Origin of the sequence: Proteiniclasticum sediminis (assembly GCF_018128025.1) — a bacterium.
Classification (GTDB): Bacteria; Bacillota; Clostridia; order Clostridiales; family Clostridiaceae; genus Proteiniclasticum; species Proteiniclasticum sediminis.
This window is the reverse complement of the sequence record NZ_JAGSCS010000019.1, coordinates 1-45865: the sequence shown is the minus strand read 5'-3', so window position 1 is coordinate 45865 and position 45865 is coordinate 1. Positions and strand designations below refer to the sequence as shown.

Sequence of the window (45865 nt, the reverse complement as noted above, 5' to 3'; positions counted from 1 at the left end):
TTTTCAATGAGCCTCTCCCGGTCTCTGCGGTCCTTCGCTTCTCGCGAAGCGGACCAGGTGATCACCATCTGGTCTTCAAGGTTCACCTTACGTCCCTCATAGTTCACTGAGGTAGAGAAGTTGCAGACTTTCCACTTGAATTCCTTGGAGACGGTATGATAGGTCTCTCCGCTCAGCACCATCTCTTTGATCTCCTTGCTGCTTGACCGGATCTTGTAGGCCATCACGTATTCATAGCCCACGGACTTGAGAAAAGCCAGATTCTGCTTGGAATTGAGCCCGCGGTCCGCGGTGATGATGACCTTCTTGATGCCGTAATCCGCTTTGAGCTTTCGCATCACGGGTTCAAGGGTCTTGAAATCATTGGTGTTTCCAGGGAACAGCTCGTAGCTGATCGGGATGCCGTTGCTGTCGATGAGCAGACCCATGACAACCTGAACCTGATTGACCTTGTTGTCCTTTGAATAGCCGAATCGCTTCAGGTCGTCCGCACGGACGGATTCGAAGTAATAGGTGGTCACATCGTAGAATGCGACACTCAGATCTCTGTCCATTCGCGCAGACAGCTGCTTGTTCAGGTGCTTTTCCAGATTCTCTTTCTGATTCGCCAGAAAAGGAAGGGTCCGATATATCTTTTCCAGGTCTGCGTCGACCTCTTCCGGTGCAAACCAGTGGCGGTTTTCAAAGGTTCGCTTCTTTGAACCCGGATTGAGCAGTCTGGAGTAGACCAGAAGGGAAACCATGTCCTTCACCTTGAACTGGATTCTGGAGTGCTGCTTCTGTCTGTAGTCGAAGAAATAGTCCAGCTTCAGCTCATTCCAGAGCTTTTCATAGACCTCCACTCCGTAGTTGACGAGCGGGAATCCTGCTGTCGCTGTACTCTCTTGCGACTGAAGCAGCGACCGGATCTCTTCCACAAAATACTCCTGCTTTACCGCGGCGTCCGCCGCGCGAGAAGCGTTATGCTCGCGTTTGAGCCTTTCAACGATTCCCGGCTCCTTCGCTTCCAGCTTATCCTCCCGGCCCAGATTCTTCAGAACCCTGATTTTGGGGTTTTTGTGACCGGGAACCCGATAAGATTCGATGATTCGGACATATTTATGACCGTTGCTCGTATACACCTGAATGCTGCTCATGAGAACACCTCCTCCATGTTGAATACATTGTATCATAAATACTTTATAAATACAATAAGGAACAACAAAAAACTTCTGCAAACATTCATTTACCTATGTCTGCAGAAGTTTTGCGGCCTATTAAGTGTAAAACTCAGGAGGTCTACCAGACCTACAACCAGTTCTACAAGAACGCTGATGCCCACAATGGATTCATCTACACCGTCCATGTGCGCCGCTCCGACTACGCCAAGGCGCGGAAAGCCGTTTACGGCATGGCGTAAGCGAATGAACAGGCAAATACCAGGCCGGGCCTCCTTCCTCAGGATCCCCGGCCTGGTATTTTTTTAGGTTAGGCTTCCAGCATTTTTTTGAGATATTGTCCGGTGTAGGAACCGTCAAAGGCGGCCACCTCTTCCGGGGTACCGGTGATCAGCACCTGACCGCCCTTGTCGCCCCCTTCGGGGCCCAGGTCGATGATGTGGTCGGCACACTTGATGATGTCCAGGTTATGCTCGATAACCACCACACTGTTTCCCGCATCCACCAGCCGCTGGAGAATCTCCACCAGGCGCTTCACGTCATCGGTGTGGAGGCCCGTGGTGGGTTCGTCCAGGATATAGAGGGTCTGGCCCGTGCCCACCTTGGACAGCTCATAGGCCAGCTTGATGCGCTGGGCTTCGCCACCGGAGAGCTGGGTGGAGGGCTGGCCCATCTTGATGTAGCCCATGCCCACGTCCATGAGGGTGACGATTTTGCGGTGAATACGGCCCTGGTTCTCAAAGAAGTGGGTCGCCTCCTCCACGGTCATGTCCAGGACATCGGCAATGCTCTTTCCCTTGTATTTCACTTCCAGGGTCTCCCGGTTATAGCGCTTACCCTTGCAGACTTCACAGGGAACATAGACATCAGAGAGGAACTGCATCTCGATCTTGATGATGCCGTCGCCGGAGCAGGCTTCACAGCGTCCGCCCTTGACGTTGAAGGAAAAGCGTCCGGGTTTATAGCCCCTGGCCTTGGCATCGGGGGTATTGGAATAGAGATCCCGAATCATGTCAAAGACGCCGGTGTAGGTGGCGGGGTTTGACCGGGGGGTCCGTCCGATGGGGCTTTGGTCGATGTCGATGATCTTGTCGATATTTTCAATGCCCTCAACGCTGTCATGGCGTCCCGGCAAGACCTTAGCCTTGTTGATCTTCCGGTGCAGGGCCTTGTAGAGAATCTCGTTGACCAGGGTGGACTTGCCGGAACCGGAAACGCCGGTCACCGCCACAAACCTGCGCAGCGGAATCTCCACGTCGATGTTCTTCAGATTGTTCTCCCGAGCTCCCCGGACCGTGAGGGCCGTGCCGTCGCCGGATCTTCGGGAAGAAGGCACTTCGATCTTCATTTCCCCGGTGAGATACTTGGCCGTGATGCTCCGTTTGGATTTCATCACCTGCTTCAGGGTTCCCCGGGCCACCACCTCGCCGCCGTGTTCCCCGGCGCCGGGGCCGATGTCCACGATGTAGTCGGCGTTGCGGATGGTATCCTCGTCATGTTCCACCACCACCAGGGTGTTGCCGTTGTCTCGAAGACGCTTTAAGGTCTCGATGAGCCGGTCGTTGTCCCGCTGATGGAGTCCAATGCTGGGCTCATCCAGGATGTAGAGGACCCCCATGAGGCTGGATCCGATCTGGGTGGCCAGGCGGATTCGCTGAGATTCCCCGCCGGAGAGGGTACCGGAGCTTCGGGCCAGATCCAGATAGTCCAGACCCACGTTGACCAGGAAGCTCAGCCGGGCATGGACCTCCCGAAGAATCTGCTCTCCGATGGCGGCATTCTTTGGAGTGAGCTTCAGGGACTCGATGAAGTCCAGCTCATTGTGAATGCTCATGGTGGTGAACTCGAATATATTCTTCCCCCCCACGGTGACGGAGAGCACTTCGGGTTTTAGTCGGGCGCCGTTGCAGGTAGGGCAGGGATTGTTGCTCATGAACTGCTCGATCTCCCCCTTGATGTAGTCGGAGCTGCTTTCCAAGTAGCGGCGCTTCAGGTTATTGACCTCGCCCTCATAGGCATAGTTATAGACGCCCTGGGTGAAGTTCTTCGTATAGGAGACCTTCAGCTTCTCCCCCTTGGTGCCGTAAAGCAGAATGTTGACGATCTCCTCCGGGAGATCTTGGATGGGGGTGTTCAGATCAAAGTGGAACCGCTTGGACAGGGCCTGCAGAATCCCGTAGGTCCAGGAATCCTCCTTGAGGCGGCCGTCGCCCCAGGAGGCGATGGCTCCTTCCAGAATGCTCTTGCTTCGGTCGGGAATGACGAGATTCTCGTCGATTTCCAGAAGCGTACCCAGCCCGTCGCAGTGTCCGCATTTGCCGTAGGGCGCGTTGAAGGAGAAAAGCCGGGGTTCCAGCTCCTCAATGCCCACATTGTGCTCCGGACAGGCGAACTTCTCGGAAAAGATCAGGTCTTCCCCATCGATGATATTCACGATGATGGTGCCCTCCGCCAGGCGAAGGCCCTGCTCCAGGGACTCTGTCAGTCTTCCCCGGATATCCTCCCGGATAACCAGACGGTCAATGACCGCTTCAATATCATGCTTCAGGGTTTTCTTCAGGGTCACCTCTTCCTCGGAGATGTCGATGACCGTACCGTCGATGCGCGCCCGGACATAGCCGGCCTTTTTGATGGTCTCCAGGACCTTCTCATGCTCGCCCTTTCGGCCCTTGATCATGGGGGCCAGGATCTGGATCCTGGTGCGCTCCGGCAGCTCCATGATCTTGTCCACCATCTGATCCACGCTCTGGGAAGCGATTTCCCGATTGCAGATGGGGCAGTGGGGCACGCCGATGCGGGCAAAAAGAAGACGCAGATAATCATAGATCTCCGTCACCGTACCCACGGTGGACCGGGGATTCTTGGACGTGGTCTTCTGATCGATGGAAATGGAGGGACTCAGCCCCTCGATGGATTCCACATCGGGCTTGTCCATCTGACCCAGGAACATCCGGGCGTAGGAGGACAGGGACTCCACATAGCGCCGCTGTCCTTCGGCGTAGAGGGTGTCAAAGGCCAGGGAGGACTTGCCCGATCCGGACAGCCCCGTGAATACCACGAGCTTGTCCCGGGGAATCTCCAGGCTCACGTTTTTCAGATTATTGACTTTGGCTCCTTTAATGACGATGTTCTTCATATTCTCTCCATTTCCTGATCCGCAGTGTTGAGGATTAATTCTTGTTCCGAATAAGGGCTTTCTTCAGCTTTACGATCTCATCCCGGAGATAAGCCGCTTTTTCAAACTCCAGCTCCTTGGAGGCCTGGTACATTTCCTTCTCCAGCTTGCTGATGGTTTTCTCCAGATTTTCCCGGGTGTACTTCTGGACTTCCTCCAGGGAGTTGAACTCCTCCAGGGCCTCCGGAATCTTGGTGATTTCGATGACGCTGCGCACATCCTTGATGATGGTGGTGGGGGTGATGTTATTCTTGGCATTGTATTCCATCTGGATCTTCCGGCGGCGCTCCGTCTCCTCCATGGCCTTGGCCATGGACCGGGTCACCGTATCCGCATAGAGAATGACCTTGCTTTCGCTGTTACGGGCGGCTCGGCCGATGGTCTGGATGAGGGAGGTCTCCGACCGGAGGAATCCCTCCTTATCTGCATCGAGGATGGCCACCAGGGCCACCTCAGGAATGTCAAGTCCTTCTCGAAGAAGGTTGATGCCCACGAGCACATCCACATCCCCCAGCCGCAAATCGCGGATGATCTTCATGCGCTCCATGGTGTCGATGTCCGAGTGCATATAGGTAACCTTCACCCGGAGCTCCTTGAAATACTTCGTCAGATCCTCGGCCATGCGCTTGGTGAGGGTGGTGATGAGGACCCGGAAGCCCTTTTCCACGGTCCGGTTGATCTCGCCGTAGAGATCATCGATCTGTCCGGTGATGGGCCGGATGATCACTTCGGGATCCAGAAGCCCTGTGGGCCGGATGACCTGCTGGGCCACCACGGCGGAGTGCTGCCGCTCATACTCTGATGGTGTAGCGGAGACAAAGAGCACCTGCTTGACCTTTTCCTCAAACTCCTCAAACTTCAGCGGTCGGTTGTCGAAGGCAGAAGGCAGGCGGAACCCGTAGTCCACCAGATTCTGCTTTCGGGAACGGTCGCCCGAATACATGGCCCGCAGCTGGGGCAGGGTCACATGGCTCTCGTCGATGAACACGAGGAAATCCTCGGGGAAGTAGTCGATGAGCGTCTTGGGGGGTGTCCCCGGATCCCGGCCGTCCAGGATGCGGGAATAGTTCTCGATGCCGGAGCAGTAGCCCATTTCCATCATCATCTCAATGTCGAAGTTCGTTCGCTGACGAAGACGCTGAGCTTCCAGAAGCTTATCCTGGGCGTTGAGCTCCTTCACCCGGGCCTCCAGTTCCGATTCAATGACCGCGATGGCCCGCTGAAGATTTTCCGGCGCTGTGGCAAAGTGAGAAGCCGGGAAAATGATCGTATGCTGAATATCCGCAAGTATTTCCCCAGTGAGGACGTCAAACTCCCGGATCCGTTCAATCTCGTCCCCGAAGAACTCCACCCGGATGCCCCGGGCGGTCTCATTGGCGGGAACCACGTCCAGCACATCGCCCCGTACCCGGAAGGTGCCGCGGGAAAAATCGATGTCGTTGCGCTCGTACTGAATCTCGATGAGCTTTCGGATGATCTCGTCCCGGTCCTTGATCATGCCGGGCCGAAGGGAGATGGACAGGTCCCGGTACTCATCCGGGTTACCCAGACCATAGATGCAGGATACGGAGGCTACGATGATAACGTCCCGGCGCTCAAAGAGCGCCGCGGTGGCCGAGTGGCGCAGCTTGTCGATCTCATCGTTCACGGAGGAATCCTTCTCGATGTAGGTATCCGTCTGGGCCACGTAGGCTTCGGGCTGATAGTAGTCGTAATAGGATACAAAATATTCCACGGCGCTGTCCGGGAAGAACTCCCGAAACTCCGAGCAGAGCTGCGCCGCCAGGGTTTTATTGTGGGCCAGGACCAGGGTAGGCCGCTGCACCCGTTCGATGATATTCGCCATGGTGAAGGTCTTGCCGGAGCCGGTGACCCCCAGAAGGGTCTGACCGCGGTTGCCGGCGTTAATGGAGTCCACCAGCTGGCTGATGGCCTCCGGCTGATCCCCCGTGGGCTTGAACCGCGATGCAATCTTGAATGTTCCTTCCATCTGATCCACCTCTCTTTTTTTCCCTTCTTATTATATACCTCTAGGGAAAATAAGTACATATGTTCATTTTTTGTTCATCAACTCAGGAGTCCTTTTCCGCCGTGGCCAGATACTCCGCCGGCGGCACCACCAGGATTCCCGTCCCCGCTTCCGGCAGGATGGTGAAGGTGATCTCCATCTCCCCTTTCCGGGGATCCTTCACCCCCAGGGTCAGGGTCCGGGTATGGGCAGCCCGCTGCAGGTAGGACACCAGGGTACTGTACCGGGGTTCCTGGCCATTGATGGACACAATGACCTGTCCCGTGCGAAGGCCGGCCTCATGGGCTGGGGTTTTTCCCCGGACGTCCAGCACCGAGAGGCTGGTCTTGTCGGAGATGAAGGGGAAGGACCGGTGGTTTTCCCAAAGGCGGAAGAGGCGGCTTTCCAGAAGCGGAAGCCCGGCCCCTGCCAGGGGCACCACATACACCAAGGGAGAGAAGATCCCCGACAGGAGAAGCAGCACCAGAAGACTAAACCCCGAAGCCATTCGAAAGCCGCCGAGGATGGATGATGCTTCCTTCGGTTTGAAGGTCATGACCGACTCCTTCAGGGTAAACACCTGGAGGGTGGCTAAATAGAACAGGGAGACCCCCAGGATGCTGCCGGAGGCCGCTCCATAGGCGAAGACGGCCGGCAGGGCATAGGTTTTCGCCAGGCGAAATCCCCCATGGATTTCCTTGCCCCGGCGAAAGAGCACCGGGAGGTAGCCCCGAAAGGGATCCGTCACCAGGAGCGCTCCCTGAACCACAAACGTCAGGGCCACCAAGAGATAGAGACGGCCCAGATCCTCCAGCACCCGGCCGGCGGGATCCAGAAGAAACGCCAGAGCTGGCACAAAGAGGGCGAAGATGCCCACATGGGCCTGGACGAAATAGGGGGTCAGGGAGAAGAGCGTGAAAAGAAAGATCACCTGGATGGGGCCATAGGCCTGAAAGGTGATCCCAAAATAGGCTGCCAGCCCCGAAAGAGCCAGCCCGCCCGCCAAACTGAAAAACAACTGGGATAACGTGAAAGCTAGGGGAGAGTCTTCGCTTTCCCCTAGCAATAATTGACGTATTCGGGTCTCCCGGATGTTCTGCAGAAAGAGCAGCAGGAAAACCGCCAGAAGGATCAGGGCGGACGGAGAAACAAACATCATGAAATAGCCCTCCAGGACCTTCATTGTTTTCCTCCTTTGATCCGCAGGATCAGTTCATTTTTGTCCGAAGAACCTCCACAGCCTTTTGCAGCTGGGTATCATTCTCCAGCGTCAGGGGGGCCTGGACATCCTCGGGCAGCTTCACTTCCACATCGGGGTGGATGCCTTCGCCATGGATGTTGATCCCCTTGGGGGAATAGTAGGAGGAGACGGTGACTTTTACGCCTTCCGTATCGCCCACATTATAAACCATCTGAACGATGCCCTTGCCGAAGGTCTTCTGCCCGACCAGCGTGGCGGCACCGTAGTCCTTCAGGGCGCCGGCCACAACTTCCGAAGCGGAAGCGGAGCCTTCGTCGATGAGGAGCACCAGGGGCATGCCGATGTAATCGCCCCCTGCAGAGTAATATTCTTTCTTCTGATTCCCCTTGTCCAGGGTGTAGAGGATGGTCTTGCCCTTGTCGATGAAGAGGGAGCCTAGACCCACGGCTTCATCGAGGAATCCGCCGGGATTTCCCCGCAGATCCAGAATGATGCCCTTGGCCCCTTGGGCTTTCAAGGTTCCCACCGCTTCTCTCACCTGGGCGGCTATGCCTTCGGTGAACTGCAGGAGGGTCACATGGCCGATGTTCCCTTCCAGCATTTCCGACTGGACGTTAACCAGGGTAATGCTGGCACGGACGATGGTTACCTCTTCTTCGGTGCCGTTGCGCAGAATGGTGAGCCGCACGGGCTTTCCTTCTTCGCCGCGGATGATGTTCACGGCTTTGTCCAGTTCTGAGCCCTTATAGGGGACCCCTTCCACCTGGGTGATGATGTCGCCGGAACGAAGTCCCGCATTGTACGCGGGAGATCCTTCAAAAGGCGTGATGACGACGATGGCGTCGTCTTTGATGCCTACGATGACGCCGATACCTACATAGTTGCCGGCTCCGTCATCGGTGAAATCCTTGTATTCCTCGGCATTGAAGAACACCGTGTAGGGATCCCCTACGGCATTCACCATACCCTTGATGGCCCCCTCCAGAAGAGCGGCCTCATCAATATCTTTGTAATAGGTGGCGTTCAGGATCTCCTTCACCTCAAAGAGCTTGTCGAAGGAGTCATCCTCCACCGAAGGCTGTTCACCGGGATTCAGGACCTTCTCACTGTTGAGGGAACCATAAATGGAACCCCCGAAGAAGGCGCCTACGCCAACAATGAGGACCAGGAGCGCCGTGATGATCTTACTGGAAGAATTTCGCTTCGGTTCATAATACACGATCCATCCACCTCCGTCCTATACATCCAGGAAACGCTTCAGGGCGATGAAACTTCCCATGGCTCCGATGAAGAGCCCGGTCAAGCCAAATTGCCACGTGAAGTTGTTCAGGATGTACGCGGGGGAAATGAGCTCGGCATAGAACATGGTCTTCGTCACATCCACATAGATGAGGTTGTAGGCGAAGTACACCACCGCCACGGCGATGAAGCCGCCCACGAGGCCCATGATCATGCCTTCGATGAGGAAGGGCCAGCGAATGAACCAGTCCGTGGCACCCACGAACTTCATGATGCCGATTTCCCTTCTTCGCGAGTACACGGTGAGCTTGATGGTATTGGAGATGAGGAAGAGGGAAACCAGGACGAGGATGATGAAGATCACCACGCCAATGGTCCGGATGAGGCGAGCCAGGGTAATGATTTTTTCCACGGTCTCCCGCTCATTGCCCACGTCTTCCACACCGCGGACATCCTTCAGCGCTTCTTCCACGCGGATGGCCGCCTCTGGCTCCTTCAGGGTAATGACATAGGAATTGGGCAGCGGATTGCGGTCTTCGGAGAACCCGGTGAGAATGGCATTGTTTTCGCCCAGTCTCTCCTTGAACTTCTCAAAGGCTTCTTCCTTGGTTTCATAGGTCACTTCTTTGACCCCGTCAACGCCCATGATGATGTTATAGACATTATCCTTTTCCGCTGAGGTGATCTCGTCCAGGAGATATGCCTTGATCTCCACTTTGGACTCCACGGACTGGACCCCCAGGTTGATCGTCTGGGCCACCAGGAGGAAGACCCCGAAGATGAAGAGGGTGGCGGAAACGGTGATGATACTGGCCAAGGTAATGGTTTTATTGCGCTTTAAACTCTTCAGCGCATCCATGAGGAACATCTTAATCTTCTGCATTCAATTCGTACCTGCCCTTCTTTTCGTCCCGGACAATTTTTCCCTTTTCCAGGGCGATAACTCTCCGCTTGCTGGCGTCCACGATGTCCTTGGCATGGGTAGCCATGAGAACGGTGGTGCCGGCTTTATTGATATCCATAATGAGCCGCATGATGTCCTTGGCCGTTTCCGGATCCAGGTTTCCTGTGGGCTCGTCGGCGATGAGGAGCGTCGGATTGTTTGCAATGGCCCGGGCTAAGGATACCCGCTGCTGCTCTCCGCCGGAGAGCTCATTGGGGAAGCTTTTGGACCGGTCGGAAAGTCCCACCAGCGCCAGCACCATGGGAACCCGCCTTCGGATTTCCTTGGGCGTGGCATCGATGACGCGCATGGCGAAGGCCACGTTCTCAAAGACGTTGAGGGTGGGAATCAGGCGGTAATCCTGGAACACCATGCCGATTTTACGACGGTAAAAGGGCACGTCTTTTTTGGTGACGGACTTGAGGTTCCGGTTGTTCACCAAAACATCGCCGCTGGTAGGATCGATCTCCTTTAGCAGCATTTTGACGAAGGTGGATTTTCCGGCGCCGCTGGCGCCCACCAGGAAAACAAATTCTCCTGATTCAATCTTGACGTTGATGTCATCCAGCGCCACGACCTGATTATCGTATTTCTTAATCACATTTTTAAATTCGATCATTTCACATCTCCCGGTATTTGATTGATGAAGTTCCCTGTTTTTGCCGATGCCGCACGAAAAGTGCGCCGGCCTGGGCCGGGCGGTCCGTTTCCCCATGGACCCACTGCTCCACGAGTATTCATTATGCCACAGGCATGTAAAGATTTTATGAAGAAATCTTTCTTTCCTTTGGGATATCAAGACAGTTACAGCTTGATATCTTTAAAGCCCTCGCCCAAGACCTCATGGACCTCATTGACGGAAATAAAGGCCCGGGGGTCGATTTCCCGGATGAAATTTCGCAGCCGAATGTAGTCCCGGCGGTAGAGCACCGCATAAAGCACCTGAATATCCTCGCTGGTGTAGCCGCCGTAACCGTTGAGTACGGTGCAGGAGCGGTCCAGCTCGTGGATGATGAAGTCGATGATCTCCCCTTCTTTCCGGCTGATGATCATGAGCTCCTTGGCGGTGTTGAAGCCGTCAATGAAGCGGTCGATGAGGGCGCCGTTGAAGATGATGCAAAGAAGAGCATAGAGTCCGGCCGTGATGCCGAAGGTCAGCACGCCGCCCAAACCGATGAAGAAATCCACCAGAAGCAGCGACTTGCCGATGTCAAAATGGAAATACTTGCTGAGGATCTTCGCCAGGATGTCCGTCCCTCCTGTGGAGGCCCCAAAGTTGAAGACCAGGGACATGCCGATGCCGATGATGATCGTCCCCACGGCAGCATTGATGAAGAGATCCTCCGTGAGAATCACCGGGGGATAAAACCGCTCCACCACCCACATGAAGAGGGACATGCCAAAGGAGGCGTAGAGGGTTTTTGCCCCAAAGCCCCCTCCCAGGGTGAGAAACGCCACGAGGAAAAGTACCAGGTTCAGGGTGAGGATGATGGCCCCCACGGGCACCTGAGGGAGAAAACTGTTGATGATGATGGCCAGGCCCGACACCCCGCCGGCGGCGATGTTGTGGGGGATATGGAAATATTCCAGCCCCAGGGCCACCAGGATGATCCCGATGGTGATCATGGTGTAGTCCTTGAAGGCATTGAGAAGTTTCGGATTCATGAGGAACCCCCTTTCGCGCTTACTGCTTATCCTTGGGCCGCTTCGGCAGACTGAAGCCCTGGCCCAGCACCTCCGTGGTGCTGCTGACGGTGATGAAAGCTTCGGGAACATTTTCCCGAAGGAAGGTTTTCAGGCGTACAAACTCCTTGGTGGAGAGGACGCTGTAGATGACATAGTTGGATTCCCCGGAAAATGCGCCTTCTCCGGTGAAAATGGTAGCCCCCCGCTCGATCTCATGGACGATGAAGGCCCGAATTTTCTCCTTTTCCGAGGAGATGATGAAGACCTGTTTCTTTTCATTGAAACCCCCCACCACCCGGTTGATGACCACACCGTTGAGGAAGGTGGCAAGCCCTGCATAGAGTCCCCGCTCCAGCCCAAACATGAGGGCCACCAGAAGGACCACCAGGAGGTCGATGAGGGTCATGGAAAGACCCATGGAGAGGTGAAAATACTTCTGGAGGATCTTCGCTACAATATCCGTGCCGCCCGTGGAGGCGTCCTGGTTGAAGACGAGCCCCAGTCCCGTGCCCAACAGGAGAATCCCCACTAATGACGCCAGCATGAGATCCTCGGTGATGTTCGCCGGCCGGATGACATTCTCCAGAATCCACATGAAGATGGACAGGGAGAAGCTGGCATAGAGCGTCTTAAATCCGAAGCCGCCGCCCAGAATGCGAAAAGCGACGATGAAGAGGAGGATATTCAGCCCCAGGACATAGGTGGAGACGGAAACCGCCGGGATCAGCCGGTTCAAAATGAGGCCGATTCCCGATACGCCCCCGGGGGCAATCTGATTGGGGATGAAGAAGAGCTGAATGGCCATGGCCACCAGCATCGCGCCCAGGGTGATGAAGAAATAGGATCGGTATGCTTTCATGTTTCACCTACACATAGCTTTTTCGGTTCACTTCTTGGCCATTTTTCACATAGATCCGCGGTACCCGCTTGGAGACGGCGCAGACGATCTCATAGGGAATGGTTCCCAGAATCTCGGCCATGTTCTCCGCATTGAAGACGACGCCCTGATCCTCGCCCAGTAAGACCACTTCGTCCAGGGCAGCCACTCCCGGTACGTCCGTCACATCCACCATGATGTGGTCCATGCAGACGGACCCCACCTGGGGACAGGGAATGCCGTGGACCAGCACCTGGGCTTTTCCCGAAAGACCGCGGAAATACCCGTCGGCATAGCCCACGGGGATCGTGGCGATGAGGGTTTCCTCCCGGGTGGTGACAAATCGGTGGCCATAGCTGATTCCCGTGCCCTTGGGCACGGACTTCAGCTGGATGATGAGTCCCTTCAGGGTCATGACGGGCTTCAGTTCCAGCTTCTCCTTCATGACTTCCGGCGACGGGTAATACCCGTAGAGGAGAATGCCAGGACGGACGCTGTCAAAGTAGGTCTCTTCCAGATCCACCACCGCTCCGCTGTTGGCCGCATGGTAGTGGTTGAAGTAGACGCCCAGTTCCCGGAGCCGTTCCACAGCGGCTTTGTATTTGTCCAGCTGCAGGTGGGAAAGGGTCTTGTCCGCCGCATCGGAGGAGGCAAAATGGGTATAGATGCCCTCCATCTCCAGATGGGGAAGCTGCGCGATGCGCTGAATTTCCCTCAGGCTCTCTTCGTCTGGAGAGAAGCCCAGCCGGCCGATACCTGTATCGATGGAAATGAGAACCTTGGCGATTTTTTGGACCTTGGCCGCCGCCTCGTTCATTTTCACCGCATAGGCATAATCCAGGCAGTTGAGGATGATGTTCTTTTCCACCGCCTCGGGAAGAAAATCCTCCGGAGTGTAGCTGAGCACCATGAGGGGGGCCGTCAAGCCCCGGTCCCGAAGCTGGAGAGCCTCGGTAATCACGGCCACGCCAAAGGCTTCAGCTCCGGCTTCCTTCATGGTTTCCACCACTTCCGGCGCGCCGTGGCCGTAGGCATCGGCTTTCACAATGGCGATGATCTGCGCATCGCCGACTTTTTCTTTAATCTTTCGGACATTGAAGGCCAAGTGGTCCAGATTGATTTCCGCCCAAAGGGGCCTGATCTTTTTGTACATTGCGTTTCACGGGTTTCCCCTTCGCTCCTTTTCTCTCATCTTGGACATCTGTCCGCTTCTTATCTTATCATATTCCCCAAGCTGTTTTCCACCGGATCTCCCCGACGAACTACCTGGCCCATGACCTTCGGCAGTGCGGCAATGATTTCCGAGGGTTTTACGCTGTAGCGCTCTTTGGCCAGAAGATCGCCGATGTGGCCATGGAGATACACCCCAGCGACGGCGGCATCCCAGGGGGAAATCCCCTGGCCGGCGAAGGAGGCGATGATTCCCGTAAGGGCATCGCCCATGCCCCCCTGGGCCATGGCGGAGGATCCCGTGGGATTGATCTGTACGCGGATCCCGTCGGTGATCACCGTACGGTGCCCTTTCAGCACCACGATGACGCCATGCTCCCGGGCAAAGGCCCGGGCTATTCCCACACGGTCATCGTGGATCTCCGCCCGGGTTTTCCCCGTGAGTCTGGCCATTTCCCCTGGGTGGGGGGTAATGATCACGGGACAAATGATGTCCTTCAAAAGATCGGTTCTTCCCTGGAGCACGTTGAGACCATCCGCATCAAGGACCAGGGTCGTTCCCGTTTTTCCTTCTTCCAGCAGGGTCTTCAGCACCTGGAGAAGGAGGTTAAAAGTCGCCGGGGAATTTCCCAGGCCGGGACCCAAGGCGATGACATCGGCCTTTTTTGTTCCCTGCTCTAGGTTTTCGGGATATAGGCTCATAACTTCCGTAAGACGAGGAACAAGAAGATCCAGGGCTTCCTCATGGGCACAGAGCGTCACGAGACCTGATCCGGCGGCCACGGCCGCTTCGGCGCAAAGAAGAGCAGCCCCCGTATACCCGGGAGACCCGGCCACCACCAGACAGTGGCCGTAACAGTTCTTATACCCGCTTCGATCCCGCAGGGGGATGATTCGCTGCAGGTCCTCCGGCTCCGTCACCCAGTAGGGCGGAAGAACTTCTTCCTTTAGGGATGCGGGAATCCCAATGGGTTCCACCACCACCTGCCCGAGATATCTTTGGGCCTCTTCCTGGAAAAATCCGGTCTTTAGGCATTCAAAGGTGACGGTTTTTGCCGCGTGGACAGCTTCCGGCAGGGGTTTTCCCGTATCGGCCTGGAGCCCTGAGGGCACATCCACGGCGATGATTTTTGGGGAAAAGTCATTCATGAGCCGGATGATTTTCTGGACAAAATCGGGGAGCGGCCGGGTGAGGCCCGTTCCCCACAGGGCATCCACCAGGACGTCCGCATCCTTCAGAGCTTCGCTGAAGGACCACAGGGACTCTTCCGGCGACAGCACCTGATGGGAGATCCCGGCTTTCACCAGAATTTCGCCATAGACTCCCGCTTCCCTGGGGTAACTCAGGGGCGGCCGCAGGGAAAAAACATCTACTTCCTTGCCCAAGGCTTTTAACAGGCGCGCCAAGGCTAACCCGTCGCCGCCGTTGTTCCCGGGTCCGCAGACCACCACAAAATACGTTTTCTCCAGGTTTAGATGTTTCAGCAGAGCCCGGGCTGCTCCTTCCATGAGCAAAATTCCGGGGATGCCGTAATCGGTCTGGCACCGCTCATCCAGCAGGCGCATGGTCGCACTGTCTGCGATTCTCATGGTTCTCCCTCCTCAATGATGACCATGGCCACGGCCCGTTCCCGGTCGTGGGAAATGGTGAGATGGACGACAAAGGCCGTGGAGCCCAGCTTGGCTAAAAGAAGCGGAGCCAGGTGTTCGGGATCAAAGTAGGGTTTTCCTGCCGTGTCCTTTCGTACTTCGATATCCCGGAATCCAAAACCGGAAATCCCCGTGCCCAGGGCCTTGGCCAGAGCTTCCTTGGCCGCAAAGAAACCCGCCATGCGGGAGGGATTCCCCTCTCCCAGCAGCTGAAGCTCCTTTTCCGTAAAGACCCTCGCCCGCTTCTTCGGCGTGTCAAAGGCTTCCTGAATGCGCTGAATTTCGATCATATCGATTCCTGTTCCCCGGATCATCTCTTCACACTCCTTCAACGATCAAACCTGCATTTCACGTAAGTTAAACATTTCAATCTTCCATTGATGTAAGTTTCTTCAAATCTAGTTCGTTTACTCTTCTGCCGATGGATCGTCTTCCTTCAGGGCTTCCTCCAGACTTTTCCGAAGCTCCCCGAACTTGTCTGGGGGAGCTTCCTGGGGAACTTCTGCCTTTTGCTTCCGCTGGATGATCCGATCCCGGACTCCCCGCACATAGGGGTTGCCGATTTTTCTTAAGGTGATGAGATAGGCATTGAGGCTGGCCCCCAGAATCATGATGATGGAGGTGAGGGAAAGCCATAAGAGTAGGGCAATGACCGCACCCATGGCGCCATAGAACCGGGAATAGTTGGCAAAGTTCGAGACATAGTACGAAAAGGCCAAGGTGACGGTGATCCAGGCCCCCGTGGCGAAAAGAGCTCCGGGGAAGGCATGGCGAAAGCGTATGCTCTTCACCGGGATGAACATGTAGGTGAGGGTGAGGATCAGAAAGAGCAGCGTCACCGGCACCAGGATCCGGAGAACCTCCAGGAGGCCCTTCACCGGAAAATGCGGGAAATAGGCCACGAGCAGATCCAGGATCTGGCGGCCAAAGACGATACCCACCAGGCCCAGGAGAATGGTCAGCGCCAAAAGGAGCACCCATAGGATGGAGACCGCATAGCGATAGAGAATATTCCGCCGGTCCCGATAGCCCATGGCGGTGTTAATCCCGGTCATGTAAGCCCGAAAACCTCCGGAGGAGGTATAAATGGCCAGAAAAACCGACAGGGACAAAAGGCCCGTGCGCTGCACCTCCACCAGGTCCACCACGGTGCCGGAAATAAGCTTGTAGATATCCTGGGGCAGATTTTCCTGCAGCAGCTGGAGAATATAGGTGGCGTCCAGTCCCAGATAGGCGATGAGGGTAAAGAGGAAGATCAGAAAAGGAAAAATCGCCAAAAGAAGCCCATAAGTCAGCTCATAGGCATAGGCGATGCTGTGGTCGTTGTCCAGTTTCTTTAAAAACCCTGCCAGAAACTGCCAGCTCTTCTTGACGAGGGACTTGGCCATGCTTTTTCCTCTCCTTTCTGTCCGTTTCCTTCATTATACACCAGGATTCCCGCTCGTCAGTAGTCACCTTCGGTTGTTGCGTACATCACAATAAAAAACACCTCTTTATTAAAGAGATGTTTTTACAGGTTATATGAGATGATCATCCTTATGCTTTAGCATATACAATCTGTCCATCAAAAATTGTCCACTGTATTTGTGCCTCGCGGATCTGATCCCAAGGCTCCGCAGAGAGATCCCGGTCGAAAATTGCTACATCGGCACTATACCCTTCCTTCAGCCGTCCTCTCCTTTCCTCTTCTTCAAACAAAACTTTCGCCCCTCCTGTGGTCCAGGCGGTGATCACGTCTGTTCGCGTAATCCCATTTTCCGGCTGAAATGGACCCTGTCCCTGGGAAAACCATCCTCCACAGGCATGATAAAGCGATTCCGGCAGATTGGGAAAAAGAAGCGGAAGATCCGTGGCACAGGACACCACAACTCCAGCTTCCACCAGAGCTTTCCGATTCCAAATTTTGCTGATGTCATCACCCACGGCTCCCCGAATGAGGGCAATTTTCGCGTTCATATCTTCATAAATACTCTGGATTTGGGGATAGATCTCTGCAGCCACACCAAATCTGGCCATACGCTGAAAATCTTCTGCTTGTCCAAATTCCAAATCAGTCATGGAATGCCGGACTTTCAGCTTTCCCGATGGATCCTTCTCCAGAGTCTCCATAATATCAAGGGTTTCTTTCACTGCTCGATCACCCTGGGCATGGAGGGAGAAACGAAGTCCCCGTTCATCGGCTGCCTTCACTCGCTTTTGGATTTTCTGATAATCAGGGCAGGTTCTCACAGTGTACGATTTCCCCAGGTAATTATCTGCCAGGTGTGCCTCCTCTTGGGACATGGATCCATCCACCATCATATTAAAACCGACAAAGGAAAGGTTGGGCTGGTCATAACTCCACCGAAGCTCTTCTCCCTGATTCACCGAGAAAGGTTTTCCCACAGGCTGGCTAACGACTTTCACCCTTAGGGGTGCACCATTTTTCCGAAAGTCTTCGGATAATGCCGGGAGATACCCATAGGAATCATCAAAGACCACTTCTTTAATGGCAGTTACCCCTTGTCTTTGAAGCTTCTGGGCATGATCCCGAAAAGCCTTGGAAAAGGCCCTGCGGTCGGTCATTACATCTTCCATCAGTTTCCAGCAATCTTCCAGTGTGCAGGTTCCCGGCTGCAAGCCGTACCGGGCTTGGGCAGAATGATTGGTAAGCACCTGTTCCCCACTGTCATCAAAAAGTACCACGGGGAAATCTTCGGGAATCTCGCCATGGTGCAAAGATTCCCATACCGCTGGATCTACATGCCGGCCCATATAATAGGTCTTCGGTTCCATGGAGTGCAGATGCGACAGAATTCGCTCAGCACTCCAACCGCTCAAATTTTCCCCTGTTTGAAGAAAGTACTGCCCCATAAAAAAGCAGTGAGTATCAACAATTCCGGGGATCACGGATCCCTCCCCCGCATCGAGAACGAGGGATCCGACGCTCACTTCTTCGCTTAACTCGCCTTCCTCCACCTGGACAATCCGATCTTCATGAATTTTCAGCCAACCCTTGATCCATTGGCCTTCCACAAATAAATTCTTGGATTTTACGATAATACTCTTCACCATTCCTCCTACCAGGCTCCCGTATAGCCCAGGGTTACACTACTGTTCTCTGCTCCCTTTTTCATGCACTCTTCAATCGTCTGCCCTTCCAGCAGCGCTTTAAGAAATCCTGCAATGTAGCTGTCTCCAGCTCCCATGGAGTCCACAACTTCACAAGGAACGATGCCAAACCGATGAAACTGTCCATCATAGGCAATGCTCCCTTGCTCACCGAGGGTCACAATCACCATTTTGGGGCCTTTTCGCTGTTCAATTTCCATGAAGTTTCGCAGTTCCGGGGTATCTTCATCGGCAGCGAAGAACGCATAATCCACATGGGGGATGGCCACTTCCTTCACAGGATCTTCGAGTTTCGTGGCGAAATCAAAGGCTATCCTACATCCTCGACTTTTCAAATCCACCATGCGATCTTCTACTTTTCCCCAAATCCCACTGACCACCAAATCATGGCTAGCTAAAAACTCCAGATCCTCCTCTGTGAGCTTAAAATCCTTCAGGACTCCTTCGTCATAATCCCCGAAGACACGCTCACCATCTACAAGCTCTACCTGGGTGACCGCTGTCTTTCCCTCTTTTTCATAAAGATGAGTCAGGTCAACACCTTTACTGGCCAAGGCTTCTTTGAGGATCTTTCCATAGCGGTCATTTCCAATGACCCCCACATAGGATGAGGAAACCCCGAGTCTTTTAAGATAAACCGCCACGTTCACTGGGTTTCCACCTGGAAATCCTTGGTCAAGATTCTGATAGTAGTCAATGCAATTATCCCCAACAGTCGCTATCCTCATATTTATTCTCCCATCAATGTTATACTGACCTGCCGAACCGCAGGTCCGTCAAATTCGCAGAAATAGATTTCTTGTGCCTCGCCTCGGATGATCCGACCCTCGATCACCGGAAAGCAGCAGTGATTCCCGGTGATGTGACTTTTCAGGTGACCGCTGGGGTTTCCCGCGGTGGAGCCGTAGCTCCTTAGCATCCGGGCATGGGCATAAGGATGATTCTCCGGAGCAAGCCGGTTCAGGAGATCCTGGAGGTCGCTTTCCAGACATTCCAGGGCCTCATTTACTGTAATGCCCGTGGTAGTGTGCTTCGTGATCACATAAATGACTCCATTTTTGACGGATGAATTTTGAAGCATCTCCTCTACGGAATCTGTGATTCGGATCCATTGGTTGTATTCATTGGTGACAAGATTCAAAATCTTATGCTCTACCATGAAGTCACCGCCTTCATTCCAAAAAATTCCAGGGCGTTCTGCGCCTGAATCAGCTCCAATGTGCTCTCCCGAAGTCCGAGACTCTTCAGTGCCCTGGCCATTCGGATCTGTTCGAATCTGGGATTAGCGCTTCCAAACATCACCTGATGCCGCAAACTGCGATCCAGCCATGTCATGGGCAACTCCCGAGTGAAAACCTCAGTGTAAAACTCCTGGGCACTATCGAAGTAAAGAAGTGCGGTATCCGTATAAGCCTGGGGATATTTAAGGAGCAGCATGGCAGTCTCCTTCACCCAAGGCCACCCCACCTGCGTAAGGCAGACTCTCAGTTTATCAAAGCGCATCAAAAGGGGTTCGTACTGAAGCGGATGTGTATAGGAAGCGATAGCCTCTTTTTCCATCGTCATCCCGCACTGAAAAAATATCGGCCGATTGTGGCGAAGGCATATGTCATACAGATCGATGAGCCGGTCATCCAGCGGGTCCATTTGAAGCCGTCCCAAATGAAGTGCCAGCCCCTTCAGTTCCAGCTTAGCATAGGCATACTCAAGTTTCTCTGCCGCGTGGGGATCCCGGGGATCAACACTGGCAATACCCCAAAACTGATCCGGGTGATTGGAAGCCAGAAGTGCCACTTCTTCATTGGATACCAAGGGTGCTTTGGTCCCTTCAGAATAATCCTGCGCCCAGAGGCACATCCGGTCAAGTCCCGCACAATGCATCTGATTCCGAAGATGCTGGTGCGATGCAAATCCATTCTTAAAGATTCCCAAAGATTCATGACGCAGCTCCTGATGGGATTTGCTTTGCTGAATCTCCTCATAGAAGTCAGGGTGTACATGAACATCTATAAACATCGTTACTCCTCCATGAGCCTTCGAAGATTCTCCACAGCTCGGCGAGCATGAAGTCTCGGTTCCTGAATATAGTTCGTTACGAGTTCAATGGTGGCTGTGCCCTCATACCCCGTGGTTTTGATTTCCGCCAGCAGTTCCTTCAGCGGCAGGATTCCGTCCCCGGGAACATAGTGGGTATCTTCGCCCGGTCGAGCATCCACGAGATGAAGATGCCGCATCTTCTCCCCAAGTAGCGAGAAGTACGGCATGATGCTTTCTCCTTGGACCGATGGCGGCACGACATCACACATGGCTGCCAAATAAGGCGTCTCAACTTCCTTCATGAGTCTTGACAGTTCCTGGGGAGATTTAATCACGTTGGTTTCAAAGGGTGTCAGGGCTTCCACAATGAGGGTATGCTGCAGATGGTCTGCATAATCGGCAAGCTCCTGCACTGTACGGACTAATCGTCCCCACATTTCCTCATGGGTAGTGTAGTATCCTCCATGGGCAGGACTGATCATGGTAAACTCCGCTCCCAGGGCTTTCCCCATGTCCATACAGGTTTTTAGGTATGATACACAGTCTACACGCATGGATTCTGAGCCTAACATAAAATTGTAGGGATAGGCATTATGCTCCGGGGTATATCCTCGCACCGGCATTTCATACCTCTGGATGAGACGCTTCACCACATCCAGATCTCCGGCTTTCAGATCCGGAGCAAATCCATGGGGGCGGCCCCCCCAAAGCTCCACATAGTCATAGCCGAACCGTTTGGCATCTTCAAAGGCGTGCTCCAAAGGATTCCGCTGATACCCGCTGGTAAACAGTCCAATTTTCATCTGTACAATTCTCCTTCCCCCCAGGGCTCAAAGACAGCCACTACCTGTGCTGCCACCTTAGCCCCCAGTTTCTGACATTCATGGATGGGCCAGTTCTGCAGTAAGCCATATAAGTAGCCCGCGATATAGCTGTCGCCCGCTCCCACCGTATTCACCACTTTTGCCGGGAAAATCCCAAACTCATGGTAATGCTCCCCATCATAAACCAAACTTCCGGACTTTCCGAAGGTGGCTATGGCTTGGCGCATGCCTTTCTCCACCCTTTGCTTTAAGAACGCTTCTATCCAGGAATCCCTTTGTCCCTTGTAAGAAAAAAAGCCGTAATCTACGATTCCTTCCATAGCTTCCACCAGAGGATGGTCCAACCGGTCTGCAAAGTCAAAGCTGATGGGGATTGAGCTTTGCTTGCGGATTTCGCAAAGTGCTTGGTCCGCTTTTCCCCATAAGGCACTATGAATAAGATCATGATCCAGGGCAAAGCGCTGATCCTCCAGATCAAACTGCATTTTGCCCAGGACTCCTTCATCATATTCTCCGTGGATCCGGTCATTGTCCTCCATGTCCATGTAAGTCACGGCGGTTTTTCCTTCCAGGACTTTCAGGTGAGAGAGATCCAGATCTAATTTCCCCAGCGTTTCCCGCATCATCTGACCACGAAAATCTGAACCCGTAGCACTAAGAATGGAGACCTCCACGCCCAGCTTTCTGAGATTCACCCCCGTATCGACAACATTTCCAGTGGGATAAGCCCGTCCTAGCCGTTCGTACACATCGAAGCAATTGTCCCCCATCATGGCTGCCCTCATTTTTCTTCCCCCCAGTATCCTAGTAGTTCAGTCGACGATAATATCGGCGAATCTCCACCGGATGACAGTTGATCTTTTCCAAATGAGCATCGATTCTGCGTGTCACAGCCATCATTACCAAGTGGGAAATATGACCTCTGAATTTTTCGCTGATCCCCTTTAGCTCATAATCCTTTGTGTCAATGAACGATGCATTTCCGCAAATTCGGGGAAGGAAAGCTGCCACTCGCTCCGCCAGCGGTCTCTGGCTGTCTTCACCTAAAAACACGGTAACGTTGGTATCCCGATCGACAATTTCCAGCATCCCATGGAAGAACTCCGCTGCATGAATGGATTTCGTTCGAATCCAGTGCTGTTCTTCCCAATAACACATGGCATAGGAGTATGTAGCCCCCATCTGATTTCCCGCCCCCACGAAGTAATGCATGGTATCCAGATGATGCTTTTCTGCAAATGCCTGTCCAAAAGCATCTGCTGATTTTTCGACTTCTACTAGCGCTGACGGCAGATACTGGTCTAGTTCATGATAGAGTTCATCGTAGTCAGGAAAATCTCCACGGTTCTGCATGAAGCGATCCGCCAGCATGAAAAACTTCAGCTGTTCATTCATGGGATAAATCACGGTGTAATCCGCCAACGAACCCATGGGGGTGTTGTCTTTGTCAATAAAGCCAATGACCGTGGCTCCAACTTCATTTTTGATCTTAGTCAGCGCCGCGAGGACTTCCTCTGTGGTTCCACTGACGGAAGAGAACACCACCACGGAGTTGGAGGTCAGTGCCTTGTTTCCCGTGGTAAGATACTCGGCAGCGTGCTCCACAAATGCCGGCATAGCACTAAACTCCTTGATGTGTTGAACCACTTGCATACTTGATGCATAGGTTCCGCCAATGCCGATGAAGAAAATATTGTCAAACCCCTTTTCCCATACCTGATCCACAATCTTCTCGATTTCTGATCTTTTCTTTAAAGCTCCCTCAAAACTCGCATACTGTTTCTGTTCATCAAATTTAAGCATAATCTCCTCCTGATTTAAATATACATGTTTAAACGTTTTTATACCATTACAAGGAAATGGTATCACACCCTGCGAATCAGGTCAACAAGTTTATTTAATTTTGTACCAATATTCCGGATGCCCCCGCTACCTAGACCCTCTGGGGCAAAAAAAGAAGACACCGGTGATGTCTTCTGGTTTACCTCCTGATTTGTCTCAAAGGGTGAAGTTAACGCTATAGTCGCTCTTTCCTCCGCGAGTATAGCTTCGGGAAAATTCGATGACGCGATCGCGGTCATCATAGCTGATACACTCGAAAAGAAGGACCGGTGCATCACATTCCTCATCCAGGATCTTGGCATCCCGCTGATTGAGCCTGGCGATATCCAGGGTCTGTACGGCTTTCACCAGATTGATCTGGTAAAAAGCATAAATTTCGTAGATGGAAAAAACGGTGAGATCAATCCCCTTGAACTTGGGGACAAGATATGCCGGGATGAAGAGCTCTTCGATGGAAACCGGCTCCTTGTTATCATAACAGGTTCTTTTAATGTAGTAGATCGGGTCCTCCGGATTGATGCCAAAGAGCCTGGCAAAGAGCTTTCCCGCTTCCCGTTCATTGTTCTGGAGGATCTTGAATTTAGGTTCGGAATTTTTGGAGCGCATAATCTGGGTAAACCCCTCGAGGATATCCAAGTTTCGCTCATGTTTTTTCCCCACGACGAAGACGCCTTTTCCTTGAACCGACAGCAGCATTCCTTCGCGAATGAGCGTATCGATGGCGCTTCGCACCGTCATCCTGTTAATCCCATAAGTTTCAGCCAGTTCGTTTTCTGAAGGGATCGCCATTCCCGGCTGATACTCCCCATCTTCAATTTTCGTACGGATGACTTCCCGAAGCTGAAGATACATGGGCGAGTTATAGGTGATTTCCTGTGATTCCATAAGTCTCCCCCTCCTTTTCCCTTGTCTCCTTCACCAGTATGCTGGAGAACTTGATCTTATCCGGCCGTACCACAGATCGGAAATATTCCACCGGGCGTCCTTCTGCATCTTCAGCGATACCGCTAATGAAAAAGATCGGATCCCCAGGCTGAACCTGCAGTTGCACCGCTTCTTCTTCTGTGGCAAAAGTAAGGGCTAGCTTCTCTGTACCCTTGCTAATGTGTATACCAAATCCTTCTTCCAGGGTCTGGTACAACGATTCATGTTCGAAGTCTATCTTTTCAATCCCGGGAAAGCGCGCGTACTCCATCATGCTGGTTTCCACAGTGAAGGGAACATCTCCGATGAATCGCAGTCGAGATAACTGGAATATTTTCGTCCCCAGGGGAACTTTCAGCTTCTGCATGATCTGTTTATTGCTTTCCACAACGGTAGCACTGAGGACCTGATTTCGCAGTTCTTTCCCATTTTGTTCGATGAGCTTGGTTAGGGAATCCATCGTCTTCAGATTTCGCACAATCTTGGGCTCTGCCACGTAATTTCCCGATCCCTCCCCTTTATAAAGCTTTCCTTCATCCACCATCCGCTGAATGGCCATACGCAGCGTAGACCGGTTCATTTCAAAGTATTCACTGAGCTCCCGCTCAGACGGCAGTTTATCGTGGGGCTTTAACCCCTGAGCTTCGATATAATACTCCAGCTCTTCCTGGGCCTCATTTCTGGATTTGCTTCTTTTCTTTTCTTCCATCGCTTTATCCATCCTTGTTCTATCATATCAAAAGTATACCACAAGAAATCCCTTCGGTCTTATCAGTTCCCCTATTTTTGAACCATAAAAGTAAACATGGCAGAGGAACTGATCCTCTGCCATGTCAAACGAGCTTTTATGCGGCGATTTTTGGGTTTTGGGACTTTTTCTCCCAGTAGTAGTATACAGGAAGTCCTGTAACAATAATCACGACCGCTGCGATGAGTCCCTGCAGCGGAGCCCAAAGGAATGTGGAAACAATGAGGGTTCCTGTGGTAAACATTGCCAAGATGGCCATAAGTCTCCATGCCGGCATTTTCCATAGCGGATTATATTGTGGCTTTTTTCGATGAACAAAGACTGTACCAAAGGTCATGAAGTTCTTTACTAAGGCAACCAGCGTAAAGTACCCCAAAAGCTCTGTAATATTTGACGCGAAAATCAGCAAGATACCCATGGCACATTGAACCAAGATAGAGAAATATGGAGTTTCCCACTGAGGATGGACCTTCGCGAAGGACTTAAAGAAAAGTCCGTCTTTGGCCATGGCATACTCCATTCTCGGTTGGAACATGATACAGCTGGAGAGTGATCCGATGATGACGATGATCGCCATGGCAGCAACAATATTACTTGCTGCACTTCCAATGCCAGGAATTCGGGATACTGCAAGAGCAACAGGAGCATCAGAGCTCGCCAGATCCGCAATGGGGGTTAATCCCGTGATGACTGTGGAAAGGGCGGTATAGAGGACGATGATGAGAAGAACGGATATAATCAGCGCCTTCGGCATCGTTTTCTTCGGCTCTTTGATTTCACCAGTCATATAACATACCGCACCCATACCATCATATGACCAGGTGGTGGCTGAAATTGCTGCCAGCAAGGCTAAGATTCCCGTTGGTGCGCCAGTTACTGCGGGGGAAGTAATCAGATCACCCTTGATGAAGAATAGGCCAAGACCGATTAAGATGGCAAAGGGAAGGATTTTGAAGGCGGTAATAAAGGTCTGGAATCGGCCTCCACCTTCCACAGATCTCAGGTGAATCATCATAAACACGAGGACGAGAACCGTGGCTGTGATCTTGATCATCAGACCGGAAATTCCAAAGAAGTATGCAAGATAATTGGCAATAGCCAGAGCCATAATGGAGATGGAAGGGGGATCGGTAGCCCAGAAGCTGATCCATCCCACAAGAAAGGCCATGGGTTTTGAACCGGCTTCCCGGAAGTAGACATACTGCCCGCCATTCTCGGGATAAGCTGTGGCCAGCTCTGCGTAGACCAGATTTGAAGGAATATTGATCAAACCACCAATTAAGAAAGCTAGAATCGTAATGATCGCGGAACCTGCTGCTCCTGAAACCTCACCTACGGACGAAAAGATGCCTGAACCGACTGTTGTGCCGACACTGATCGCAACCGCCGCACTCAATCCGAGTTTTCGTTTGAGTTCGGTATTGTATGCTTTATCCATTTCTTGTTGCATGTTGAACCTCCTGTTAATTGATCTCTGACATCATGGTTGTGTCGGCCTCCGGATAGCCTTCACCACTTCCCTAGAGCAGTTCCCTGGAAAACTTATCGCAATTAAAGTCAAAACTATACGTTGTATATCTTTGCAGAAAGTCTTCCACCTCAAACCCGTTACATTTCAATGCTTTAAGGATTATGCTGAAATATTATACAGGTTTGCTTAAATTTGAACCATTTTTAATATAGCATGCCTGAAATCGTTCGTCAACACTCTTCCCGGAAATGTTTACACATAAATATTCGAGCAAAATCATTCTTCAGTTTGTGATGGAGCAGCGTTGTCCTCCTTACTCAAGAATCATGAGAGCCTGGTAATTCAAAAAAGGCCCCCCCTGAAAGGGGAGGCCTTCTTCGTGGGCTTATGCGAGGAGGAGATCCTCTTCCCGGTTGATGGATGCGCCAAAGACGCTATCCAGCTCCTTCACCCCTTCGAAGAAGAGATTCTTCGTCAGGATGGTGTCCATGAGGTCCTGGACCTCGGTCTCGGTGATGTCCGTACGGACTTTCTGAACTCTCAGGCTGTACTTCTTTCCTTCCTTATTCAGGAAGGTCATGGTTAGTGTGTTCATGCGTTTCTACCTCCTACCGGCTACAGAGTGATAAGGGAACTGACATCCTGGATCCGGATGTCCCCGCCGTCCTGCTCGCTGAGCGTGACGATCTTCTGGGCCACCTGGTGCACATCCTCGGGCAGAGCGTTGACCTTGAGGTTTCGAACCCTTCGGGTCTCGTAAACCACCTTTCCGTCCTTGATCTCCCTCACGAAGGTCATGATGAGATCCTTTGAGCTTTGTACTACTGATACTGCCATTTGATCAACTCCTTTCACTACTGAATTATGGGAATTTGGCCCAATGAGCAAAAGAAAAGGAAAAATATCCGAAATTCTTTCCAAAAAGTGCTATATTATCCTTATCAAACCCCTGAAAGGAAGGAACTGCCATGGTGCATCTGAAGAATGAACATCTGACTGTGGACATCGGTGAAGCCGCTGCGGAAATGACCAGCCTGAAAGACCGGGAGGAACGAGAATACCTGCTCCGGGATACCCGGTACTGGGGCTACTCCTCTCCTGTGCTCTTTCCGGTGGTGGGTTCTTTGGCGGGGGGTGTTCTCCGGCACGAGGGAAACACCTTTCCCCTGAAGCGCCACGGCTTCGCTCGAAACCACACCTTCACCGTGGTCTCCGCCACGGAGGATACCGCAAGGCTACGCCTCACCTCCACCCCCGAGACCCTGACGACGTTTCCCTTCCCCTTCCAGCTGGATGTCCTCTACACCCTAAAAGGTCAGGAAGTCCTCATCACCTATGAGGTGACCAACCCGGGAAAGAGCCCCCTGCCCTACTCCATCGGCGCCCATCCGGCCTTTTGGACCACCTTCGCCCCGGAAGGCTTTTCCGCCTACACCCTGGAGTTTGAGCAGCCGGAGAGGCTCTCGACCTTAAAGCTCAATCTGGAAAACGGCCTCCTTCTGGAGAAGGAAGATTCCCTGGGGGAGAACACCCGGTTCCTGAAGCTGGAAAAAGCCATCTTCCAGGAGGACGCCCTGGTGTTCCGTCACCTGAAATCTCGCCATGTGACCCTCACCTCGCCCCAGGATCCCCGCAGGGTCCGGGTCCATATCGAAGGGTTCCCCTTCCTGGGCATCTGGACCACCCCCGGCGATGCTCCCTTCATTTGTGTGGAACCCTGGTTTGGTCACGCCGACTTTGAAGGATTCACCGGCGATTTTCTAAATAAGCCCGACAATGAAATCCTTCTCCCCGGAGAAACCCGCACCTACACCCACCGTATCGAAATTCTCTAGAACGAAACACCGCCCAGGAGTCATGCTACCCTGCATTTCTCCTGGGCGGTGTTTCGTTATTCTTCGTTTATCCTTACTTTTTCTCTCGGTTCTTTTCCTGCTGCCAGGACAGGAAAACCCGGGCTAAGCGGGAGTAGTCCTCATAGAGCCCATCATAAACTTTGCGATTTCGGGAGGGCCGCAGAATTTTCGGCTTCAGATCCAAAGCCTTGGAACTGCCCGCTTTCTCTCCCAAGAGAATGGCCCCCAGGCAGCTGCTTTCCTTGGCATCGGCCACCTCCAGTTCCCGTCCCAGCACATCGGCCAGGAGCTGGGCCATCTGGGGATTCTCCAAAAAGCCCCCCGTGAGGGTAATCCGGGTGGCAGGTCCTGCCACCTCCTGAAGAAGCTCCAGCACCTGACGGAGATTAAAGAGTACCCCCTCCAAAGCTGCCCGAAGAAGTTCTTCCGGCCCGTGCTGGGGCCGAAGTCCCACAAAGGAGGCGGAAAGCCCGCCATCCCAGTAAGGCGCCCGCTCCCCATGGAGCCAGGGCAAAAAGACGAGTCCGCTCGCTCCCGGTAAAACCTCGCTTAGGCATGGGGGAATCCGGGAGAAGAGCTCCTCCCGGGATAGCCCCAGAAGATCCGCCAGCCAGGGGAGGATGTTTCCTCCATTGTTCACCGCTCCCCCCACCACGTAGCGGCCCGGGGAGAGATAGTAGCAGAAAGTTCGGCCCAAAGGATCCAAAAAAGGCTGGTCCACCGTCATGCGCACCGCTCCGCTGGTACCCACGGTGATGGTGGCTTCTCCCGATCCCAAGGCTCCCGATCCTAAATTCGCCAGAGCCCCGTCGCTGGCTCCGGGATAAAGAAGCAGATGCTCCGGGAAACCCCATCGCTGAAGAAAGGCGCGGTTTGTCACCGGCAGCCCCCTACTTCCTTCCACGGCCAAGGGAAGTTTATCCCCCGTGATTCCTGCCCTTTCCATGGCCCAGGGATCCCAGGCTAACGTATGGAGGTTAAAGAGCCCCGTGGCGGAAGCCACGGAGTAATCCATGACCCACTGGTTAAGGAGCGGGTAAAGGAGGTACCCCTTAATGTCCGCAGCCATGGCGGTTTTCCCCTGAAGATCCGTATTCGCCCAAAACCAGCGCAGCTTGAAGAAAGGACTCATGGGGTGGACGGGGGTTCCCGTACGTTCATAGAGCCCCAGGGCTTCTCCCTGGGCTTTGAATTCCTCCACCTGGGGCAAGGCCCGGTTGTCCGACCAGAGGATGCTGGGGGTCAAGGCCCGGCCTTCTCCATCCAGGAGGATCAGGGAGTGCATGGCGCCCGAAAAGGACAGGCTTTCCACCCGGGAAGGGTCAAATGTGGCCAGAAGCTCCCCAAGAACATCGTCAAAGGCTTTCCGGATCCCTTCGGGATCCTGCTCGGAAAACCCCTCCTGGGGATGTTCCGTGGCATAGGGCACTTCCGCTTTGCCCAGGATGCGCCGAGCCTCATCAAAAAGCACCGCTTTCAGACTGGTGGTGCCGATATCTATTCCGATTCGGTAGGTCATGGTTCCTCCTTCTGGGGAACGGTGTGGCCACCAAAGGCGTTTCGCAGGGAGGCCACGACTTTTTCCCCGTATTTTTCCCGGTCCTCCGATGCATAGCGCACCATGACCGACTGAGTGATCACCGGCAGCGGCACCTGGAGCTTCAGAGCCTCCTCCACCGTCCACCGCCCTTCGCCCGAAGAGGGAATGACCCCTTCCACCGCCTCCAGATTCACGGAGCCTCGGAGGACCCCTTCCGTGAGCTCCATGAGCCAGCTCCTAATCACCGATCCGTGATTGAAGACCCGGGCCACGTCTTCCAGGGCATAGGGATAGGGACTGTGGTGGAGAAGGTTAAACCCCTCACCAATGGCCTGCATCATGCCGTATTCTATTCCATTATGAACCATCTTGAGAAAATGTCCACTGCCCGCAGCACCGCAGTGAAGATAGCCCTCCTCTACACAAAGGGCCTGAAAAAGCGGCTCCAGACGAAGGAAGGCTTCTGTGTCTCCCCCCACCATCATGCAGGCCCCATGGCGGGCACCCTCCATGCCGCCGGAGGTTCCCACATCCAGATAGCTAAGGCCCCTATCCTTCGCTGCCTGAGCCCGACGGAGGGAATCCTCATAATGGGCATTCCCCCCATCCAGCACCGCATCGCCCTCCGAAAGGAGCGGGAGAAGCGCCTGATACACGCTTTCGGTAATTTCCCCCGCCGGGAGCATGAGCCAGAGGGTCCGGGGTTTCTCTAGGGCTCCCACGAGGCTTTCCAGCGTCTCATGGAAGAACCCGCCCAGCTTTTCCACCTCCCCTTGCAGCGCAAGGTTCTTATCCAGCGCCTCCACCAAAAATCCTTTTTCCCGCATTTGGGCCAGGAGCATAATGCCCATTTTTCCCAGTCCGATCAATCCGATTTTCATCTTCCTCTTCCTTTCATGAAGCAGGGCAAACGGTTCGTCCGTTTGCCCTGCGATTTTCTTTGGTTACGTCAGCTCGGGCCAGTAGCCCCGATTGGCTTCAATGAGATCATCCAGAATCGCCTTGGCCACTTTCGCACTGGGAATGGTTCGGGACAGGGTCAACGCCTGCCAGAGTTTCTGGTAGCTGCCTTCCTGATAGGCCTCCACCACCATTTTCTCCACCATGAGCTGCTGATACATCAGCGTCTGCTCAAAGACCGGAATCTTTCCCTGGGCCAGGGGCTCCACCCCATGGGATCCCACGATGCAGGGCACCTCCACCATGGCATCATCGGGGAAATTGGCAATGGCCCCCTGATTCTCCACGATCATAAGCATGCGCTCATGGGTGTTGTAGGCAATGGCCCGGGCCAGATCCACGATGAAGGAGGCATGGGCATCAATGTGGAATTCTCCGCCTTTAGCGGTTCCCTGGGCCACTATGGCCTTGGCCGCATCAAAGACCGTCTTTTCCCGGCCATCCATGACCTCATTGGCCCGGGTGTAAGCCGCATTGGCATGGGCCACCACATCATCGGGATACAGATAGTACTTCAGGTAGGTGTTGGGGAGATAGCGGGGGTTCACCGCCAGGAGATCCTTGGCCTTGCGGTGGGTATCCTGCCAGCTGGGGTCCGTGTGCTGGGTGTCCACTTCAATCTGGGTGAGGTACCCATGCTCCGCCACATAGGCTTTAATATCCTCCAGGTACTCCTTCCCTTCCTTGTCCTTGACGCTGGTCCACCACCCGAAGTGGTTAAGCCCAAAGTAGCGGACTTCCAGATCCTTGGGGGTTTTTCCGATGATCTGGGACATGCGCCGCAGGGTTCCCACGGGCATGTCGCAGATGTTCAGCACCTTGGCCTTGGGCCGCATGACGCGGCAGGCTTCGGCCACAATGGAGGCCGGATTGGAGTAATTCAGCATCCAGCACTGGGGGGAGTACTTCTCCATATGGTCAATGATCTCCATCATGCCGGTAATGCTGCGAAGGCCATAGGCGATGCCGCCGGGGCCGCAAGTCTCCTGACCGACGACGCCGTACTTCAGGGGGATTTTCTCATCCTGTTCCCGCATGGCGTATTTTCCCACTCGGATATGGGCCATACAAAAGTCCGTATCCGTGAAGGCTTCTTCCGGGTCCGTGGTGAAACTGAATTCGATATCCGGGGCATTCTCCTTCAGGAGGATGGCCAGGGCTTCCCCCAGGATTCTTTGTCTTTCTTCGTCATTGTCATAGAGCTTCAGCTTTCGCAGGGGGAACCGGTCCTGGTTGTCCAGGAGCATCATGACGATGCCCGGGGTAAAGGTGCTTCCGCCTCCGGCAATGACCACTGAAAATTTCTTCATCTGTTTACTTCCTTTCTTCCGTAAGGGAAACTAGACGGTTTCGCCCAGTCCCAGGTACTGATCCACCGACTTGCGAACGTTGGTCACCTGGAGTCCATAGACCACCTGGATATTGTCGCCTTTGCGGACAACGCCTGTGGCACCGGTTTTATTCTTCAGCACATCTTCCTGGACCAGGGCTGCATTTTTTACCGTGACCCGCAGACGGGTGAAGCAGTTTTCCACGGAGGTGATGTTGTCCCTGCCGCCCAGGGCTTCCACGATGAGATCCGCCTGGACGCCCAGAGCTTCCACCTTGTCGCCGGCTTCCTTCATTTCCTTGTACTCTTTCTTGCTGTAGAGCTTAACTTCGCCGCCTTCATCTTCCCGGCCGATGGTCTTCAGGTTCCACAGCTTGATGAGGGTGCGGAAAATGATGTAGTAGAGGGCGAAAAAGACGAGACCCACGAGAATATAGGCTGGCCAGCCGGTTTTCTCAATGCCCAGGGGCAGATTGTAGAGGAGAAAATCGATGAAGCCGTTGGGGCCGATGGCCCGCACTCCAAAGAGGTTCAAGACCACCATGGAGAGTCCGCTGAGGATGGAGTGGATGAGGAAGAGAATCGGAGAAACAAACATGAAGGAAAATTCGATGGGTTCCGTCACGCCGGCAATGAAGGACGTCACCGCTGCAGGGATCAGAATAGCTCTGGCCTTGGCCTTGTTCTCCGGCTTGGCCATCTGGTACATGGCCAGGCAGGCCCCGATGAGACCGAACATCTTGGAAATGCCCCGGGCATCCCAAATGACGCTCTGGGAAAGAACCTTCACGGTATTGTCGGCCATTTCCGCAAAGTAGATGTTTCGGGAACCTTCCAGGAGCACGCCGCCCACTTCCTGAACTCCACCCAGGGAGGTGTAGAGGAAGGGGGTATAGACAAGATGATGAAGGCCCGTGGGAATGAGGAGCCGTTCCAGCATTCCATAGAGGAAGAGACCGAAGTTGCCGCTGCTCTGGATGAGCGTTCCCAGACCGTTGATGCCGTTCTGGAAAATCGGCCAGACATAGGTCAGGGCGATGGCCAGAAGGACCAGTACCGGGATGAGGACGATGAAGACGAACCGCGCGCCGCCGTAGATCTGGAAGGCGCTGTTAAATTCCTTGTCGATGAACTTGTTGTGGACCAGGGCGGTGATAATTCCTAAAATGATTCCTAAAAATACACCCATGTCCAGAATCTGCACACCCATGACCATGGTCTGGCCGGTGCCGCGAAGGGAATCGCCCTTAAAGAGCACGCCGGTTAAGGTCATGAACTTGTTCATGGCGTTGATGAAGACGAGGAAACCTAATAGTGCCGTGAAGCCTGCTTCGGCTTTCTTCTTCTCGGCCAGTCCCACGGCGATGCCGACGCAGAAAATGACGCCGAGATTGGTGAGGATGGACACCAGGGAACCGGACAGGATGGTGCCAAAGCCCTTGGTCACGGGATTGTTGAGGAAGGCCACCCGTTCCAATAGGCGGGCATTGGTGAAGAGATTGCCTATGGCAATGAGAATACCCGCAATGGGCAGGATCAGGACGGGAATGAACATCGCTTTTGCGAACTTCTGCATTCCACTCATCAGTTTTTCTTTCATGATTCAACCTCCAATTCGTTGGTAGTTCCAGTGTACGATCCCCGGGACCATCTGGAAAGGGTTTCAGGGCATAAGGAAACACGTCCCGCCAATGTGGAACGTGTTCTCAAAATCAGTCTTCTTTTTCGCTGGAGGAGGTCAGAAGATACTCCATGAGCATGATGGTTTCGGCGAAGAAGAGGTTGAAGGCCATATTCCGGTCGTCGAGCTTCTGGGGATCTCGCACCCGGAAAGTGATGTCCGCCATGCGCGAGGCGCTGCAGTCCATCTCCTGGGTGAAGGTCACCACGGGAATGCCCTTCTCCTTGCAGACCGCCATCTTCTCGATGACAGAGCGGGTCTCCCCGGACTTGGTTACGGTGACAAACATGCTGATCTCCTCCAGGTTGCTCTCCAGAATGGCGATGGAATCAGACCCGGAAGCATAGATCACCTTGTGGCCCTTGACCAGAAGCTTTTTGGAAAAGTACTCCGCACAGATGCCGGAAAAGCCCGTGGCATAGAGAAAGACATACTTTCCCGGACTTTTCAGGAGGGCTCGGAACGTCTCCATGCTCTTCTTTCCGTTGAGCGAAAGAATGGAGGCCAGGGGCCCCTCCAGGGCTTGGGATTCTCCTCTTCCGCTTTCTTCCCCCTTCACCATGGGCTGGAGCTGATAGACCATGTCCACAAAGCCTCCATAGCCCAGCTTCTTGCTGAGCCGCATGATGGAGGACGGGGAGGTGAAGGTTTCCCGGGCGATCTGGCGGACGCCCTTTTCCAGGAGGCCCTCCACATGATCCACCATATACCGGAGGATCTCCATCTCCCCAGGGGTAAGGTGTTTCCCATCCACAATTTTTTTCAGATCCAGCATGGTCATTCTCCGCCTTTTCAATCAGATTTCCGCTTTTAATTCTACACGGGTTTACGTGGGATGCCTAGAAAAACAAAAAAAGAAACCCGGAAGACCATCGCAGGGAAAGTCTTCCGGGACAAGGTCAATTCATGCCAAAATAGGCTTTGATCTGCTTGGCCATTTCCTTGGCCATGCTGCGCTGGAACTCATCGCTGGTGATCTTGGCCAGGTCCTGGGTATTGGACATATAGCCGATCTCCGCCAGGATGGATCGGGTTTGGCTCTGCCGAAGCACCGCCAAGGTATGGCCGGAGATGCTGGCATCGGTGCCGTTTCTTCGATCCTTGAACCCCTGATTGAGGAAAGCCTTCTTGAGATACGTGGCCGCTTCGATGCTCTCCGAAATGGTGGACTCGGAGATGCTGGACACCTTGTAGGACGGATAGATGACGAAAGCGCCCTGGGAGGCCGGATCGGGGCTATAGTCGTGATGGATGCTGAAGAAGAGATCAGCATAATTGTCGTTGGCAATCTTTGCCCGGTCCGTGAGCTCCACAAAGGTATCATCGGTACGGGTCATGACCGTCTTGAAGCCTGCTGCCTGGAGCTCCTGATTGAGATAGGTGGCAAACTTCAGGACGAAGGTCTTCTCATAGACATAAGCGCCGTTGTAGTAGCCTCGGGCTCCGCTGTCCTTGCCGCCGTGGCCCGCATCAATGACGATGACGGGGATTTTCTCCACGTTGATCACCTTGTTGAACACCAGGGTTTCGCCGCCGTTGCCGGTGACCTCCACCCTGATGATGTTCTGGCCGGGGAAAAGATTGTTTCGGCGAATGGTGTAGGCATAGCCCGTGAGGGCTCCCTGGTCATCGGTTCTGGCGAGGCCATAGGCCGCCGTGCCCATGGGTCGGCCGTTGAGAAGCACCCGGACATTTTTCACCCCGGTGTCGATTTTCGCATAGCCTGTGACCTTGATGTCTTCATTGCCGTAGTTCACCACATCCATGCTGTCCAGAACGCCGCTGGCGTTGAAGTGGGGACGGTTGTAGGTGACGGTGGCCGACGCGCTGATGGTGGTGCCGTCTGCCAGGAGGGCCTCTGCCACGACGGCATTGGTTCCGCGGTAGAGCCGGTCCTTGTCGAGGATGAGCTCAAAGCCCGCCGTAGCCGCATTGGCATAAGATCCCTGGGACAGGGCCAGATCCGGTCGGGCGACGCCCAGGCGGGCGGTTCCCACGGCGGTGCCGTTGACCTTCACGGTGATACTCTTAATGGTTTTCTCCGTGAGGAGGTAGCCCTTCACGGGGATATTTCCGTATTCCAAGGTTCCCTGGGGGCTTTCCAGCGCCATGAGGGATTCCTTCACCGGGGTTTCCGCTGGCGGTGGGGTTACGGTTCCCGCCTTTTCCAGGTAGTCTGCCGCCACATAGCCTTTGCGGCCAGCGTAGGTCACCTGGGCCCAGCCGCCTTCCTGGGCTTCCACCGTGAGCTGGGTGCCCTTGGGGATGGTGAGGAGAATGGCAAAGTTCGTGCCTGCTCCGCTGCGCAGATTGAGATTATAGAGGGTCGTTCGGACATCCGCCGCCGGAAGTTCCGGTGCGGGGACAGGGGCTGCCACTTTCACCATATAGTCCGTGGAAGCATACCCGGTTTTTCCATTATAGGTCACTTGAGCCCATTTCCCCGTGAGGGAAAGCACCGTCACCTGGGTGCCCTTGGGAATGGTGGCCAGGATGGCGGTGGTCTGGTCCGGACCGCTGCGAAGGTTCAGGTTTCCCGTCACCTGACGAAAGTCCGCTTCGGGTACCGGCACCGTAGGTGGCGGTGTAGGCTCCGGCACGGGTTCCGGTTCGGGTAAGGGTGTTGGCGGAGTCACAGAAGGGGTGGCGGTTTTCAGGTAGGCGGTATTCACATAGCCCACTTTCCCCTGATAGGTCACCTTTCCCCAGGCTCCGCTGACGGATTCCACCGTGACGGTGGTGCCCGAAGGGATGGTGGCTAAGATCGAGTAGGTCACGCCCATGCCGCTGCGAAGGTTGAGATTCGCTGTGGTTTCCCGAAGATCCGGCGCGGGAGCCGGGGTCTCCGCGGGAGGTTCCACAGGGGGCACCGGTGTGGTCCCACTGACGCTTTTCAGGTATTTTATCATCGCATAGCCGGTCTTTCCCCCATAGATCACCTTGGCCCAGTCCCCACTGACGGACTGCACTTTTACGGTGGTGCCGGAGGGGATGGTGGCTAAAATGGCTGTGGTGGTGCTCATGCCGCTGCGCAAATTCAAATTGGCGGTGGTTTGGCGATAGTCCTCCACGGGCGCCGACGTTTCCGGTACCGTCTCCGGAGGGGTTGGTGTCGGAGCCGGTGTCACGGCGGTCAGATAAGTTGTGGCCACATAGCCCGTTTTTCCCCCGTAGCTCACCTTGGCCCAGGTTCCGCTGACGGACTGTACCGTCAGGGTCGTTCCCGAAGGGATGGTCAGGAGGATGCTGTAGGTGGTGCCCATACCGCTGCGCAGATTCAGGTTTCCGGTGGTTTTCCGAAGGTCTTCGCCTGTAGAAGGCACTTCCGGGGTCGGGGCCGTGACGGTGCCCGAGACGCTCTTTAGATAAGCGGTGGAGACATAGCCCGTGTAGCCCTTATAGGACACCTTAGCCCAGGTTCCGCTGACGGACTGTACCGTGAGGGTGGTTCCCGACGGAATCGTCACCAGGATGGCCGTGGAAGTGCTCATGCCGCTGCGCAGATTCAGATTCCCCGTAGTCTGCCGAAGATCGCCTGCGGGAACCGTGGGGGCTGGGGCTGGGGCGGGCGCGGCGCTCTTGGGGACAAAGGAGACATAGGTGGGGCTGGCCGTGATATAGTACCCATTGCTGAGTTTGTACATCTCCCGTCCATCGACGGTATGCTTCTCCACCACATCCAGGACTTTTCCCTTGCTGTAGGTGAGGACCTTGCTGGTCCAGTCCGGTGCACGATATGCCCACAAGGAATAAGCCGTCACCGTCAGGGTTCCCGGCTGGGTGTTTACCACGGCCGCCTGGACGACCAGGGGCTCAGAGAGTTTTGCCGGCACGGCCACGGCCGATGTCCCCACGGCGAGGGCCACACCTGCCTGAAGCAGCGCTTTCTTCGTTCGATGGCTTAACATACCCTACTCCTTTCCACAGTGTTTTTAATATCAATTATACTTTATGTTATAATCTTTTGATAATGAATGTCAACCAATGCGGTGAAAGTTCTGGAAATTCACATCTTTATCGGCTCTTCCAGTCGAGTAGCGGAAGCCAGTCCGGGGGAAGGAGGTTCCGGAACTGAGGCCAGCTGTAGCGAAGATCCATGAGAAGCACTCGCCCCTTATCGGTTTCCGAACGGATCACCCGCCCGGCGGCCTGGAGCACCCGATTAATCCCCGGATAGATGTAGGCGTACTCAAAACCCAGGTTTTCCCGGGCATAATAATCCCGGATGAGATCCCGCTCATAGGATACCTGGGGATAGCCCACCCCGATGATGGCCGCACCGATGAGGGATTCACCCACCAGGTCGATGCCCTCGGCAAAAATCCCGCCCATGACCATGAAGGCCAGATAACTTCTCTCCCGGGGAACTTCGAAGCTTTGCAGCACAGCCACCCGATCCGTCTCCTGGAGATTGGGCTCCTGAAGATAAAGATCAAACTCCTCCGGAGCCATCTCCACAAATCGGGCATACACATCCCGCATATACTTATAGGAGGGGAAGAAGGCCATATAGTTTCCGGTTTTCCCCCGAAGAAGGGTGATGAGATTTTCCGCGATGTGATCAAAGCTGTCCTCCCGCTTGGTGTAGCGGGTGTCCACGGTTCGGTCGAGATACACATCCAGATTCTCCTTGGGAAAAGGTGAACCCAGGGTCTTTCGGAAATCTTCCTCGCTGCCGCCCAAAATATCGAAATAGTAGTTCATGGGCGACAGGGTGGCGGAGAATAGAATGGACGCCTTGGCCCGCTTGAACACATCCATGAGCACTTCCCGGGGATTGATGCAGAAAAGCTTGATCCGGTAATCGGAGCCATTGGCCTCTTCATAGGTCTCGTAACCGTCATTGTACAGTTCACTGATGTTGAGGAAGCTGTTCACGGCAAAAAAGAGATCCACGATCTTTTCCCGTCCCTCAAAATCCTCCCGGCTGTCCTTCTGAAAGATTTCGAAGGCGGTGAGAAAGTCCTTGAGCTGGAACAGAAAGTCATCGGAAATACCGAAATAGGCTTTTTTCCCGCCCTCCTCTTCCAGGGCTTTGCGCAGTTCGATGAACGCTTTGTTGAGCTTTGTCAGAGTCCGCTTCATCCGGGGAAAGTTTTCCGCCGCTTTTTTTGCTTCCATGACCATGTCCTTGGTCAGCTCCGCCGAATACATATCCCGGGAACGGTCCACCAGATTATGAGCTTCATCCACAAGAAAAATATAGTTTTCCCGGACATCCAGGAAAAAGCGGCGAAGATAGACCCGAGGGTCAAAGACATAGTTATAATCCCCGATGATGAGATCGGAGAAATAAGAAAGATCCAGGGCCAGTTCAAAGGGACAGACCTGATGAGCCTTGGCGTAGTCCAGGATCATTTCCTTGGAGTAGCTCGTTTCCTTCTCCAGGATCTCCAGCACACAACCGTTGATCCGATCATAGTGTCCCTTGGCATAGGGGCACTTGTCGGGATTGCAGTTCACCTCGTCGTTGAGGCAAATCTTTTCCTTGCTGGTGAGGGTAAGAAACTTCACCTTGCCGCCCTTTTTCCGGATGATGTCCACGGCTTCCTCGGCCACGGTCTTCAGGGTTCCCTTAGAGGTGAGGTAGAAGATCTTGTCCGCCTCCCCTTCACCCACGGCCTTCACCGCAGGAAAGAGCGTGGAGATGGTCTTTCCGATGCCCGTGGGAGCTTTGGCAAAGAGCTTGCCGCCCTGCCGGATGGCCCGGTAGGTATCCACGGCCAGATCCCGCTGCCCCAGACGGTAATTGAGGAAGGGAAAGGGCAGATCCCGGAGGGAATGATCCCGCTCCTTTTTCCAGGCGGCATCCAGCCGCACAAATTTCAGGTACTCCGTGATGGTCTCCTCCACGAAGGTTTTCAGCTCACCGTAGGAATAGAGGCGGTCAAAGGATTTATCCACCTCCGTATCCAGATTGACATAGGTGAGGCGCAGGAGAATCTCCTCCCCTTTCGTTTCTTCCAGATGCATGAATCCGTAAAACAGCACCTGGGCCCAGTAAAGACGGTTGAAGTCCTCGTCCACCGTGTCCAGGGGCGCATAGGTGGATTTGATCTCTTCGATGTATTTTCCCCGCACCATGCCATCGGCCCGGCCATCCACAATGAAGAGCACATCCTCCAGTTCCACCTGGTATTTCAGGTACTGCTCCTTCTCATAGGCAGAGTCCTCCTGCTGTCGGATCTTCTGGATCCGGATATGGGCCCGGGTCCCTTCCTCCAGCCGGCCCGGACCGGCGCCCAGGGCGCTGGACACAATGTCGCCGTAGCGGTGGACAAACTCAATGAGATTTCTTACGGATATCTTGATTTCAGTCATGGTTTCCTGCCTCTTTAACATTTCATTATTCCGATTATACCATTATCCCGGTGCCCATGGCGGCGAAGGCATCCAAAAGGACAAATCCCCCAAAGAAAAAAAGCCCCGGAGGGCTTTTTTACGCAGATTCCTATATGCTCCTAGGACACTTTTTCCAGAGCACTGCTGAGCTTGTTGATGCTGACGGTCAGATTCTCCATCTTTCCCTCAATGCGGGTCAAAAGATAAATTGACACCACCATGAGAAATCCGACATTGGCCGCCGCTTCAAACGGTCCCCGAGTTTCGAGACAAATAATAGCACTTTAGCCCCGTAATCCATTTATTATCCATGGTTTACGGGGTTGATTTATCATGAAATAGTGCAATAATTTTAGGTGCTAAATTATCAGTTTTTTTCGGATATCGAACCGATACTGTTTGAGCTCAGATAACGTTGGAAGTCGAAGATCTTTTTCAATGCCTAATGCTCGTGTTATTGTCTTTAAGTCTTCGGTTACCCGTGTAGTTAAGAAATATCCTTGCGGAATTTCTATAGCACTGTATTCTTTCAGCGCTGCCTGTACTCTTTTCGCGCTGAGACCAGCTTCCCAGTCAAATGCACTTTTTGTTGATGCCCCTGTTGAATCTACGACCGTATTCTGTATGAGCCTCATCATCACTAGTGCAATGAAACAGATTAAGAAGTGGGCAACGATAATAATCTTTTTGAGATTATATTGATCGATGGTCTTCTTCATTGCGGGCCTTAAAGTAGCTTGATCAAATGTATTGCCAGGGAATAGATGATAGGAGACCGGAATCCCGTGAGCATCCAAAAACATCCCCATTTGTACTATGGGCGTCTTACGGTTGTGTTTACACACGCCCTTCTTGCGAAGGCCTTTCTTTAGGAGGATCCCGTGCTCGTCGAAGATATCTTCATCATTTTGCTCAATCTCAAAGAAATAATTCGTCACATCGTAATAGGTTATTTCCCCTCGTTTCCCAGTTTCTTTCGTGAGTTTCTGATTCATTCTTTTTTGGATGGCTTCAGATTTCTTGTCCAGCTCATCAAGGCATTTGTAGATCTCATGCCAATTGCTGGAATCCGCCAGGGACATAAGATAATTGTCTTTGTTTTCATAAGTAGAAATTTTGGATGCAGGAGAGCGCATTCTTCCAATCACAAGTAGTTTCGTCAATCCCACAAGATCGTAAGGGATCTTATTTCTTGACTTATGGAGCGTTAGCACGCTACCGATATCCAATGCATCAAAAAGGGCGTCCAACAGAAAGTATCCCATATTCTTGGGATCGGCAGTAGACTCTTTTTCTGAAGATCTTTCAAACTCCACCGAGACGGTGTCGCGTGTCTTTTGGACATAGGGTTTTAGTTCTGGAATGAGAGGGGTACCTTGTCTAAATGATTCCCTCAGTCGTTCCAGATAGTTCGGGTCCCCGTCATCGTACCGATGTAGGGGCCAATATGATAGAGGGATCTCTTTTTTTACTTAGACACACCATTTTCCATCACGGTATAACTTTCTGCAAGTCTGAGATAAACTGTTCCATTTAACCTAAACTTCTCAATTTGCATAGAACCCTCCCAATTTTACCATTTAAGTATGTTAATGTTATATTATAAAATAAGTGTTTTGAAAAGCCTCTAACTACTGAAATTAGAGGCTTTTCGCTATATTTTTTCATTTATTTTTCTTGAAACTCGGGAGGGCCTTACCACATCCTGAAAGTAACCTCTGGCATCCATCACACCATGGGTGGACTGAAGATTGATACCACGACCCATGTGAGTTGACTAAAGAAGAGCAGATTCTCCCTAAAATCTGCTTGATAGAATTCCGTGCGAAAACCCTGTGGAGTATCAAACTCTGCGGGGTTTTTCTGCGCATCTTCATGTGAAACTTCTAGGAAGAGAAAAGTAAAGCAAATGAAAGTATCAGCAAGATATTTGCATTAGAACACCTTATTCTGGAAGAGAACGGGAGAGATGGGGAAAGGGTCTGTTGGAAAAAGAGTAGAGCCTGTGCTATAAAATAATTGAAGTTAGCACTCGGAAGATTCGAGTGCTAACGGATACTAAAACATCATAATTGTAAAGGAGTTGTTTGTTATGGCAGGACTGATTCCATTCAACAGAAAGAAGAAAGATCTTCTACGCAGTGACTTTGGAGATTTTAGTAGCATGCTGGATGACTTTTTTACCGATCCTTTCCCATTCAGAAGAAGCCTGGAGGCGGATACCTTTAAGGTGGACGTGGAAGATGGCGAGAAAGAATATATTGTCCATGCAGAGCTACCCGGTGTGAAAAAAGAGGAAGTTGCTCTTTCTTTAGAAGACGGCAGGCTGAGAATTTCAGTGCAGCGCAATGAGGAGAAGGAGGAAAAGGATAAAAACTATATCCACCGGGAGCGAAGAATCTGCTCCATGGAAAGAAATATTTTCCTGGCAGAAGCCGGGGAGGAGAACATCAAAGCGAAACTGGAGCATGGTGTTCTGAGCATTGAGATCCCAAAGAAACCTCATGTGGACACCTCCAGAAGAATTGAAATTGACTAGGTCAAAGCAAGAAAGAGAAGATCTGAAGAAGTGGAGTTGATCCCGATTCTTCAGGTCTTCTCTATTTTTTCTTGAAACTCGGGTTATACCATTATCCCGGTGCCCATGGCGGCGAAGGCATCCGAAAGGACAAATCCCCCAAAGAAAAAAAGCCCCGGAGGGCTTTTTTACGCAGATTCCTAGATGCTCCTAGGACACTTTTTCCAGGGCACTGCTGAGCTTGTTGATGCTGACGGTCAGATTCTCCATCTTTCCCTCAATGCGGGTCAAGAGATAAATTGACACCACCATGGGAAATCCGACATTGGCCGCCGCTTCAAACAGTCCTTCCATATTTCTCACCCCGGTATGAACTAGGCAAAAACTGAAGACAATGGCCTATTTGCCCTTCAGGAGTTCCTTGGCTGTGCTCTTGATAAAGCTGGCTTTGGCAATGAGGGCCAGCACCGTGATGAAGGTGTGGATCCGCTCCTTGTCTTCCTGTTTGATCTTCAGGCTCTCCACTATGCTGCGCAGCCGTTCCTCATCGAGAATGATGTTGGGGGTGTTCTTCATCTGGGACGTCTGAATCTCATAGAAGAGATCATAGGCTGTTTCCCAGGGGATGATATCATCCTCTCGGTTATTGATCTCATTGAAGGCCAGCTGGAAAACCTTCTTGATCTCCTCCGTGCTGAGCACGGGCCGCATGTAACTGACAAAGACCAGCTGGATGAGGTGAAGCTTGGTGTACCCCTTCTTCTTTCCCTGGTAGGGCTTGGAGATCACTTCGCTCTTAATGTAGTTTTGGATGATATTCACCGTATAGGATTCATCCTGAAAGAGATCTTCGATGAACTCGATGACCTGGGACAGGAATAGATCATATTTGGGAAATTCCTCCAGGGGAATAATGGCACTGCGGGCCTTGATCTGCATGGTGTCTTCCACCCCGTGCAGACCGGTTTCCTTGATTTCACCCATGATTTCACCGCCTTCGATGGATTGTTCTATACTTTATTATAAGTTATTCAATACCATATCACAAGAATTTTTAGTGTCTTAATCCAGGAGAAGGCTTTCCTTATAGACCTCTTTCTTGGGGATTCCCCGAAGCTCTGCCACGATTTTCACGGCGTCCTTTTTAGAGAGGCCCTGGCTCATGACTTCCTGCAGGTGCTGGAGAATGGTGAGCTCCGCAAAGCTTTCCTCCTTTTCCTTCTGGATCTCCTCCGATGATTTACCGGAGACCACCAGGACAAACTCTCCCTTGGGGGTCCGGTCCTGGAAGGCACGGCGAACCTCCTCCACGGTGCCCCGCAGATGCTCTTCGTGGAGCTTGGTCAGTTCCCGGGAAAGGGCAATGCGGCGATTGCCGTAAACTTCCGCCACGGCATCCAGGGTGTCCAGGATCCGGTGAGGAGCTTCATAGAAGATCAGGGTTTCCTCCCGGTCCCGATACTGGGCCAGCTCATCCCGCTTCTTTTTCCGGGCTTTATCGAGAAAGCCCACAAAGGTGAACCTTCCCGTATCGAGACCCGACGCCACCAGGGCATTGATGAGGGCCGAGGGACCGGGCAGTACCACCACGTCCACGCCCCGCTCCACGGCTTTTTTCACGATGGTTTCTCCGGGATCCGAAATTCCGGGCATTCCCGCATCGGTGACCAGGGCGATGGTTTCTCCCGCTTCCACCTTATCCAGAATGAAGGTCGAGGCTTCCTGCTCATTGTGTTCCCGGTAACTCAAAAGAGGTTTCTTGATCTCATAGCGGTTTAACAGCTTGGCGGTGACCCGGGTGTCCTCGCAGGCAATGCGGTCCGCCTCCTGGAGCACTTCCAGCACGCGGAAGGAAATATCCTTCAGGTTGCCGATGGGGGTGGGCACAAGATAGAGTTTACTCATCGTCGATCATCTCCATAAATTCTTCGGATTTCGTCGGAATAGCTGCCGTCCTCGTCATAGACGAATAAAGGGGGCAAAACCTTGAGGAAGGCGCCGCCGTCCCGCTGACCTTCCACCAGGACCATGGAAGGCGCTTTCTTCGCATGGGGATAGACCATGCGAAGGCTCTTGGGTTCCATGCGATACTGCCGCATGAGAGTGAGAAGGTCCGCCAGGCGCTCCGGCCGGTGAATGAGGTAGAGCCGGCCGTTGTCTTTCAGGCAAATCCGGGCAGCCCGGATCACATCCTCCAGGGTCAGAGCCACTTCATGGCGGGCCAGGGTCAGGGCATCTTCTTCGTTGATGATGCCGCTGGCGGCTTTCTTATAGGGCGGGTTCACCGTCACCACATCCACCTTCGGCAGGGACTTTAATAGCGCTTCGTCGCAAAGATCCCCCTCCAGAATCACCACCCGGTTTTCCAGCTTGTTCATCAATACGCTCCGGCGGGCCATGTCCACAAACTCGTGCTGGATCTCCAGCCCGGTGATGGCGGGGCTTTCGGTCTTGGCGGACAGCAGGAGGGGAATGATCCCCGTACCGGTGCAAAGATCCAGTACCCGATCTTTTTTCCGCACTTTCGCAAAATCCGACAAAAGAACGGCATCCACACCAAAGCGGAAGCCCTTTTTCTTCTGGATAATCGTTAATCCGTTCCGGTTCAGGTCTTCCAGGGTCTCCCCTGGGTTTACATATTCCATCATGAACTTTCTCCGTTTCTATTCTCTTCTTCCATTGTACAGACACCCCTGGCTTTCCACAAGGGAAGCTCCCCGCAGGCCACTTTATCGCCCTGACCCCCAGGGATTATTTTCGTTAACTTCCCGTAAAAACTTCTTCAGGGTTCCCCACCAGGGGAAAAATACGGTATAATCCCGACTTTGACAGTTCAAAAATTGATAAACAGCTGGAACCCTTCAAAATAGGGGGTTCCAGCTGTTCTTTCTTGTTTTGAGCATGTTGTACACACACTATTTCCCATACGATCGGAGCACTTCCAACGGGACATATTGACGAGTCCAATTTTTTCCCAGCAAGCGGTTGATCTGCAAAAAGTCCTCATTGCCAAACACTTCCCAGTAGCCTTTCTCCAAGGGGCGACACTGTGCGCTGAGAAGTGCGTTTTGGATTTTTTCCGGACTATACGCTCTCTGGAGCCGGTGTTCCAACACGCGCATTACGGTTAAAGCGATGAAACAGACCAGAAAGTGTGCGTGGATGTGGGACTTTGTCCAAACGTAGACCGGTCGGGCATCAAAGGTGGTTTTCATCACCTTGAAGCAGTCTTCAATGCGGCTCAGGGAACGATAGCTGGCCAACATTTCTTCATCACTCATCGTAATCTCGCTGGTGATCAGAACGTTGAAGCCATCATAGAGTTCATCCAGGGCGATTTGTTCTTCATCGATGGAAATATGTGGCGTAAGCCTCCGGAGTTCACCGGTCTCTTCATCCAGCTGCTCGACTTCCAAATAGCGCTTGCCGCCTTTTTTCATGGTCAGCCGGAATCGCTCGCTGGCCGTCAGTTTTTCTGCGTACTCAATCGATTTCTGGCGGCGGACTTTTTCCCGAAAATCATATTTTTGATTCCACGTCACCAGCACTTTTTCGGTGACTTCTTTCTTGTTCAG

42 protein-coding genes are annotated in these 45865 nt (G+C 53.2%); 3 read left to right on the top strand and 39 right to left on the bottom strand.

The window, feature by feature from the left end; genetic code table 11:
- Positions 1-1136: IS1634 family transposase (locus KCG48_RS12270; RefSeq protein ID WP_211802496.1), on the bottom strand; the 1136-nt coding region annotated here is incomplete at its 3' end.
- A gap of 95 nt (positions 1137-1231) precedes the next feature.
- On the opposite strand from KCG48_RS12270, the gene KCG48_RS12265 reads away from it, so the two are divergent.
- Complete coding sequence (locus KCG48_RS12265; protein ID WP_211802495.1) at positions 1232-1399, top strand: hypothetical protein; 168 nt, start codon at positions 1232-1234, stop codon at positions 1397-1399.
- A gap of 68 nt (positions 1400-1467) precedes the next feature.
- Here KCG48_RS12265 and uvrA read toward each other — a convergent pair whose 3' ends face one another.
- The 24 genes from uvrA to KCG48_RS12145 form a co-directional block, all read right to left on the bottom strand.
- Positions 1468-4293: an excinuclease ABC subunit UvrA gene (uvrA, locus tag KCG48_RS12260; protein WP_211802494.1), complete on the bottom strand. Its 2826-nt coding sequence runs from the start codon at positions 4291-4293 to the stop codon at positions 1468-1470.
- 34 nt (positions 4294-4327) lie between these two features.
- The gene (gene uvrB, locus KCG48_RS12255; RefSeq protein WP_211802493.1) at positions 4328-6322 is read right to left on the bottom strand and encodes an excinuclease ABC subunit UvrB; all 1995 of its coding nucleotides are present in this window, start codon (positions 6320-6322) and stop codon (positions 4328-4330) included.
- An 82-nt stretch (positions 6323-6404) separates the two neighbouring features.
- Complete coding sequence (locus KCG48_RS12250) at positions 6405-7523, bottom strand: PDZ domain-containing protein (protein ID WP_211802492.1); 1119 nt, start codon at positions 7521-7523, stop codon at positions 6405-6407.
- A gap of 25 nt (positions 7524-7548) precedes the next feature.
- Positions 7549-8760, bottom strand: coding sequence for a S41 family peptidase (locus KCG48_RS12245; protein ID WP_211802491.1), 1212 nt, complete (start codon positions 8758-8760; stop codon positions 7549-7551).
- A gap of 18 nt (positions 8761-8778) precedes the next feature.
- Entirely contained in the window at positions 8779-9663 is an 885-nt protein-coding gene (gene ftsX, locus KCG48_RS12240; protein WP_211802490.1) for a permease-like cell division protein FtsX, read from the bottom strand.
- Positions 9650-10342: a cell division ATP-binding protein FtsE gene (ftsE, locus tag KCG48_RS12235; protein ID WP_211802489.1), complete on the bottom strand. Its 693-nt coding sequence runs from the start codon at positions 10340-10342 to the stop codon at positions 9650-9652. The genes ftsX and ftsE overlap by 14 nt, the downstream gene beginning before the upstream one ends.
- 185 nt (positions 10343-10527) lie before the next feature.
- On the bottom strand, positions 10528-11388 hold the full coding sequence (locus KCG48_RS12230) for a YitT family protein (RefSeq protein WP_211802488.1): 861 nt from the start codon (positions 11386-11388) through the stop codon (positions 10528-10530).
- A 19-nt stretch (positions 11389-11407) separates the two neighbouring features.
- Positions 11408-12268: a YitT family protein gene (locus KCG48_RS12225; protein WP_211802487.1), complete on the bottom strand. Its 861-nt coding sequence runs from the start codon at positions 12266-12268 to the stop codon at positions 11408-11410.
- Positions 12269-12275: 7 nt separating this feature from the next.
- Positions 12276-13439 carry an alanine racemase gene (alr, locus tag KCG48_RS12220; protein ID WP_211802486.1) on the bottom strand — a complete coding sequence of 388 codons (1164 nt, stop codon included), beginning with the start codon at positions 13437-13439 and terminating at the stop codon, positions 12276-12278.
- A gap of 59 nt (positions 13440-13498) precedes the next feature.
- Positions 13499-15046, bottom strand: a complete 1548-nt coding sequence (locus KCG48_RS12215) for an NAD(P)H-hydrate dehydratase (protein ID WP_211802485.1) — start codon at positions 15044-15046, stop codon at positions 13499-13501.
- Positions 15043-15420: a holo-ACP synthase gene (acpS, locus tag KCG48_RS12210; protein ID WP_211802484.1), complete on the bottom strand. Its 378-nt coding sequence runs from the start codon at positions 15418-15420 to the stop codon at positions 15043-15045. Before acpS ends, KCG48_RS12215 begins: the two co-directional genes overlap by 4 nt.
- 93 nt (positions 15421-15513) lie before the next feature.
- Entirely contained in the window at positions 15514-16494 is a 981-nt protein-coding gene (locus tag KCG48_RS12205) for a YihY/virulence factor BrkB family protein (RefSeq protein ID WP_211802483.1), read from the bottom strand.
- A 148-nt stretch (positions 16495-16642) separates the two neighbouring features.
- Complete coding sequence (locus KCG48_RS12200; RefSeq protein ID WP_211802482.1) at positions 16643-18160, bottom strand: amidohydrolase family protein; 1518 nt, start codon at positions 18158-18160, stop codon at positions 16643-16645.
- A 5-nt stretch (positions 18161-18165) separates the two neighbouring features.
- On the bottom strand, positions 18166-18945 hold the full coding sequence (gene frlD / locus KCG48_RS12195; protein ID WP_211802481.1) for a fructoselysine 6-kinase: 780 nt from the start codon (positions 18943-18945) through the stop codon (positions 18166-18168).
- A gap of 2 nt (positions 18946-18947) precedes the next feature.
- A complete protein-coding gene (locus tag KCG48_RS12190; RefSeq protein ID WP_211802480.1) occupies positions 18948-19376 on the bottom strand; it encodes a secondary thiamine-phosphate synthase enzyme YjbQ in 429 nt (142 codons plus the stop codon).
- Positions 19370-20233 (bottom strand): amidohydrolase family protein, encoded by an 864-nt coding sequence (locus tag KCG48_RS12185; protein WP_211802479.1) that lies wholly within the window; start codon positions 20231-20233, stop codon positions 19370-19372. The genes KCG48_RS12190 and KCG48_RS12185 overlap by 7 nt, the downstream gene beginning before the upstream one ends.
- Positions 20234-20235: 2 nt before the next feature.
- Positions 20236-21057 (bottom strand): fructoselysine 3-epimerase, encoded by an 822-nt coding sequence (gene frlC / locus KCG48_RS12180; protein ID WP_211802478.1) that lies wholly within the window; start codon positions 21055-21057, stop codon positions 20236-20238.
- On the bottom strand, positions 21054-21851 hold the full coding sequence (gene frlD / locus KCG48_RS12175; RefSeq protein ID WP_230977121.1) for a fructoselysine 6-kinase: 798 nt from the start codon (positions 21849-21851) through the stop codon (positions 21054-21056). The genes frlC and frlD (KCG48_RS12175) overlap by 4 nt, the downstream gene beginning before the upstream one ends.
- Before the next feature lie 31 nt (positions 21852-21882).
- Positions 21883-22881, bottom strand: coding sequence for an SIS domain-containing protein (locus tag KCG48_RS12170; protein WP_211802476.1), 999 nt, complete (start codon positions 22879-22881; stop codon positions 21883-21885).
- Between the two features lie 195 nt (positions 22882-23076).
- Complete coding sequence (locus KCG48_RS12165; protein WP_211802475.1) at positions 23077-23805, bottom strand: GntR family transcriptional regulator; 729 nt, start codon at positions 23803-23805, stop codon at positions 23077-23079.
- Entirely contained in the window at positions 23780-24553 is a 774-nt protein-coding gene (locus KCG48_RS12160) for a GntR family transcriptional regulator (RefSeq protein ID WP_211802474.1), read from the bottom strand. The genes KCG48_RS12165 and KCG48_RS12160 overlap by 26 nt, the downstream gene beginning before the upstream one ends.
- 136 nt (positions 24554-24689) lie before the next feature.
- Entirely contained in the window at positions 24690-26042 is a 1353-nt protein-coding gene (locus tag KCG48_RS12155; protein WP_211802473.1) for an amino acid permease, read from the bottom strand.
- A 406-nt stretch (positions 26043-26448) separates the two neighbouring features.
- On the bottom strand, positions 26449-26658 hold the full coding sequence (locus KCG48_RS12150; RefSeq protein ID WP_211802472.1) for a DUF2922 domain-containing protein: 210 nt from the start codon (positions 26656-26658) through the stop codon (positions 26449-26451).
- 20 nt (positions 26659-26678) lie between these two features.
- A complete protein-coding gene (locus KCG48_RS12145) occupies positions 26679-26900 on the bottom strand; it encodes a DUF1659 domain-containing protein (protein ID WP_211802471.1) in 222 nt (73 codons plus the stop codon).
- Positions 26901-27031: 131 nt separating this feature from the next.
- Between KCG48_RS12145 and KCG48_RS12140 the strand changes: the two genes are divergently transcribed.
- The gene (locus KCG48_RS12140) at positions 27032-27898 is read left to right on the top strand and encodes an aldose 1-epimerase family protein (RefSeq protein WP_211802470.1); all 867 of its coding nucleotides are present in this window, start codon (positions 27032-27034) and stop codon (positions 27896-27898) included.
- Positions 27899-27971: 73 nt separating this feature from the next.
- Here the strand turns inward: KCG48_RS12140 and KCG48_RS12135 are convergent, their stop codons facing one another.
- The 9 genes from KCG48_RS12135 to KCG48_RS12095 form a co-directional block, all read right to left on the bottom strand.
- Positions 27972-29438 (bottom strand): gluconokinase, encoded by a 1467-nt coding sequence (locus KCG48_RS12135; RefSeq protein WP_211802469.1) that lies wholly within the window; start codon positions 29436-29438, stop codon positions 27972-27974.
- Positions 29435-30340: a phosphogluconate dehydrogenase (NAD(+)-dependent, decarboxylating) gene (gene gnd / locus KCG48_RS12130; RefSeq protein WP_211802468.1), complete on the bottom strand. Its 906-nt coding sequence runs from the start codon at positions 30338-30340 to the stop codon at positions 29435-29437. Before gnd ends, KCG48_RS12135 begins: the two co-directional genes overlap by 4 nt.
- Positions 30341-30403: 63 nt before the next feature.
- On the bottom strand, positions 30404-31729 hold the full coding sequence (locus KCG48_RS12125; RefSeq protein ID WP_211802467.1) for a 6-phospho-alpha-glucosidase: 1326 nt from the start codon (positions 31727-31729) through the stop codon (positions 30404-30406).
- A gap of 30 nt (positions 31730-31759) precedes the next feature.
- Positions 31760-33349: a PTS transporter subunit EIIC gene (locus KCG48_RS12120; RefSeq protein WP_211802466.1), complete on the bottom strand. Its 1590-nt coding sequence runs from the start codon at positions 33347-33349 to the stop codon at positions 31760-31762.
- A gap of 112 nt (positions 33350-33461) precedes the next feature.
- On the bottom strand, positions 33462-34205 hold the full coding sequence (locus KCG48_RS12115) for a MurR/RpiR family transcriptional regulator (protein WP_211802465.1): 744 nt from the start codon (positions 34203-34205) through the stop codon (positions 33462-33464).
- Positions 34206-34329: 124 nt separating this feature from the next.
- The gene (locus KCG48_RS12110) at positions 34330-37338 is read right to left on the bottom strand and encodes an SH3 domain-containing protein (protein WP_211802464.1); all 3009 of its coding nucleotides are present in this window, start codon (positions 37336-37338) and stop codon (positions 34330-34332) included.
- Between the two features lie 106 nt (positions 37339-37444).
- The gene (locus tag KCG48_RS12105; protein ID WP_211802463.1) at positions 37445-39751 is read right to left on the bottom strand and encodes an ATP-dependent DNA helicase; all 2307 of its coding nucleotides are present in this window, start codon (positions 39749-39751) and stop codon (positions 37445-37447) included.
- A gap of 140 nt (positions 39752-39891) precedes the next feature.
- Positions 39892-40047, bottom strand: a complete 156-nt coding sequence (locus tag KCG48_RS12100; protein ID WP_331000396.1) for a YvrJ family protein — start codon at positions 40045-40047, stop codon at positions 39892-39894.
- Between the two features lie 84 nt (positions 40048-40131).
- On the bottom strand, positions 40132-41088 hold the full coding sequence (locus KCG48_RS12095; protein WP_211802461.1) for an IS1634 family transposase: 957 nt from the start codon (positions 41086-41088) through the stop codon (positions 40132-40134).
- Positions 41089-41864: 776 nt separating this feature from the next.
- On the opposite strand from KCG48_RS12095, the gene KCG48_RS12090 reads away from it, so the two are divergent.
- A complete protein-coding gene (locus KCG48_RS12090) occupies positions 41865-42311 on the top strand; it encodes an Hsp20/alpha crystallin family protein (protein WP_211802460.1) in 447 nt (148 codons plus the stop codon).
- Between the two features lie 189 nt (positions 42312-42500).
- On the opposite strand, the gene KCG48_RS12085 is transcribed toward KCG48_RS12090, so the two are convergent.
- The 5 genes from KCG48_RS12085 to KCG48_RS12065 form a co-directional block, all read right to left on the bottom strand.
- Positions 42501-42644, bottom strand: a complete 144-nt coding sequence (locus KCG48_RS12085; protein WP_211802459.1) for a YvrJ family protein — start codon at positions 42642-42644, stop codon at positions 42501-42503.
- Between the two features lie 45 nt (positions 42645-42689).
- On the bottom strand, positions 42690-43274 hold the full coding sequence (locus KCG48_RS12080; RefSeq protein ID WP_211802458.1) for a DUF1836 domain-containing protein: 585 nt from the start codon (positions 43272-43274) through the stop codon (positions 42690-42692).
- A 78-nt stretch (positions 43275-43352) separates the two neighbouring features.
- Positions 43353-44195, bottom strand: coding sequence for a 16S rRNA (cytidine(1402)-2'-O)-methyltransferase (gene rsmI / locus KCG48_RS12075; protein WP_211802457.1), 843 nt, complete (start codon positions 44193-44195; stop codon positions 43353-43355).
- The gene (locus tag KCG48_RS12070; protein ID WP_408004728.1) at positions 44192-44935 is read right to left on the bottom strand and encodes a tRNA1(Val) (adenine(37)-N6)-methyltransferase; all 744 of its coding nucleotides are present in this window, start codon (positions 44933-44935) and stop codon (positions 44192-44194) included. Before KCG48_RS12070 ends, rsmI begins: the two co-directional genes overlap by 4 nt.
- A 270-nt stretch (positions 44936-45205) precedes the next feature.
- On the bottom strand, positions 45206-45865 hold a 660-nt coding region (locus KCG48_RS12065), incomplete at its 5' end, for an IS1634 family transposase (protein ID WP_456239171.1).

Coding starts and splice junctions, on each gene's coding strand:
- KCG48_RS12265 (WP_211802495.1), top strand. CDS start 1,232: ATGTCTGCAGAAGTTTTGCGGCCTATTAAGTGTAAAACTCAGGAGGTC.
- uvrA (WP_211802494.1), bottom strand. CDS start 4,293: ATGAAGAACATCGTCATTAAAGGAGCCAAAGTCAATAATCTGAAAAAC.
- uvrB (WP_211802493.1), bottom strand. CDS start 6,322: ATGGAAGGAACATTCAAGATTGCATCGCGGTTCAAGCCCACGGGGGAT.
- KCG48_RS12250 (WP_211802492.1), bottom strand. CDS start 7,523: ATGAAGGTCCTGGAGGGCTATTTCATGATGTTTGTTTCTCCGTCCGCC.
- ftsX (WP_211802490.1), bottom strand. CDS start 9,663: ATGCAGAAGATTAAGATGTTCCTCATGGATGCGCTGAAGAGTTTAAAG.
- ftsE (WP_211802489.1), bottom strand. CDS start 10,342: ATGATCGAATTTAAAAATGTGATTAAGAAATACGATAATCAGGTCGTG.
- KCG48_RS12230 (WP_211802488.1), bottom strand. CDS start 11,388: ATGAATCCGAAACTTCTCAATGCCTTCAAGGACTACACCATGATCACC.
- KCG48_RS12225 (WP_211802487.1), bottom strand. CDS start 12,268: ATGAAAGCATACCGATCCTATTTCTTCATCACCCTGGGCGCGATGCTG.
- alr (WP_211802486.1), bottom strand. CDS start 13,439: ATGTACAAAAAGATCAGGCCCCTTTGGGCGGAAATCAATCTGGACCAC.
- KCG48_RS12215 (WP_211802485.1), bottom strand. CDS start 15,046: ATGAGAATCGCAGACAGTGCGACCATGCGCCTGCTGGATGAGCGGTGC.
- acpS (WP_211802484.1), bottom strand. CDS start 15,420: ATGATCCGGGGAACAGGAATCGATATGATCGAAATTCAGCGCATTCAG.
- KCG48_RS12205 (WP_211802483.1), bottom strand. CDS start 16,494: ATGGCCAAGTCCCTCGTCAAGAAGAGCTGGCAGTTTCTGGCAGGGTTT.
- KCG48_RS12200 (WP_211802482.1), bottom strand. CDS start 18,160: ATGGTGAAGAGTATTATCGTAAAATCCAAGAATTTATTTGTGGAAGGC.
- frlD (WP_211802481.1), bottom strand. CDS start 18,945: ATGAGGATAGCGACTGTTGGGGATAATTGCATTGACTACTATCAGAAT.
- KCG48_RS12190 (WP_211802480.1), bottom strand. CDS start 19,376: ATGGTAGAGCATAAGATTTTGAATCTTGTCACCAATGAATACAACCAA.
- KCG48_RS12185 (WP_211802479.1), bottom strand. CDS start 20,233: ATGTTTATAGATGTTCATGTACACCCTGACTTCTATGAGGAGATTCAG.
- frlC (WP_211802478.1), bottom strand. CDS start 21,057: ATGAAAATTGGACTGTTTACCAGCGGGTATCAGCGGAATCCTTTGGAG.
- frlD (WP_230977121.1), bottom strand. CDS start 21,851: ATGATGGGGGACAATTGCTTCGATGTGTACGAACGGCTAGGACGGGCT.
- KCG48_RS12170 (WP_211802476.1), bottom strand. CDS start 22,881: ATGCTTAAATTTGATGAACAGAAACAGTATGCGAGTTTTGAGGGAGCT.
- KCG48_RS12165 (WP_211802475.1), bottom strand. CDS start 23,805: ATGGAATCACAGGAAATCACCTATAACTCGCCCATGTATCTTCAGCTT.
- KCG48_RS12160 (WP_211802474.1), bottom strand. CDS start 24,553: ATGGAAGAAAAGAAAAGAAGCAAATCCAGAAATGAGGCCCAGGAAGAG.
- KCG48_RS12155 (WP_211802473.1), bottom strand. CDS start 26,042: ATGCAACAAGAAATGGATAAAGCATACAATACCGAACTCAAACGAAAA.
- KCG48_RS12150 (WP_211802472.1), bottom strand. CDS start 26,658: ATGAACACACTAACCATGACCTTCCTGAATAAGGAAGGAAAGAAGTAC.
- KCG48_RS12145 (WP_211802471.1), bottom strand. CDS start 26,900: ATGGCAGTATCAGTAGTACAAAGCTCAAAGGATCTCATCATGACCTTC.
- KCG48_RS12140 (WP_211802470.1), top strand. CDS start 27,032: ATGGTGCATCTGAAGAATGAACATCTGACTGTGGACATCGGTGAAGCC.
- KCG48_RS12135 (WP_211802469.1), bottom strand. CDS start 29,438: ATGACCTACCGAATCGGAATAGATATCGGCACCACCAGTCTGAAAGCG.
- gnd (WP_211802468.1), bottom strand. CDS start 30,340: ATGAAAATCGGATTGATCGGACTGGGAAAAATGGGCATTATGCTCCTG.
- KCG48_RS12125 (WP_211802467.1), bottom strand. CDS start 31,729: ATGAAGAAATTTTCAGTGGTCATTGCCGGAGGCGGAAGCACCTTTACC.
- KCG48_RS12120 (WP_211802466.1), bottom strand. CDS start 33,349: ATGAAAGAAAAACTGATGAGTGGAATGCAGAAGTTCGCAAAAGCGATG.
- KCG48_RS12115 (WP_211802465.1), bottom strand. CDS start 34,205: ATGCTGGATCTGAAAAAAATTGTGGATGGGAAACACCTTACCCCTGGG.
- KCG48_RS12110 (WP_211802464.1), bottom strand. CDS start 37,338: ATGTTAAGCCATCGAACGAAGAAAGCGCTGCTTCAGGCAGGTGTGGCC.
- KCG48_RS12105 (WP_211802463.1), bottom strand. CDS start 39,751: ATGACTGAAATCAAGATATCCGTAAGAAATCTCATTGAGTTTGTCCAC.
- KCG48_RS12090 (WP_211802460.1), top strand. CDS start 41,865: ATGGCAGGACTGATTCCATTCAACAGAAAGAAGAAAGATCTTCTACGC.
- KCG48_RS12085 (WP_211802459.1), bottom strand. CDS start 42,644: ATGGAAGGACTGTTTGAAGCGGCGGCCAATGTCGGATTTCCCATGGTG.
- KCG48_RS12080 (WP_211802458.1), bottom strand. CDS start 43,274: ATGGGTGAAATCAAGGAAACCGGTCTGCACGGGGTGGAAGACACCATG.
- rsmI (WP_211802457.1), bottom strand. CDS start 44,195: ATGAGTAAACTCTATCTTGTGCCCACCCCCATCGGCAACCTGAAGGAT.
- KCG48_RS12070 (WP_408004728.1), bottom strand. CDS start 44,935: ATGGAATATGTAAACCCAGGGGAGACCCTGGAAGACCTGAACCGGAAC.